Below are 57,671 nucleotides of genomic sequence, written 5' to 3'. Positions count from 1 at the left end.
CATAGCGACGCGATCTTTAGCGTTACCTTCAGCCCGAATGGCCAATTAGCGGCGAGCGCCGGCGGCGATGGACTGATCTTTATCTGGCGGGTCGATGATGGCCAGCCATTGCAGATGTTAGCAACCCCATCTGGTGCCTGCTTCAGCTTAGCGTTTAGCCCCGATAATCAGTATCTCGCGAGCGCGCACTATGGCCGGATCGTGCGGATCTGGCGGGTGCGCGATGGTGCGTTGCGCTGGGAGTTGAGCGGACATAACGAAAGTGTCACCTCGGTGGTGTTTGCGCCGGGTGGCGATTTGTTGGCCAGTGGCAGCTTCGATTCGACCGTGCGCATTTGGTCGTATCAATAGCGTGTGCGCGCAGGCGATGGCGGCGCGCAGGCATACGTTTCGCCAAAGGGGGAGATTGTTTCGGGCGCTGCGCGCCCTCGCAATGACAAGGGGGTAAGGTTTGGACCATGGTTCATCCTCACTACGCCGTGCGCGCGTTCTATCGCCAGACGGACTGGATGTTCCGTGTGCTCGGCATCATCCGTGGATCGCAGGCGATGCATGCCGGTTTGTGGCAACAGGCGCGCAGCCATCGCGCGGCCCTGCGTTCGATTGACGAGACGTTGTTGGCTGCGGCCCAGCTTGCTCCCGGCGAGTGTCTGCTTGATGCTGGTTGCGGCGCCGGTGCGAGCGCCAATGCGATTGCTGCTCGCCACGATGGGCCGGTGATCGGTCTCACCATCGTGCCCGAACAGGCCAAGCGGGCGCGGCGCGGCGGGCCGGCGCTGTTTGTGTGCGCTGATTACGCTGCGGCGCCGCTGCGCAACGCGAGTTGCGATGTAGTGTGGATGCTGGAGAGCATCTGCCATGCGCCGGATAAGCCGGCGCTGTTGGCTGAGATCACGCGAGTGTTGCGTCCGGGGGGGAGGGTCGTTATCGCTGATCGTTTCGCAGCGCGATCTGATTTATCTCCTGCCGAGCGCAATCAGTTGCGGTCATGGTTACGACCGTGGGCCATGCCCGATTTGGTGACGGCTGACGAGTTGATCGCGCTGGCTGAAACAGCCGGTTTGCGCTTGCGCCAGCGCGAAGACCTCACCTTCAGCGCCGGGCCGTCGCTGCGCTTCCTCGGCCATTTCGCCCAACTGACTCTGCCGGCGGCGCTCGTGTTGCGCGCGCTCCGGTTGCAATCTGAACTTCAGATCGCGGCGATGCGCGGCTGCGTTGCCCAAACCCGCACCCTCAATGCTGGCCTCTGGCGCTATTATCGGTTGGTGTTTCGTTACCAGTAACGATACGTTGGAAATAGCACCATGGAGTGCGGCAGTTTGACTGCCGCATATTAACGCGCCGTGCTCGCTGCATCCGCTTGCGACCGGCGCAATCGCATCGCCGGTCGCAAGCGTATCTCTCGCGAGTATACTTGACAAAGCAGCATCTTCATCGTTCTGTTCCCATCTGGTGGAGTTGAGCTATGGCAACCAATGGAGGAACGCACCAGCCTGAGCAGTTCCGCACCTTGCAAATGACCGTGTTGATGACGCCTGATATGGCTAATTTTGCCGGCAATGTTCACGGCGGTCATATTTTGAAACTGCTCGATCAGGTCGCCTTTGCGTGCGCGTCACGCTACTCTGGGCGTTATGTGGTGACGGTCTCGGTCGATCAGGTGATTTTTCGCGCCCGTATTCATGTCGGTGAATTAGTGACGTTTTTGGCTTCAATTAACTACACCGGCAATACGTCTATGGAGGTGGGGATCCGAGTGGTGGCTGAGAATATCACGGCGCGCACCCAGCGTCATGTGATGACCTGCTACTTTACGATGGTGGCGGTTGATGAGAATTTTCGCCCGTGTCCGGTGCCGCCGGTGCGGATCGAGACGGCTGAACAGCGCCGGCGCTGGATGGCGGCCCGCTTGCGCCGTGAGTTGCGCCGCGAGATCGAGCAGCGTAGCCTTGAGATTCGCCAGCACCCGGAAGATTTTCTCAACGAACTCGATAGCGAGCCACATTAGGGAAAAACATTGACGAGTGCACTACCTCTTCGTATACTACAGGTATGGCGCGAATCTTGATAGTTGAAGATGAAACTGAAATTGCCTCTTACCTGCGGCGTGGCCTTCACCTAGAGGGCTATCAGGTTGATGTTGCCTATGATGGCATTCGTGGCCTAGAGATGGCCACTGCCGGCAACTACGATCTGGTCGTCCTCGATCTGATGCTGCCGGGGATTGATGGACTTGAAGTTGCGCGCCGGCTGCGCGCCGAGTCGAGGGTTCCAATCATTATCCTGACTGCGCGCGATGCGGTGCGCGATCGGGTAACCGGGTTGGAAGCCGGCGCTGATGATTATTTGGTCAAGCCGTTCGCCTTTGAAGAGTTGCTGGCCCGCATTCGTGCCCAGTTGCGCCGCCAGCAGGCCAGCCAAAATCAAGAGGTGTTGCGCTTCGCCAATCTGACTCTCGATACCCGCTCGCGTGAGTTGCGCGTTGGCGAGCGGCGGGTGGAGTTGACGGCTAAAGAGTACGATCTGCTCGAACTCTTTATGCGCCATCCGAATCAGGTGCTGACCCGCGACATTATCTACGATCGGGTGTGGAATTACGATTTCGGTGGTGAGAGCAATATTATCGAGGTCTATGTGCGCTATTTGCGCCAGAAGCTCGAAGCCAACGGCGAGCCGCGCTTGATCCATACCGTGCGAAGCGTGGGATATATTTTGCGGGAGGATGCGTAGGCTAGAGGCGCAGCGGCGCTGCCCCCGTACAGGCCGGCGCCGCTGCGCCTCTAGCCTACCGTTCGTTAAGAGCTGCTATTAACTCTTGCACCGCACTCACCACCGGCAAACTTCCCTCAATGACCGCCTGCTCGATGACGGACAATCGTTCGCGCACGGCAGGGTGGGCAAAAAAGAGCGTGCGCAACTGTTCGTCAATTAATTGATAGAGCCAATCGCGGGCCTGCTCGCGGCGGCGGGCTGCGAAGATGCCGCTGGCCGTCATCTCGGCGTGGAAGCGTTCGATCTCTTGCCAAACGGCGGCGATGCCGTCACCGGTCAGCGCCGAACAGGTGCGCACCGGCGGTTTCCAGCCTGGCGTGGCTGGCGTGAGGTAACGCAGCGCGTGGTGGTACTCGGCTTGGGCCGCTAAGGCGCGCGCTTTGTTGTCGCCGTCGGCTTTGGTGATCACCAGCGCATCGGCCAGCTCGATCACCCCTTTCTTGATCCCTTGCAGTTCATCGCCGGCGCCGGCTAGCATCAACAACAAGAAAAAGTCCACCATCCCGCGCACCGCTGTCTCGCTTTGCCCGACACCGACCGTCTCGACCAACACCACATCAAAACCGGCGGCTTCGCAGACCAGCAGCGTCTCGCGGGTCTTGCGCGCGACGCCGCCCAAACTGCCTCCCGACGGCGAAGGCCGGATGTAGGCGTTGGGATGGCGGGCGAGCCGTTCCATGCGGGTTTTATCGCCCAAAATGCTGCCGCGCGAGATGCTGCTCGACGGGTCGATGGCCAAGACTGCCACCCGGTGGCCCTGTTCGCAGAGCATGGTGCCGAGGGCCTCGATAAAGGTGCTCTTGCCGACGCCAGGCACGCCGGTGATGCCGACCCTGAGCGAGCCGCCGGTGTAGGGCAGGAGTTGGCGCAGCACCTCTTGCGCTTGGGCAATATGGGCCGGTGCGTTGCTCTCGATCAGGGTGATGGCGCGGGCGAGAATGGCGCGGTCGCCGTTGCGCACCCCTTCGACATACTCCTCGACCGTCAAATGCCGGCGGCGCGGGCCAGACGGCGGCGTGGCGGGGGCCGGCGCGCTGCCGGGCAAGCCATCGTGGCGGCTGGCGATCCCGGCGAGCACCGATAGCGCAAAGGGCATCTCTTCGGCGGTTGGCTGGTCGTTGGTCATAGGTATTGTTGTTTAACTGAACCGGAGAACTGGGTGCGTGACTCCTAGCCCCTCTCCCCGCCGGCGGGGAGAGGAGTGACTATCGATACACTCACGGCCTCACTGGGCCGGAGCAGCGATGCTATCGCCGTGCAGCCGTTGTTGCAGTTCGCGCAACAGCTTTTCAGCGGCGACCGGCAAGATAGTGCCGGGGCCGAAGATCAGCGCCGCGCCGTGCGCGCGCAGGAACTCGTAGTCTTGCGGCGGAATAATGCCGCCAATCACGACCATGATGTCCTCGCGGCCCAGTTTACGCAACTCTTCCACCAGTTGCGGCAAGAGGGTCTTGTGGCCGCCGGCCAGCGAGCTAATTCCGACCACATGCACGTCGTTTTCAACCGCTTGCCGGGCCACCTCCTCCGGGGTCTGGAAGAGCGAGCCAATATCGACGTCGAAGCCGAGGTCGGCAAAGGCCGTCGCCACCACCTTGGCGCCGCGGTCGTGGCCGTCTTGTCCAATCTTGGCGACCAGCATCCGGGGCCGGCGGCCTTCGAGAGCGGCGAAGGCATCGGCCATAGCGCGCACGTGCTGAATCTGCTCGGCGTCGCTGTACTCGCTGCCGTAAACGCCGGCCACCGAGCGAATTTCGGCTTTGAAGCGGCCAAAGACCTTTTCCATCGCCATCGAAATCTCGCCGAGAGTGGCCCGCGCGCGGGCAGCTTCAATCGCCGCCGCTAGCAGGTTACCTTCACCGGTCGCCGCCACGCGGGTCAGCTCATTCAACGCCGCCTGCGTCTTGGCCTCGTCGCGCTCGGCGCGTAACTGCTGCAGCCGTTCGATCTGCTTTTGGCGCACGGCAGTGTTGTCAACTTCCAGAATCTCGATCGGCGCTTCGTATTCGAGCCGGTACTTGTTGACGCCGACGATCGTCTCGCGGCCTGAATCGATATGGGCTTGCCGGCGGGCCGCGGCCTCTTCGATCCGCAGCTTGGGCAAGCCGGCTTCGATGGCCTTGGCCATGCCACCCAGCTCTTCGACCTCTTGGATATGCGCCCACGCCCGGCGGGCGAGCGCATCGGTCAGCCATTCGAGATAGTACGAGCCGCCCCACGGATCGACGATCGTGCAGATACCGGTTTCTTCTTGCAGGTACAACTGGGTATTGCGGGCAATACGGGCCGAGAAGTCGGTCGGTAGTGCGATCGCCTCGTCGAGCGAATTGGTGTGCAACGACTGGGTATGGCCGAGGGCGGCGGCCATGGCCTCGATGCAGGTGCGGGCTACATTGTTGTACGGATCCTGCTCGGTGAGGCTCCAACCTGAGGTCTGGCAGTGGGTGCGCAACGCCAGCGAACGAGAATCTTGCGGGTTGAACTGCTTGATAATCTTGGCCCAGAGCAGGCGGGCGGCGCGCATCTTGGCGATCTCCATGAAGTAGTTCATCCCGATCGCCCAGAAGAACGAGAGCCGCGGCGCGAAAGCGTCAATCGTCAAGCCAGCCTTCAACCCGGCGCGCACATACTCAAGCCCGTCAGCCAGCGTATAACCTAGCTCAAGGTCGGCGGTGGCGCCGGCCTCTTGCATGTGGTAGCCGGAAATGCTGATGCTGTTGAACTTGGGCATGTGCTGGGCCGTGTACGCGAAAATATCGGCAATGATGCGCATTGACGGCTCAGGCGGGTAGATGTAGGTATTGCGCACCATGTACTCTTTCAAGATGTCGTTCTGGATGGTGCCGGTGAGTTGTTCGGGCCGCACCCCCTGCTCTTCGGCGGCGACGATGTAGAAGGCCATGATCGGAATCACCGCGCCGTTCATCGTCATCGAGACCGACATCTGATCGAGCGGAATGCCGTCAAACAGAATCTTCATATCGAGGATCGAGTCGATCGCGACGCCGGCCTTGCCCACATCACCCACCACTCGGGGGTGGTCAGAGTCGTAGCCGCGGTGAGTAGCCAAATCGAAGGCCACCGACAAGCCCTTTTGGCCGGCGGCGAGATTGCGCCGGTAGAAGGCATTGCTTGCTTCGGCGGTGGAAAAGCCAGCGTACTGGCGGATCGTCCACGGCTGGGTGACGTACATCGTCGGATAGGGGCCGCGCAGGTAGGGTGGAATGCCGGCGGTAAAGCCGAGATGCTCAAGGCCGGCCAGATCGGCAGCCGTGTAGAGTGGCCGCACCTCGATCTGCTCCATCGTGCGCCAAACCAGCTCGCTCAGTGGCTTGTCGGCCTCTTGTTCAGCCCGCGCTTGCCACGCGGCCAGATCGGGCGCGGGCCGCTCATCGCGGTATGACAGCGTGGTGAAATCGGGGTTCTTCACTCAGCCACTCCTTTCAGGCGTTGCAGCCGGGCCAGCGTTTCGTAACAGTTGGCGCGCAGGTGGATAAACTCATCGACTCCGGCGGCGCGATACATATCGATCAGATTGGTCGGATAGCCGGCCAGCACGACCGTGACATCGGGTCGTTGAGTCTTGATCGCGTGGGTCAGGGCCGGCACAATATCCGGGTAGGTCTCATCGGTCGAGCAGATCGTAACAATTTCAGCGCCGGAAGCGAGCGCAGCGGCGGCGGCGGCTTCCGTTGCGGCGAAGCCGTCGTTGCCGATCACAGCAAAGCCGCCAGCGGCGAAGAAGCCGGCAGAGAAGTCGGCTCGCGCCTTGTGCTGGCTGAGCGGCCCCATATTGGCGAGGAAGACCGCTGGACGGCGACCGGTGCGAGTCGCGTAAGCGTCGGCAGCGGCGCGCAAGGCCTCGAACTGCTCGGCGGCGCGGTGGGCCGGCAGCGCCTCAACCTGTGGCGTGGCGCTATCGGCGGCAGCCAGCGCGCAGCCTAGTTCACCCATGGTCGCGCCGGCCTGCACGGCGGCCAGCATTGCGGCCATCGTGCGCTGGTGCGCTAGCTCAACCAGCGCCGCTTTACATACCTCTTCCGAGCGCGTCTCGCGGGCATGGCGCAGATCGACGGCGCGGGCCGCGTGCAACTGGACGTGATCGATCTGGCGCACCTCCGGCAGTTTCTCGCTGAGATTGGGGTACATATTGACGCCGACGATGACCTCGCGGCGCTGGGCAATCGCGGCGAATCGTTCGGCACGGGTCGCGGCGATGGCCGCTTGCGGCATTCCGGCTTGCAAGGCCGCCGCCATCCCACCCTGCCGTTCGATCTCTTGGAACAACGCCCACGCCTTAGCGGCGATCTCGTCGGTCAACTTCTCGACTGCCCACGACCCACCGGGTGGATCGATCAGGCGGAAGAAGTTGCACTCCTCTTGCAACATCACATGCAGGTTGCGGGCAATCCGGCGCGAGAACTCGTCGGGCAAGCCCCATGCTTCATCAAAATGGCTAATATGGATGCTCTGCGCCCCGCCCATCACTGCCGCCATCGCCTCGCCGGTGGCGCGCAGCATATTGTTATAGACATCGTAGCGCGTCTTCGTCCACGCCGAGGTGCGTGCGTGCAGATGCATCTGCTGCGCGGTCTCATCGCCGTCGAAGGCGGCCACTACTCGCGCCCACAGCATGCGGGCGGCGCGCAGGCGGGCCACTTCGAGGAAGAATTGCGATCCCACCGAGCAGGTAAACTGGATGCGCGGGGCGATCTCGTTGATGCTCAGGCCACGGTCTTGCAGCGCGCGGAGATAGGCCACGCCGGTGGCGAGGGCGCACGCCAGCTCTTGGGCGGCGTGGGCGCCGCTATTGTGGTAGACGTGGGTGCTGACCACGATCGTGCGCAGGCGGGGCGCATGCGCCATCGCCCACCGCGTCCACTCGGCCAGCAGGTCATAGCCACGGTCAAGCGAGGTCGGCAAGGTGCCGCTAGCGGCCAGCGCGCCGAGCGGATCAGCGCCGAGGCAGCCGTGCAGCCGGTTGGGCGGAACGCCCTGCGCTTCAGCGGCGGTCACGAGCAGCGCCGCCACCGGTATTGCTTGCGCACCGGCGTTGACCAACAGCGACAGATGGTTGAGATCAAGCTGGGCCAACAGGCGGCGGGCATCGGCCAGCGTCGCCAGCGACAGGCCCCCCGTTCCCACCTGTGCCGGCGCAGCCGCATCGGGATCGAGGCCGTGCTGGGTGGCCTGATCGAGCGGCAAATTAAGCGTGGTCAAGCCGCGCGGCACATCGGCTTGCGCCGCCTGATTCACCTCATCCGCCGTCGGGTACGGCAGCTCTTGCGCCACCTGCCAGCGTTTCAACACCGGCCCCAACAGGCGCGTATCGCGCACGAACGGAGCAAAGCCGGGCAGCGAGCCAGTGTGCGGTAGCTCGGCAATATCGGCGGCATTATAGATCGGTTGCAGTAGAATCTGTTCGTAGGTCTTGGTAATCAGGCGCTTCTCAAACGGAACGCCCTTCAGTGTCTTTTCAGCCGCTGCCCGCCATTCTTCATACGTTGCGGGCGCGAACATGTCGAACAACGAAGCGCGCTGCGCCGTCTCCTGCGTCTCTGAAGGCATGGCCATACTCCTTGCCGGCAGCCCATACCTAACCCTCGATACCGTTAGTATACCAGCAAATCGAGGGCATCATGGGTGCGGTTGACCGAACCGTTGGCTGGTGAAATATCGGTTGCCTAACCACAGGGTATCTGATTGATGCTGCTTGTCAATAGCTCATCTTAGGGAAGCGAGTTACAGTTCAACAACCGGTCAAAATTGGGAAGTCTCGCTCTTGACAAGCGTGGCGGCGCCGCGTATAGTGCGATGACGATAGTAAAACCATGTTTGAACAGACATTCGTATTGAGATGGGAACAGTTCAATGGGCGAAAAAGTGGTGATCGTTGAGTCGCCGGCCAAAGCGCGGACGATTCAGAAATATTTGGGCAAAGGCTACAAAGTTACCTCCAGCATGGGCCATGTGCGCGATTTGCCCAAGAACGGGCTGGCGATCGATATCGAGCACGATTTTGCCCCTTCTTACGAAGTCGTTAAGCCGAAGGTCGTCACCGAGCTGAGCCAAGCAGTGCGCAACGCCGACGCCATCTATCTGGCGACTGACCCCGACCGCGAGGGCGAGGCGATTGCGTGGCATATTACGCAGGCGGTCAAAACGCCGAAGAAGACGCCGGTGTACCGTGTGATCTTTCAAGAGATTACGCGCAATGCGGTGCAGCAGGCGTTGCAACATCCGCGCCAGATTGACCAAAATCTGGTTGATGCCCAACAGGCGCGGCGGGTGCTCGACCGGCTGGTCGGTTATCAGCTTAGTCCGTTATTGTGGGATAAGGTCAAGCGCGGGCTGAGCGCCGGTCGGGTGCAGTCGGTTGCGGTGCGGCTGATCGTCGAGCGCGAGCGCGAGATTGAGCAGTTTCAGCCGCAGGAATATTGGACGATCGAAGCCGACCTGTTGAAAGAGGCCGGCATCGCGCCGCGTGATCTCTTCCGGGCCACGCTGATCGAGCGCGATGCCAAGAAGCTGGAGAAGTTTTCGATCGAGCGGCGTGAGCAGGCCGAGGCGATCGTGGCTGATCTGCAAGGCGCGACCTATACCGTGGCCAAAGTGACCCGGCGCGACAAGCGTCGGTCGCCGGCGCCGCCGTTTACCACCAGCACCTTGCAGCAAGAGGCGGCCCGCAAGTTGGGCTTCAGCGCAAAGAAGACGATGACGCTGGCCCAGCGCCTCTACGAAGGCGTGGATATTGGCGGCGAAGAGGGTACAGTTGGTCTGATTACCTACATGCGCACCGACAGTGTGCAGGTGGCGGCGGAAGCTCAAGCCGAGGCGCGTGAGGTGATCAGCAAGCGTTTTGGCAGTGACTATCTGCCCGACCAGCCGCCGGTCTACAAGACCAAGGCCAAAGGCGCGCAAGAGGCCCATGAGGCGATCCGGCCCACTAGCAGCGCCCGCACGCCTGAGCAGTTGAGCGAACGGCTGGAGCGTGATCTGTGGCGGCTCTACGATCTGATTTGGAAGCGGTTTATCGCCTCGCAGATGGCCTCGGCCATCTTTGATAGCACTACCGTGGACATCGCCGCCCAACCAAGCGTGGCCGGTGCACCGCCCTACCTCTTCCGCGCCACCGGCTCGGTGCTCAAGTTCCCCGGCTTCCTCGCCGTCTACAACGTCAGCCTCGACGAAGGCGAAGAAGACGAAGACAGCGAGCGCCGGCTGCCGCTGCTGGTCGAGGGCGAAAACCTACAGTTAGTCGATCTATTGCCGGTGCAGCACTTCACCGAACCGCCGCCGCGCTACACCGAAGCCAGTCTGGTGAAAGAGTTGGAACGGCTCGGCATTGGCCGTCCCAGCACCTACGCCACCATCCTCTCGACCATCCAAGAGCGCGAGTACGTCGAGATGGTCGATAAGAAGCTCATTCCGACCACGCTGGGGCGGGTCGTCACCGACTTGCTGGTCGAGCATTTCGGCAACATTGTCGATTACGATTTCACGTCGTCGCTCGAACAGCAGCTTGACGATATTGCCGAAGGGGCGAAAAAGTGGGTGCCGGTGCTGCGCGAGTTCTACGGCCCCTTCCGCTCGACGCTCGAGATGGCGCAACGCCAGATGCGCAACGTCAAGCGGGAAGAGATTACGACTGATATCGATTGCCCGAAGTGCGGCCAAGCCAAGCTGGTGATCAAGTTTGGCCGCAACGGCGAGTTTCTGGCCTGTTCGCGCTATAACCGGGAAGGTGATGATTCGTGTGATTTCACCAGCGATTTTCACCGTGACGAAAATGGCCAAATCATCCTCGACAAGGCCAGCGCGCCAGAGACGAGCGATGTCTTGTGCAATGTCTGCGGACGGCCCATGGTGATCAAGAAGAGCCGTTTCGGTCCCTTCCTCGGCTGTTCGGGATACCCTGAATGCACCAACACCCGCCGGATTGGCCGCGACGGCAAGCCGGTGCCGCTACCGGAACCGACTGGCGTGTCGTGTCCGAAGTGCGGCGAGGGTGAGTTGCTGCGCCGGCGTGGCAAGTTTGGCCGTCCGTTCTACGGCTGCTCGCGCTACCCCAAGTGCGACTACATCACCAACTCGCTTGACGAAGCGCAGGCAGGGGTGGCGGTCGAAGCTGCGCCAGCGCCGCCTCCTAACGTCGAGAAGCCGGCGGCGCCGGCCCGCAAATCCAGCGGCAAAACCCGCAAATCGGCGTAGGGGGCCGGGGTCGTTGACAACCTGCCCTGACCCAATAATCATGGAGTGCGGCAGTTTGACTGCCTCACTCCATGGTGTTATGACGCTACCGTCTTCCCGTCCGGCATCGCCAACGCTCCAGTCGCGCGGATTGTGGCTGTCGCCTGAGCTAACACGATCTGGCGCTGCACCGTGTAGGTGATTAGGCATAATGCCGGGATAGCGAATATGCCGATCCCCGGAATTGATTGCATACCAATGAGAAAGATCGCCACGATTCGCAAGATCCAGTTGGTGAAGCAGCCAATGCTTGCCGGCACATAACTCTGCAAGCTGGCGATCAGGCTCAGCCGGTAGTAGATAATTGCCGGTACCACCCCAATCACTGGCACTAACCCCAGCAATCCGCTTACGAGCAGCGTGCGCGGCAGTTGCCGGTCAAGCACGCGCAGAAATGAATTGACCTGCGCTACGTCGGTGAAGGTGACGGTTGCACACGCCGGGCAGGCTTGTTGCACTGCGCGATTCTTGAGGCGGGTGGCGCAGCTTGGGCAACGACGATGCTTGATCAGCGCCATCCGGTGCGCCGCCGGATCAGTGACCGGTTCTGGTCGCGGCTGGCCGATCCAACCAACCATGCGCGGTTGTTGGTTGGCTTGGCGGCAAGCCGGGCATTCGAGTGCCGCGGGATGCATCTGGCTGCCGCAATGATGGCAAGCGATCAGCATCTTCCGTTCGCGCAGCTCGAAGTAGCGTCGGATGAGCCAGAGGCCGAGCACGGTGAGACCGGCCAACAGTAAAGCCAGCAGCGGGAAGAAGATCAACACAACCGTAGTCGTAATCGTCCATCCGCCGTCACCCCACGAAAAGAGCTTGAGCAAGCCGAGGTGGCCGCCGGGATCCATCAGAGAAATGAGGGCAATAATTGAGGCGCGGATGCCAGAGATGATCCAGATCGCGACGGTGACAATGCTTGACCAGACGAACGCAATCGGCTGTGCTAACCATGCCAAGCCGTCAGCCGGTTGGGCGGCCAACGGCGCGACGGTGGCGACCGCCACACCGGTGCTGAGCGCGGCCACCACATCAGATGGCAACGTCTGCGCCAGCAGATCGAGGATCTGCTCCATCTGGCTATTCATCATCTGATATTGCACGCCAAAGCCGACTCCAGTCTTCACAAGGCGATTCACAAACCCCATCATCTCTTGGGCAGTGGCGCTGCGTTCGCTCGACCACTCATAGATCACTCCCAACAAAATCAGAAATACAAATGGCCCCTCGAACGCCTATGCCGGCAGATCAACCCCACCGATCTGGCTGGCGAAAACCGTGGAAAACCCCATCGAATCGCGCGCCATTTGCTCAGGGTTGAGCAGATGCTGTTGCACGAGACCGCCGATCAGCAAGAGCATCAATACACTGGTGAAGGGGTAAGCCGACAAGGCTGGGGTGAGGCCAACCGCTTGGATGAGCGAGGTAAAGTGGATCATACATGCTCCTTCGCTAAAGGTTGATATCTAGGTGTGACTGCCGATCGCAACCGCTTGCCCTTTCCACTAACGAAAGATTTAACTTATGTGTTTTGGTTGTAACAAAACGTTCAATCGGCTACAAGGAGGTGATGGTATAATGCAGTAACACAAGAGTGACACAAGCCGGCAGTGCGATGACGGCCCGCTGCAGCAAACTTCCGGCTTGTTGGGCCACCATTTCGCGAAGGATGACAAGCGCTTGCTGGTTGCCATCACCTTTCCCGTTTTGCTCAAGCAATGTCGCCTTGAACTTGGCTTGACGCAAACCCAGTTAGCAGCGCGCGCTGGGATCTCGGTCTCGCTGGTGCGAAAATACGAAACCGGCACGCGGGTACCGCCGCGCGCCACAGCGATGCATTTGGCGAATGCCTTGAGGTTGGCCGGCGAGGAGCGCGCTGCCTTTCTGGTTGCTGCCAGCGCGCGTGCACTTCCCCCAGTCACGACCCAGCACACTCCGCTAGCGGCACAGATGGCGTCACATCGGCTGCCCGTTGCGCCAACGCCGTTGCTTGGACGCGAGGCCGAGCTAGCGGCGATCACCCGGTTGCTCGGCGAGCATACGGCGCATTGTGTTACGCTGATCGGCCCGCCGGGAGTGGGGAAATCGCGCTTGGCGCTCGCTGCGGCTGCTGCGTTGCAGCCGTTGTTTGCAGATGGTGCAGCGTGGATCGAATTGGCGGCGCTTGATGATCCGGCAGCGGTGGCGCCATTGATCGCCGCTCGCCTTGGCGCGCAGGGTGACGAGGCCGAAGCGGCGCTGATCGCTTTGCTTGCCCAGCGTTCATTCCTGCTAGTGCTCGATAACTTCGAGCAGCTTGTACCGGCGGCGCCATTGATTGCGCGCTTGTTGGCCGCCGCGCCGCGGCTGTCCGTGCTCATCACTAGCCGCGTGCCGCTCCGCCTGCGTGCCGAAACCCGCTTTCCGGTCAAGCCGCTAGCCTTGCCGGTCACCCGGCGGGTCAGTGCGGTGGCGGTGGCGCCGGCCACCCGGCTGTTTTGCGAGCGCGCAGTGGCAGTTAACCCGGCGTTTGTCCTTGGCGTGGCCAATGCGGCGACGGTCGCGACGCTTTGCCAGCGGCTCGATGGTTTGCCGCTGGCGATTGAGTTGGCTGCGGCTCGTGCCGATGCGCTCGAACCGGCTGCGTTACTCGCCAGCCTTGATGCCGGGATAACAGAGTTCGCTGGCGGTTTTGCCGATCTGCCGGCGCACCAGCGCTCATTGCAGGCCGCCATTGCGTGGAGCGAACGGTTGCTGGAGCCAGCAGCACGCGATGGCTTTGCCCGGCTGGGGGTGTTTGCAGGTACGTTTGACGCACCGGCAGCGGCGGCGCTGGGGGTAGCTAGTCTTGACCCGCTGGTTGAGGCGGGATTGGTGCAGGCTGACGCAAGCGGACGGCTGTATTTGCTCGAAACGATCCGGGTCTTTGCTGCCGAACGGTTGCGTGTACACCCTGAAGCGGCCAACATCTATGCATGCACGCCGACTACTACGCCAACCTTGCCGAAACTGCCGGCCCGCTGCTCGACAGTGCAGCCGCCGCTACGACGCTGAACCGACTTGATGCTGAACTGCCCAATCTGCGCGCGGCGATTCGCTGGTCGTTGCATACCGACGGCGGGGTGGTGGCGGCGCGCATCACCGCGGCGCTGCGCGCCTACTGGCTGAGCCGGCGCGTAGTCTACGAGGGGCGCTTGGTCGAATCGCTGTTAGTGTCTGAGCCGGCGCAAGCCATCCCGCCGGCGTTGCGCGGCAGCGCGCTGATCGTGGTCGGCTACCTCGCATCGCAGCAGGGTGCGTTACAGGCCGGCGATCTGCTGGCCCAAGGGATTGCGCTGGCGCGCCAAGCGAGGCAAGAGGCCGATGTGGCGCAGGGGTTAGCCTACCAAGGCATGCTCAACCGCTTTCCCGGCAATCTGGAACGGTACGCAGCCATTCTCAACGAAGCGATTGTCATTGCCCGGCGCATCGCCGCGCCGGCCCCGTTAGCTTATGCCATCAATCAACTCGGCGTCGGCTACTGCATCCATGGACACTACCACAAGGCATTGCCCATGCTGTGCGAAGCGGTTGATCTGGTAACGCGCAACGGCGATCAGATCATGGTGCATCGCTACCGGTGCGATATGGCCGAAGCGTTGCGTTCGCGCGGCGATCTATTGCCGGCGCGCCGGATATTTGCCGGTCTGATTGCAGAATTAGCTTCTGGCGGTGACGCGATGGCGTTGTGGGAAGCGTATCTGCGCCTAGCCAGCATTGATCTGGAAGAGGGAGCGATCGCAGCGGCGGAACACAACCTTGCCGCTGCCGGCGCGATCATTGCCGAGATGAGCATTCGCTATGGTCGGGTCAATTGGCTGCGCCAACAAGGCTACCTCGCGATTGTGACCGAAGACCATGATGTGGCGGTCGCCAATTTGAGCATGGCGCAAAAGGAGGCTTACGAAGTGTACTTGCCAGAAGAAGTGTCGGCGGCGCTGATTGGGCTGGCCTACCTGCACCGCAACGCGGATCGCCGGCGGGCGGCGCGGCTATGTGGCGCGGGTGAAGGTCTGCTCACCCGCTACCAGCTCCGCCGTGATCGGCAGGCCGGACGGTTGCGGCAAGCGGTGCGGGAAATGTTAACTGCGGCTGAACACGAGCTGGCGAACGAAGCGGCGCAAACGGTGATCGATCGCTTGCCCCAACTTGCGTTTGCCAATGCAGTGGTTGCGCGCGATACGGTGCGACTTGATCGCGTGATCGCCACCGCATTGCGCGAAGTGTCGTAGGGACATTGCGCCGCAATGTCCTTACTCAGGCAATTGCGAATACCCCATCTTGATCCACCCCTTCTTAATCGCCACAATCACCGCCATCGTGCGGTCGTTGACTTGCAATTTAGACAAGATGGACGTAATGTGATTTTTCACCGTCTGGCCGCTGATGCTCAGCTCATGCGCAATCTCTTTGTTTGAGAGGCCGCGGGCAATGCAGTCAAGAATCTCAATTTCGCGCGATGTCAGCGGGGCAAACAGATGCGCGCCATCCACCTCTTCGGTGGCGGCTAGTTCGCGGAATTGGTGCAGCACTCGCGCCGCGACATTGGGCCGGGCCAGCACCGCATCGTTGATCAGATAGCGCCCGCGGGCGACATCGCGGATCATCTGCACCAGCTCTTCCGGGCTAATGTCTTTGGATGTAAACGCCGCCGCGCCGACCTTGATCGCCTGAAACAACTGCTCATCATCTTCGTAGACGCTCAGCACAATAATGCCGGTGCGCGGCTCGCGGCGCTTAATCACGCGCGCCACTTCCAACCCGTTCAAGCCGGGCAGGTTAATATCGACCAGCACCACATCAGGCATCAGGCGTTCGGTCAGCTTGATCGCCTCTTGGCCGTTCTCGGCCTCGCCGATAACCTCGATATCGGGTGCGCTCTCTAGACTCCAGCGGATCCCCTGCCGGAAGAGCGGGTGGTCATCAATCACTAATACTCTGACCTTTGATGATAATGGTGCTGTCACGCATGACTCCTCGGATAACTCACGCCGGTTGCGGTAATGGCATCGTCACGTGTACTTCGGTGCCGGCGCCGCGCCGGGTCGTAACCGTCAGTTGCGCGCCGATCAGCTCGGCCCGTTCGCGCATGCTCGTCAACCCCCAGCTTTCGCGTCCAGCGCGCCGGATCACCTCGCGCAGGTCGAAACCCGGCCCGTCATCGCGAATCGTTAGATGCAACCTCCCGCCATGCGCCGTCAACGTCACCCGCACCGGCGCGCCACGAGCATGTTTGCGCGCATTCTGCAACGCCTCCTGCACAATGCGGTAGAGCACGATCTCAGCTTCAGCCGGTAAGCGTGGCAACGGATCGGCTTCAAACCCCACTGGACTGCTAACCGTGTCGCGGTATCGGCGAATGTATTCGTGCAGCGCCGGCACAAGCCCTTGTTCTTCAAACTTGCCCGGACGGAGGTCGGCGATAAAGCTGCGCACTTCGCGCAAGCCTTCGCGCACGCTATCACCCAGTTGGCTGAGGATCGAACCGAGCTGTTCCAGCTTCTGCTCTTGGAGCAGATTTTGGCAGACTTCGACCCCCATCAGCGCATTCGCCAGCACTTGCGCCGGCCCGTCATGCACTTCACGCGCCAACCGGATGCGCTCTTCCTCGCGGCCCTTAATAACTTGCGCTCGCAAAGCCTGCACCCACGGATCGGCAGCCACCCCTTCGACATTGCGGGTAAGGGTAGTGCTGCTCATCTCGATCTGGCGGATGAGCTGGTCAAGCTGGCGGAGCGACCGGCGTAATTCGGCTTCAGCTTCGGCAGCGGCGGCGTGCTCGGCACGCAATTGCTTGACCCGCGCCGCGATAGCGACGGTGGATAAGCCGCGTTCGCGGGCAAACTGCTCTTGCACCACTGCTTCATCGAGTTGGCGCGAAAGTTGGCGCGCACGCTGAACCACGCCTTCCTGCTGGTGCAAGGCGGCGTGGTAGAGTTCGCGCAATCCGGCAAGTTGGGCGGTAACGATGGCGGTAGCGCGCTCAAGAAGGGCGGCTGGCTCCGTGCTCAAAGACATACTCCCGCAACCAATCGCTTTGATGGTGTAAGTATAGCACGCAACTGGCTGGCAATGAAGCGGGCAAGATGATCAAACTTTCATCTTGCGCCGCATGTCCCTGCGAGCCACGCGAAGCGCGGCGCAGCAATATCCCGCTTCAGCGGCGCAGAGGTCTGTGCGGATGCAATCGGTGTTCGCAGGAGATTGCTTCGGTCGGGCGGCGCCCAGCAACGCTGGCGCCGCCGCTCCCTCGCAATGATATTAGGACTGTTTTCCGGGTTACGGTCACACCGCCGGCGTAAATCCGAGCACCTCACCGTAAAACGCCAATTCACGTTTGATGGCGGTGATGATATTTTCGGCTTTGCGGAAGCCGTGCTGTTCGCCGGCGAAGGGCACGTACTCGGTGCGAATGCCGCGCGCGCGGAGCGCCTCGTACATCGCTTCCGATTGGGCCGGCGGCACCACTTTGTCTTCCAATCCTTGGAAGAAGATGACCGGGCAAGTGATCTGGTGGGCGTGGTAGAGCGGTGAACGGGCTTGATAGAGGTCGGCGCGTTCGGGGTAGGGGCCGATCAGGCGGTCGAGGTAGCGTGACTCGAATTTGTGGGTGTCGCGGGCCAGTGCGGCTAGATCGGCGACGCCGAAGTGGCTGGCGCCGGCGCGGAAGGTGTGGTGGAAGGCCAGTGCTGCAAGCACTGTGAAGCCGCCGGCGCTGCCGCCGGTGATTAACAGTCGGGCAGGATCGGCCTTGCCGTTGGCGACTAGAAATTGCGCGCTGGCCACGCAATCTTCCACATCGACAATCCCCCATTGACCATCGAGCAGTTCACGGTAGGTGCGGCCAAAGCCGGTGCTGCCGCCATAATTCACATCGAGCACCCCGATCCCCCGGCTCGTCCAGTATTGGATCGAGAGGCGCAAGGTGGGGTAGGCGGCGGCAGTCGGCCCGCCGTGGATCATCACTAGCAGCGGCGGGAGTTCGCCGGCGGGGGCGACAAAATCGGGATTGTGCGGCGGGTAGAAGATGCCGTAGGCGGTGCGCCCGCCAGCACTAGGAAAACTGATCACTTCGGGCAGCGAGAGATAAACCGGCTCAACTGGCAGTTCGCCGCTCTGCCGGATGGGGGTGAGCGAACGGTCGGCTAGGTCGAGTAGAAATAGCGTAGCCGGCATGGTGGGTGAGCTGCCGATAATCAGCGCGCGCTCACCGGCCCCGTTGACGATGTTGATGACCGAGACCGGCAGGTCGATCGGTTCAGTGCGGCCATCGCGGTGGATTAGCGCCATTTGCCAGCGGCTGTGCTGGCAGAACGCCGCCAGTACGCTCCCATCAGTCAAGGGCAGGTAGGTGCGCATACCCGGCTGCCAGAGCGGCTGGCCGAACTCGGCCTCGATCGGGTAAAGTGGGGTAGCATTGCCGTTGAGATCGAGCCGGTACAGGTTCCACCATCCGCTGCGCTCGGCCACCACCAGCAGGCTGCTATCAGCGGCCCATTCCGGCTGAAAACACGAATCATTGGGGCCGCCGGCCAACCGGCGCGCTGTTCCCAAGCTACCATCAGCCAAGACCGGTGCTACCCACAACTCGGCGGCGTCCCACGGCATATTGGGATGATCCCACGCCAGCCATGCCAGCCATGCGCCGTCAGGACTCAGGCGCGGCGCAGCCACAAAGTCGCGCCCGGTGAGCAATGGCGTCGTTGCACCGCTGGCCAGATCGACCGCTACCAGATAGTTCTGCGCTTCGCCGTCGCCGCGGTGATCTTCGCCAATCGCGATCAACCGGTTACGCGCTCGATCCACCACCATCTCGGCGAAGCGCAAGCCTGCCGGAGTGCCCAGCGCGACCGGCGCCTCGCCGGGACGCTGGCGGTAGAGGGTCTGATCGCTAAACTCGACAAAGAAGACTTCACCCTGATCGATGACATGGCTAAGACCACCATACTCATGCACGAGCGTGCGCACATTCATGCCGGTTGGGGTTACATCGCTGATCGTGCCGTCAGCAGTGCGGCGCACCAACACATTCCGCCCGCCCTCTTGCGGACGGCCTTCGATCCAATACAGATCAGCGCCGTCGATCTGTGGCCAACTGAGACTCACCTGCTTGGTGACGAGCATCGCGGCAGTAATCGGCGAGCGCCAACTGCCGTAGGGTGCGATCTGGGCCATACGTATTCCTTGCCAATATCAGAACATTTCCTTTTGCATCATAACACAAGGCGCTCGGTTTAGTGTATAGCATCAACTTGTCCGCACCTCTTCCCGATCTGGCCGCTGCCACAGCCAATAGCTGCCGATTAGCGCATAACCGGCCAGCAACAGCCAGAGCGGGAAAGATGGCACGGCCAGCGCCGCCCATACCGGTTGGGCCAGCACCAGCGCCGTATTGGTGATCCAGCTCAGCGGCAGCCATGCGATTGTCGCCAGCCACTGGCCGAGCGGCAGCCAGATCAAGCCGCCGATCAATGCCGCCATTCCCAGCAGCATCGCCACCGGCACCACCGGTACAATCAGGATGTTGGCCAGCGGTGCGACGAGCGACAGATTGCCGAAGTGGTACAGCATTAGCGGCAGGGTCAACACCTGCGCCGCCAAGGTCGCCGTTAGCGCCTCGCGCACTGCCGCCAAGGTCGGGTGGGCCAGCCAGCGCATTCCATTCAGCCAGCGCTCCACCGGTTTGCCAAACGCGAACAGGCTAGCGGTGGCGAGCGCCGAGAGTTGGAAGCCAAGATCCCAGAGGGTATGCGGGTTGACTAGCGTCAAGAGCCAGCATGCAGCCAACAACAACCGCCATGGCTCGCTCTGCCGCTCGGCGGTGCGGGCCAAGAGGGCGAGACTAGCCATCATCGCTGCCCGCACCACCGCCGCTGATGCACCGGTGAAGCCGGTGTAGATCCACATCACAGCTAGACTGAGCCAAAAGGCTGGCCATGGCCTCAGGCGGGTGAGTTTAGCTAGCGCCGCTAACGCTGCCGCGACGATGGTAAAGTTCCAGCCTGACACGACTAAGATATGTGAGGTGCCAGTAGTGGCAAACGCCGTGCGAGCCGCTTCCGGCAGACCAGCCTGAATACCGAGCAAGATCCCGATTGCCAGCGCCGCTTGCGGTTCGGGCAAGAGGCGCAGCACGGTACGCCGGCACAGTTCGCGAAACTGGCTAATCTGGGCCAGACCCCACGCTGCTTCGCGCGCGGCCAACGTCTTGATAGCGGTAGGCCGGTTTAGGAGCACAAAGATGTTCCGGCGGGTAAGGTAGGCGCGGTAATCAAACTCTCCCGGACGTTGGGCAGTGCGGGGGAGGGTCAGCCTCCCACTGATCTGCAAGCGATCACCCGGGTAGTACGGGGGGTAGGGCGGGGCACGCACCAGCACGCGCCCTTCCGCCGGAGCCAACTGTCCATCAGGGCCGGCGTGAGAAACGGTGATGACCAATTGTTGGCCGGTGTCATCACGGCGCGGCTCTTCCGCGACGCTGCCGACCAGCATCACCTCATCAGCGCCGGCCCAGCGTTCGATATGGTGCGGGCCGAGCAACGGCTGGGCGAATTGGTAACGTATCCCACCCAGCGCCAAACACAACGCCGCCAGCCCCATCCAGCGCCAGCGGCGGTCAACAACAACGACACTCACCCCCGCCGCACCGGCGACAAGCGCTAACCAGTGCAGCGGTAACGAAATCGTTCCGGCTAACGCGATCCCAACCAGCCAACCCAGCGCTAGTCGAATCAGATTCATGCGAACGTGCCTGTTATCAAAGAAGCGGTATCATGAAGAATACCGTTTGAAAGCAGGCAAAAGATTCGCAGGCGAGGAGGAAACGGCTATGTTTCGGCCTCGATGGCTTGCTGGGCAGCCAGATCGGCAGCTAGCCCATCCCGCAGCTTCAACAGCAAGTGGGTGAGCTGCTCCTGCTCTTCCGCATCAAGCAGCCCCATCCGGCGCTCGACCGCTGCGTTGTGCATTGCGAGCGCCTCGGCGCGCACTGCCGCGCCGCGTGGCGTGAGGATCAGACGTTGCGCCCGCCGATCGTCGGGATCGGGATTGCGTCGCACTAATCCATCGCGCTCAAGCCGGTCGACGAGCCGGGTAATGGTGCTTTTGACACAGAGCAGCTTCGCACCCACATCGGTTAGGCGCTGACCCTGCTCGAGATCAAGTTGCAGCAACAAATTGAACTCGAGCGGCGTCAGGTTGGTGTGCGCTAGCGCGCGTCGGTCGCCGTCATCCAGCAAGACGTAGACATCGTGGATAAGCTGGTGCGGCAAATGGGAGCGAACGTCGTGTTGTTTCATAATAGTAAACCTGCACATGTGCAATGATTTTCTTTGCAAGCAGTATACCGCTCTTAACAGGGGGTGACAAGTGATGAAGTGATACCGTAGGTGAATATGCGGCAAGCGACAGTTGCGAAGGATGTTCAAACGTTTCGCGGGCATCATACAAGGAGGTTGCTATGACTAAACGCGAACTGGCTCCTCTGTCAACGACAACGCAAGTCGCTCAAACCAAACGGCATCTTCTCCACCGGCAGGCCCTTACCTATGCAGTGCGATTGCTCGATGCCGCCGGCATTACAGTCAATGGTTCACAACCATGGGATCTTCAGGTTCATGATGAACGGCTCTATTGGCGCTGTCTGCTGCGCGGTTCGTTGGGTCTCGGCGAAGCGTATATGGACGGCTGGTGGGATTGTCCGGCGATCGATGAGTTTATTTGCCGGTTGCTCCAAGTGCAAGCGCCGGCGCAGGTCGGTTGGTTGATCAACCTGCCGATCTGGTTCGACAGCCGGTGGATCAATCGCCAGCGCGGCAAGGATCCGTTCGTGATCGGCCAGCGCCACTATGATATCGGGAATGCTCTCTACGCCGCGATGCTCGACCGCCGCATGATATACAGTTGCGCCTATTGGGATAGCGGCGCGCGCACGCTCGATGAAGCGCAAGAGGCCAAGCTCGATCTGATCGCGCGCAAGCTCGATTTGCAGCCGGGTATGCGTGTGCTCGATATCGGGTGTGGCTGGGGCGGCACGGCCCAGTATCTGGCTGAACGCTACGGCGTGCAGGTGGTTGGAATTACCGTCTCGCGGGAACAGGCCACTCTTGCGCAAGAACGCTGCCGTGGCTTGCCGGTAGACATCCGGCTGGAAGATTACCGGCAAACGCGCGGTAGGTTTGACCGGATCATCTCGGTCGGGATGTTCGAGCACGTCGGTTATCACAATTATCGTACCTTTATGCAAACGGCGCGCCGCTTGTTAGCCGATGATGGTCTCTTGCTGTTGCACACGATCGGTACGAATGTCGCCTACCAAGGGCGCGATGCGTGGATCGAACGCTACATCTTCCCCAACTCGATGTTGCCCTCGCCGCGCTTGTTGACGGCGTCGTTCGAGGGGTTGTTTGTGCTCGAAGACTGGCATAATTTCGGCATCAATTACGTAGCAACGCTGAAAGCGTGGCATGCCAATTTCGAGCGGGCATGGCCGCAGCTCGCGCACCGGTATGATGAACGTTTCTACCGCATGTGGCGCTTCTACCTGCTGATGAGCGCCGGCAGCTTCATGGCGCGGGCCAGTCAGCTCTGGCAGTTGGTGTTGTCGCCGCGCGGGGTGAAGGGCGGTTACCGGTCGGTGCGGTGAGGGGTGGGGTTGCTGTGCCTCCTTCACCGCAGCCGCCGTTCCATAAATACCGTTTCGGCGATCGGGGTTGGGTAATACGGTGCGCAGCGGGTAAAGCCGAGCGATTCGTACAACCGGATCGCGCTGCGCATCGTGGGCAGGGTATCGAGCCGCATCAGCTCGTAGCCGATCGCAGCCGCTTCCGCCACGATCTGGCTGGCAAGCCGCTGGCCTAACCCCTCGCGGCGAAACAGTGGCCGTACATACAATCGCTTCATCTCGCAGATTGTCTCGCTCAGTGGGCGCAAGGCCACGCATCCCGCCGCTTCACTGGCGACAAGCGCCAACAATAGCCGGCCCTGCGGTGGCGCGTATGCGCCGGGAAGCGCGGCCAGCTCAGCTTCAAACCCCTGATAGCCGAGATCGATGGGCAGGCTGGCGGCGTATTCGCGAAAGAGCACGCGGATCGCGTCAAGGTGTTCTGGCCGTTCTGCCTGCATCACAACCCCATGTAGTAAAAAACCTCTTGACATAGTGATTTTGATGTGCTATAGTAGCAAATGGTGACGCGGCGTGGAGCAGTGGCAGCTCGTCGGGCTCATAACCCGAAGGTCGCAGGTTCGAATCCTGCCGCCGCTACCAAACTGGACGGGACACAGCAACGCTGTGTCCCGTTTATTTTACTCGAAATTTTGACTAGGACACGGATGAACGCGGATTGAGACGGATGCCCACGGATCGGGCCACCGTGGTCATTCGTGGCTTTTTAATCTTGACAAAACAGACCATCTTATTTAAGATTAACTCAAGAACTTGAAAACTTGCGTAAGGTAGTTGTCTATGGCTACTCAACCAATTTCTTCACCACCCGCTCTCGTTGATCGCACGGCGTTGCGCTTCAATCAAGCTACGATTATCCTGCTCGTGTTGATCGCATTCGTCACCGATTCGCTCTGGCTGCTCGCCTTCGTCGCTGCGGTAATGGCGCTTGGCACTATCTCGCCGGCGCTGGCGCTCTTTCAGCGCCTCTATCGCGATGTGTTGCGTCCGCGTGGTCTCTTGCGCCCCGATTTCCACCAAGAAGACCCGGCCCCTCACCGCTTTGCCCAAGGGATGGGGGCAGCAGTGGTAATCGCGGCCACTATTGCATTGTGGTTCGGCGCGCAGCTGCTCGGTTGGGCGCTGGCGTTGCTCGTGGTTGCGCTGGCGGCTGTGAATCTGCTCTTTGGTTTCTGCGCCGGGTGCTTTGTCTTCTTTCAGTTGCAGCGTTTGGGGCTATGGAAATGATCGAGCGTTTCTTTATTATCGTTGCGCTCGCAGCCGGGCTTGGCTTGCTGTGGGTAGGGGTACGGTATTGGCAGGCGTCCCGCTTACGCGCGCTCGGCCAAGCGCCCCTCTTCGCCGGTATGCTCCCGCTTGGCCGGCCAGCCGTGATCGCGTTTTCGACTCCCGGTTGCCGTGAATGCCGCACGCGCCAAGCGCCGGCGTTAGCCCAATTGGCAGGAATGATGGGCGAACAGGTTGTCGCCACCACGTTATCAGCGCCTGAATATCCGCAGCTTGTTGCGCAATTGGGCATTCTCACCGCGCCGGCGACGGTTGTGCTCGATGCCGGCGGCGCGGTGCGGCACGTGAATCAAGGCTTTGCCGATGCCGCAACCTTGGCGCGGCAGGTGCGAGCGTTGCTGCCTCAGGCTGCGGCGCTCGCATCTGAGGCTACCTGCTCGGCTTCGCCAAACACCTGATAGTAGAGATCAGTCCCGTAACTTGTCGCTTGCGGCTCGGCTACCCGCAACTTGAAGGTACGCGAGCCATCGGCTTGCCGTTCGGCCCGTAAGAAGATCGTATCCGCTCGCTGCATTCGCCACCAGCCACGGGCAAAGTCGTAGAGGTGCGTTACAAACACCACTTTGATCTGGCTATCGAGCAGTGCGTGGATAATTTGGCGCGCAATCTCGCTCCCTTCCTGTTCGTTAGTGGCGGCAACCGATTCGTTGAGCAGGATCAGTGCGTGCGGTTGAAGCTGATCAATAATCGCGCTCATCCGCGCTAGCTCTTCGTCTAGTTTGCCGCTGTTCACAGTTGCATCCTCTTCGCGTTTGTAGTGGGTGAAGACGCTGCTACAGACGTTGGCCGAAAAGGAGATAGCTAGTACAAACATTCCGCATTGCATCAAGAGTTGGGCGATGCCCGCGCTGCGCAGAAAGGTCGATTTGCCGCCCTGATTGGCGCCGGTAATGACAAACAACGCCTTGCCGCCGGCGTCAATGTCGTTGCCGACCACCGGCTGTTGGGTGGTGAGCGCGAGCGACAGGTCGTAGAGGCCTTGGCAGGCGAAGTGGTGTTCGGGTAGCGGCAATGGTTCCGGGAAGGCCACTGGCAGGTGCAGTTCGGTCAGCCGCTCGGCGAGATTGAGGCAGTCGATGTAGAAAGCCAATTCGCGTTGCAAGGCCTTAAAGAAGCTTTCCACATGAGTGGCGGCTTGCGCCACCGCATCCGCCGCGACGTTCAAACTGCGATCGCGCAAGTCTCCCAAAATCCGGCTGCCGGCCTCGTCTTTAGGTGGCAAGGTGTAGGCATAGCTCGGCGTGGGGTCAACTAGCCGCTGCAACCAGTTCTTCTGCGGTTGGTTGGGCTTGCACAACACATAATCCCCCGGCTCGTTACTGCGCCCTAGCCCGGCGCTGGCCAGCATGCCGTCGCGAAAGCTGAGCTGGCGCAGGTGATAGGCAATCTCGGCCAGATAGTTATCGCCGAGTTCTTGTTGGATCATGGTGAAAAAGCGGCTGAAGGCAGGCGATTGAAATGCGGCGCCATACTGATCGGCGAGACGGCGCAATGCTTTGAGCAGATCGAAATAGGCAACCAACATAGCCCGCGCTTTGCTGAGAATGCTGCTCGGGTAGTGCATGCCAAAAAGCCCCAGCCAGCGTTTGCGCTTGAGTTCAAACACTTGCACCGGAATGCGGTAGAGCTCCCGGATAACGTCGGGATGACGCAGACAATCTTGCACTGCCGCTTGCCGGTAGGCGATGTGGTTCACATCGGTCAAGCTGTTGGGCAGCACGCGTTGTACCGTCGCGGCGATGAATTGGTCGCCGTTCGCCATCGTGACGATGATCGGGGTAAGCGCCAGATCACGTAGCAGCTCTTCGGCTTGCGGCGGCGGCGGTTGGTTGGGATCATTGTTCTGATTGGGATAGAGTAAGTAGACATGCATAGGTGTGCGTCCTATGAGGTCATGGTCTTCTTTGCCCGGTTTTTCCCGTAAGTGCGCGGCTTCACGACTCATCTCTGCCATGTCATGGCGAGGAGCGGCGGCGTCCTCGTTCATCTGTTCTTGCGAGGGGGCGCAGCCCCCGAAGCAATCTCCCTCTTCAGCGCATGGCATGCCTGAGCGGTTCCTCCCGGGCTTGCGGGAGATTGCTTCGCCGCGCGGAGCGCGGCTCGCAATGACATTGGTTTGTGTCGTTGCGAGGGGTGTTGCCCATGCCGCAATCCCGTTCTTCCTCATGCCATAGCATCCATGCGCTCTCTGATCTGCTGATAGGTCAGCCGGTATTTATGCGCCACCGCCAACGCATAGGCCCGGCCATCAGCCGCTTGGCGCACCACTTTGAAGGGGCGTTGGGCCGGATTGGCCGGATCAACAAGACTGACCTTACTGGCCGTTTGCTCGTTCAGCCGCGAGAGTTCATCAAGAAACGTCACCCACACCCCGAACGCCTGTCGCTGCAAGATGCGCCCCATCAACTCTTTGCGCAGAAAGGTCGCATCTTCTGCGGTGGTGGAATGGAAGATTTCGTTCAGGATGAGCAGCGTCTCGCCGGTCGCTTGGGCCAGCAACTCGTGGATGCGCACCAGCTCGTCTTGGAGTTTGCCGCGCAGATTACGGATATCTTCGCTCCGTTCAAAATGGGTGAAGATTTGATCGGGAATGAACAGGCGGGCCGAGCGGGCCGGCACTGGCAACCCCAAACTGGAGAGATAGTGCAACTGCCCGACCATGCGGGCAAAGGTCGTTTTACCGCCCTGATTCGGCCCTGACACCACCAGCACGCGCTCCGGTTCGCTGAGGTCGTAGTCATTGGGGACAATCGGCGTCTGCCGGACATAGAGCACATGGGCTAGCGCCAAATCAAACCCGTCGCGCACCGCTTCATTGCGGTCGCTGCGGCTGATCACCGGATAGCAAAACGGCAAACCTTGCTGGCGAAAGCGGGCAATAAACTCAAGGTAGGCGAGGTAAAACTGAATCTCGCGATCGCAGCGGCGAATCGTCTCGTCGATGAACTGTTCATGCTGCGCGCAAAACTGGGCCAATGCGGCAAACGGCTCTGGTGAGAGGCGCGCGACAAACTCGACGATCTTCGCTTCGATATGGCTCATCCCCGCTGCTTCGCGCAGATTGGTGAGGTAGCTCGGGCTGTCTTCTTGGCGGAATTTGGCAAAGACGGCGGTGATTTCCGGGCTATAGGGTTGTTCGCCTTCATAAAGCTTGACGATAAAGATATCGCCGCGGATTGTCAGGCAAAATCTGATCTGTTTCAGAGCTTGATTCACCTGTTGCGCGGCGTTATTCAGTTTGCCAAACTCCAGCGTTTGCAGATACCCAAACAGATAATCGCGAAACACTTGCAGACCAGCGGAATGCAGCTCGGCTGTGCTCAGCGCGCGGGCCAACTCGCTCACCGCAGTGCAATAAGGCAACGCTGCTTCGAGCAGCCACCCTTGCCGGTGATGCTCGTAGATGAGTGGCTGCCTAAGCGCGAGGTAGCGGTACACGGCGGCCATCTGCTCGTTGAAGGCGGTGATGGCCGTGTAGACCGGCGCTTGCTCGAGAACGCGCGCCACCGCTTGCCGCTGGCGGATCAGTTCCTCGTCACGCAGCGGCGTATGAAAGAATGGTTGCAGCCGCGCATCTTTGTGCGAGGCGGCAATCACTTCTACCACCTGATCGAGGTTCAAATCGGCGAAGCATTGCGGCGCCGGCGTGTCATCGGGGGTATCGATGAACAGAATGCTGTGAAATACCATCGTCATCTCCCTCGCCTCTAACACAAAAGCCTCTACAGAAGTCACCTTCTGTAGAGGCCATCAGCCCGCGGTCAGTTGCAACGGTGAGCCTCATCAGCTATTAGCTACGTATAGTTTACCACGCACATAGTGGGGAGGCAATAGTTGTGGGGTGATTTTACCCCAATGCACTAGCCTATCAGGCTGTTGCCTTGCGTCACACGCACCAGTTGCCACAATCCCCTGTCCCCGCTGCTGCGCCTGCGGTGAACTAGTGCAGTGGATGACGGGCGCAACGTGATGGTGTTGGTTACGGTGAATCATGGGAGAGACGGAAGTCCGTCTCTCCTATGATGCGATGGCGATGAGTCATAGAGACGGACAGCCGTCCGTCTCTATGAAATATATCCCGTTACAGCGGGTTTAATCCGCGGCCACGGCGGTTTTCGTTTCCGTTGGCGGATTGATCGCAAACACTGCTGGCGTGCTGCCCAACTTGCGTCCCAGTGCATGCACCGCTTCGGTGACGATGCGCACGCAGCGATCGGCCTCTTCGCGGGTGAGGATCAACGGCGGGGCTAGTTGGATGACCGGTTCGAGCCGGTCATCGGCCCGGCAGATCAAGCCGTGCTGCTTCAACTGCTCACTCAGCCACACCATCAGCCGCTCTTCGGCCAGCGATTCGCGGGTGGCGCGGTCGCGCACCAGCTCAACCGCCATAAACATTCCCATCCCGCGCACCTCGCCGACGTTGGGGTGATCGCCGACTGCCGCTTCCAGTTCACGCATCAGATAGGCGCCCATCTCGCGGCTGCGCTCAAGCAGGTGTTCGCGTTCGATGATGTCGAGGTTAACGAGCGCGGCGGTGCAACTGGCGGCGTGCCCGCCAAAGGTGATGCCGTGCATGAACTTGTCGGCGTCGTTGTCAGAAATAAACACATTGGCGATGGTGTCGCGCACAATGGCTGCGCCGAGCGGGGCATACCCGCTGGTCATTGCTTTGGCAGTAGTGATGATGTCGGGGGTGACTCCCATCGCGGTCGAGCCAAACCAGTCGCCGACCCGGCCAAAGCCGCAGATCACCTCATCGACAACCATCACAATCCCGTAGTGATCGCAGATCTGACGGATGTGCTGGAGGTAGCCGGGGGGTGAGACAATCGCGCCGCCGCTGTTCTGCACCGGCTCCATGATGATGGCGGCAATGGTTTCTGGTCCTTCAAACTCAATCAGGCGCTCGACCTCATCGACGCAAACGCCGCGGCAACCGCTGTGCAATGCGCAGTAATCGCAGCGGTAGCGATAGGGGAGCGGGACGTGACGCGCTCCCGGCACGAGCGGGCCGAAGCCGTTGCGGAGCGAGGTGACGCCATTGACCGAGAGCGCACCCATCGAGGTGCCGTGGTAGCTGACCCGCCGGGCAATAATCTTGCTACGGTCGGCAAAACCGCGCCGGCGCTGGTAGGCTTTGGCAATCTTCAGCGCCGTCTCAACCGCATCGGAACCACCGGTGGTGAGGAAGACTCGCGAGCGGGGGCCGGTCGGGCTGATGGCAGCCAGCCGCGCCGATAGATCTATCAAAGGCAGGCTAGGAAAGCTAAAGGGGCTAACGTAAGCGATGTCGTTCAGTTGCGCGCTGATCGCCTCAACAATTTCGCGGCGACCATAACCGACATTAACTGCGAACAGACCGGAGAGACCGTCGATGTACTCGTTACCGTCTTGATCCCACACGCGCGACCCTTCGCCTCGCACGAGCACAGTGGGTCGCGCGCCGGTACTGGAGAAATGGCCCATCTGGAAGAAGTGCAACCAGACATTGGTACTGAGGGCCTGTAAGCGATTGTTGGTCAAGGTACTCATATAACCTCACTAACTACGTCCGCCGCCGTGGCCTCCAACGCGCTGTGCGCGACTGCTACGCCGCAGTAGGCATTGAAGGGAGACCACATCGTAGGCACACGCCCCGACGCTGGCGCGGACACGGAGAACAGGGCTGCGCACCGGACTCAGCACCCGGCGCGACTGAGATGCGAGCGGCCCTGACTCACGCGCACCTCACGGGTATCAATCTGCCAATGGAGTGCCTTTCTAGCCGGACGAGCCGGCGCTATCAAACAACAATCCAGCGCGTACACTCAACCATGCGGGTGCAACCAGCGGCTGCCCGTTCCCGATGGTGTTCGTGTCGCGGGGTTAATTATCGACCAGACGCATCACCCGGAAGGCTTCGGCATACGCCGTGCCGATCTTGGCGCCGTTCTCAGCATCCCACTTGCGCACCCAATCGGCGACCTCGGGGTCAAGTTGCGAGCGATGGCAGAGCAGGCTCTCGATCTTCTGCTCGATCCGGTCGCTAATATCGAGGTAGAGATCAGGGGCCGGCGGGAACATCAAATAGAGTTCACGCACTTTATGCGGCTCGTAGCCTTCGGCGAGCAATTCCGGGAAGATGGGACGGGTTTCGGCGCTAGGGAAGACGGCGTAGATCGCTGCTTCGCCGGCGGCCCGGTGATCGGGATGATTGATGTACGTGCTGCCGGCAAAGACCAAGGTCGGGTCTTGGCAGAGCACGCGGAAGGGGCGCACCTCGCGGATCAGGCGGGTCAACTCGCGCCGCAGCTCGAGGGTTGGCTGCAAGACGCCGTCGCGATAACCGAGGAAGCGCACACCATGCACACCCAGCACTGCCGCCGCTGCGCGCTGTTCATCTTGCCGGCGCGCGACCAACGCCGCCAGATCGATGCCCGGCTCGTTGGAGCCAGCCGACCCGTCGGTGACGATGCAGTAGGTAATGGGATGCCCAGCCGCCGCCCAACCGGCAATTGTCCCGGCGGCAGCGAACTCGATATCGTCAGCATGTGCAGCAATGACTAAGATCGGTTCGGGCTGAACGTGCATACAACCTCCCTCTTCCTAGTCTACACGAAGATCGGGGGACTTGTCTAGGGGGTTATGCCGCAACTAGATCTGTGACGTATGCCAAGACGCGCTGCGCGATCTCAAGCGCTTCCTCGGCATCACGTTGATTGGGCAGCGATTGGGATCCATCGGGGGTGAAACCCGGATAGCGAGTTGTTGTGTAAAACCGATCAAGCAGTTGAATCTCAGTTGCCATCGCTGCTAGCGGCGCAGCGTGGACTTGGCTGAGCAGATCGGGCAACTTGTGAATACGGGGCGGCACAAGGCCTTGATGAACAATCAACGCATTGTTGACAATGAAAGCAAACGTGATTAAAGAGGCCTTCGCGCATGGCAAGCTGGGCGATGCGCACATCATCGCGCGCAAAAGCTAGCCATTGTGCAGGATCGCTCATAGAGCACCTTTCTTTTAGCGATAATCTCTTCCTGCACCATTAGATTCGATTCTTTCATCGTCGCAAATTCGCGCGGCGTGTAGACCACAATGTCAACCCCAAGGTGAGGATGTAGCAATAGCAGCACCTCGCGGATTCGATCAAGGTAGCGTTGATCGGTATCTTTCACAATTAACAGATCAATATCCGACCACTCATGGATCGTCCCCTCAGCCAGCGACCCGAACAGAATGATCTGTTCGGGGTGGTAGTGCTCGCGCAGCCGTTCGACGTAGCGGGCCAATTCCGCTTCCAGCCACGCGCGGTGCGCTTGGATGGGATCGGTGGGAGGTGTGTTCATGGGGTTTAGACTAGTGTCTTCTGGTTGCTCTTGTGATTTCATAGGCTCTAGTTTCGCGGAGACCATCTCCCAATTCAATTCCTAACCAAAACCGGGGAATTCGCGCCACTCCCAAATCAGATCACGATCGCGTTGGATCCGGTAGAGACCGTGCCGGTCGATGCGGGTACGGATGGCGGCAAGGCGCGAGGTGAGCCAATCGTCACGATCGTAGAGCACAATACCATCAAGCGCGATGTCGAGATACAGCGGCGCGAGATAGAAGGTGCATTCGGCTGGCGTTTTGGCGATCACCGTCACTCGCCCGTGCCACGTCGCCGGTAAGCAAGCAAGCAGGTTTTGGTGGCGCTCTCATACTGATGTTGGCAGATGTTCTGCGATGAGCAGCAGATCCCAATCGCTTTCAGGTCGGGCATCACCCCGCGCTCGCGAGCCAAACAGGACAATCCCGATCAGGTTGTGGCCCAATTGTTGTTGGAAGGCTGCCACAACCGGAACGATCTCATTGCTGATTGCTGTAGTTTGGGTAGCGCTGGTCACGTGATCCTGCCTTACACGGATGGAAGATGGTTATGGATAGTCTTTATTGTACCGGATCTGATTGCGTTCGGTGAGACGGCGCATAGGACACGGATACTAACGGGCCGTGAACATCCGTGAATTACTCCTGCCTTACCCATTTGCTGGTACAATAAAAAAGCATCACCCAATCGAATCAACCGGCGAGGAGGCAGCATGAAACGACGGGGCTGGAATCCGGCGACGTGGGTGAGTCTCGTACCCAATGGGCTTGGGCAGGTCAAGCCAAACCATTATTGGGAAATGGCGCGCACCGTGTGGGAAAATCGCGACAATCTCGGCAAGGCATGGCGGATTTTGAACGAGGGTGTCTGCGACGGGTGCGCGTTGGGTACCGCCGGGTTGCGCGATTTCACCATGAAAGGCGTGCATCTCTGCACGGTGCGGCTGAATCTGTTGCGTCTCAATACGATGCCGCCGCTCGATGTGCGTCGGCTAGCGGACGTAGCGGCGCTGCGCGATCTGAGCAGGCGTGACTTGCGCGCGCTTGGCCGCTTGCCCTACCCCATGATCCGCCGGCGCGGCGAGCGCGGTTTTTGCCGGATCTCGTGGGATGCGGCGCTGAACGAGATTGCCGCTCGCCTGCGCGCCGCCGATCCGCGCCGGATCGCGTTTTACCTCACGTCGCGCGGGATTACCAACGAGACCTACTACGTGGCGCAAAAGGTGGCCCGCTTTCTCGGCACTAACAACGTCGATAACGCGGCTCGTCTCTGTCACGCTCCCAGTACGACCGCGATGAAGCAGGCGCTCGGCGTGGCTGCTTCCACCTGTAGCTACCGCGACTGGATCGGCAGCGACGTGCTGCTCTTTATCGGCAGTGATGCGCCCAACAATCAGCCGGTGACGACCAAATATCTCTATTACGCCAAGCAGCATGGCACCCGCATTTTCGTCATCAACCCCTACCGCGAACCGGGTCTCGAACGCTATTGGGTGCCGAGCGTGTTCGAGAGCGCGCTGTTCGGTACGCGCCTCGCCGACCGCTTCTTCCAGATTCACACTGGCGGCGACATCGCGTTTCTCAACGGTGTGCTTAAGCATCTGATCGAGCGCGATTGGATTGACCGTTCCTTTATTGATGCGCACACCTGCGGCTTTGCCGATGTGCAGATCGCGCTGGCTGGGCAGTCTTGGGAAGAGTTGGAACAGGCGAGCGGTAGCACCCGCGCCGAGATGCTAGCCCTCGCCGAGGTACTGGCGCAGGCCAAGAGTGCGGTCTTCATTTGGAGCATGGGCATTACCCAGCACGAGTATGGGGTCGAGAATGTTAGAGCCATTCTCAATCTGGCGCTGGCGCGCGGGTTTATCGGGCACGAATACTGTGGCGTGATGCCGATCCGCGGCCATAGCGGTGTGCAAGGCGGCGGCGAGATGGGGTGTCTAGCGACGACCTTCCCCGGTGGGAGACCGGTGAATGCCGAGCAAGCGCGCTGGCTAGGCAAGCAGTGGGGCTTTGCCGTGCCGGATTGGAAGGGTCTCAGTTGCGGCGAGATGCTCGATGCCGCCCACGACGGTGCGCTGGACGTATTCTACGCCGTGGGAGGCAATTTCCTCGATACCATGCCCGATCCTGACTACATCCGTGCGGCACTGAGCCGTCCGGCGCTGCGCGTCCATCAGGATATTGTCTTGACCAGCCAAATGCTGGTTGATCCCGCCGATACCGTGATCCTGCTGCCGGCAGCAACGCGCTACGAGCAGCGCGACGGCGGCACCGAAACTACCACCGAGCGCGAAATCATCTTTTCGCCCTTCATCACGCCGCCTCCCGGCGAAGCGCGCAGCGAGTGGGAGATTCTAATGCAGGTGGCTGAGCGGGCCTACCCCGAACGCTCGCGCCTGATCCGGTTTGCCGATGGTCAACAGATTCGGGAAGAGATTACCCGGATCGTACCTGAGTACGATGGCATTCAGCGGTTGCGCAAGACCGGCGATCACGTGCAATGGGGCGGGCGCATTTTGTGCCGTGATGGCCAGTTTGCCACTCCCAACGGCAAAGCGCACTTTGCCCCATTGACGCCGCCGCAAACCCAATTGCCGCCGGGGATGTTTGTGCTCAAGACCCGGCGCGGCAAGCAGTTCAACTCGCTGGTGCATGCCGAGCGCGATCCGTTGAACGGCGCGGCGCGTGACGATGTGTTGATCAACCCCGACGACGCGGTACGGCTAGGGGTGCGTGAGGGCGAGTGGGTGGTGTTGCGGTCAGAGGCGGGCGAAATGCGGGCCCGGATCAAGTTTGCGCCGCTCAAGCCGGGCAACATTCAGGTACATTGGCCGGAAGGCAATGTGTTGATCGACGCCCGCCGGCGTGATGCCGGGTCGGGGGTGCCGGCCTACAAGGCGGTGGTCAGCATTCACCGGCTGGCGTCGTGAATGGCTTGGAATAGCCACGAAGAGACGCAACAGGTACAAACATGTTTGCAACTTCTGTGCTTTTTGTGGCCCTTCCCGGTTGCGGCAGGTGCGAAGGTAGCGTAACCTCTCTGGCTATCACTTAGACATGGAGTGCGGCAGTTTGACTGCCGCACTCCATAGCAGACTCGGAGGCCAACAACGAATGATCAATCGCGCAACTATCAACCGGCACACCGTGGTCAAGATTCGCGATGGGCGCTGGCGGCACGAAAAAGATGCAATTGTGGTCGAAGAGCCGCTTGAAATCCGGCTGGCCTTGCCCGGCAGTGCGCGCGCGATCGCGCTCGCGACGCTGATGCGCACACCGGGAACGGATGTTGAGCTAGCCGCTGGCTTTCTCTTCAGCGAAGGTCTGATCCGCGACCGCTATGACATCAGCACCATCCGCTACTGCGTTGATGCCAAACTCGACGATGAGGCGCGGTTCAATACCCTCATTGTCACACCCCGGCCCGATCTCGAACTCGACCTTGAGCAGGCCAGCCGGCTGTTTTTCGTTTCGTCATCGTGCGGGGTGTGCGGCAAGGCCTCGCTCGAAGCGTTGCGCCTGCGCGGTTGCGCGCCGCTGGCCGATGATCCACCGGTCCGGATCGCATGCGCAGCTTTAGCCGGCTTGAACGATGCGCTGCACCAAGCGCAAGACCTCTTTGCCCGCACCGGCGGTTTGCACGCCGCCGGTCTGTTTGCTGCCGATGGCCGGCTGTTGGCGTTGCACGAAGACATTGGCCGCCACAATGCGGTCGATAAACTGATCGGCGCATACCTGCTCAATGGCCAGCTTGATCGCTTGCGCCAATCGGTGTTACTGGTCAGCGGGCGGGCCAGTTTCGAGATCATGCAAAAGGCGCTGATGGCGCGCATTCCGGTGGTGGTAGCCGTCGGCGCGCCATCGGCGCTGGCAGTGACCTTAGCCCAGCATTTCAACATGACCCTGATTGGCTTCCTGCGCGGCGCATCGTGCAATATCTACGCCGGGGCCGAACGGGTCATTGCCCCGGCGTAACGTTGTCGCACCTTTACGCAATCGTGCGTGCCATCCGCCGCCGCACCGCGTAGAAGATGGCGAGGAAGTTGTAGGCCATGTGGAACAGGTAGGTGAAGGGCAACAGCACGAACAGGGCCAAGCCGAGCAGGGCATGGAAGTAGACGATGCCGGGCACGATGTGCAAGCGGGCCAGCAGCTCTGTCCAGATAATGAAGAAGATAATCGTGCGGATCACAACCCGATCCCACGGCAAGCGGCCCGGTGTGCGGATGCCTTTGGAGGCGTGATCGATGTCACCCACCACGGCGCCGCTCCACTTGCGCAGCAGCGCAAACATCAGGTGCAGATTGCCGGCCACGGCGAAGGCAACCGCCACCCACGTAATGCCCATGAAGTAGGGGGCGAAGCTGCCAAACAGGAAGTGGGCCTGAAGCGCCTCGCCATTGCCGAAGATGAGGGCGAGCAGATTAGCCGGCGAGTAGGTATAGCTCACCTCAGCATGAGCGGCCACGTCGGGCACTGGCCGGCCAAACAGAATATTGGCGAAGACGATCAGGGCCGAGATGCTGTAGCCGATCACCTCGGTAATAATCGCCACGTGGTAGAGCAGATAGCCGCGCCCCCACGTCGGGTTTGATCGCTTGTAAAAATGCTTGAAGGGGCCGAAGAGCACCGCATTCAATGCCTCGAAGAAGCCTAACCGGCGCGGCGGCGACACAAAGGTCGGCGACACGCCACGGGGATGGCGTTTCGTGATCAGCGCCATAGTAAATCGGCCCAACCGTAATCCCACTCCCACCACAAAGATCGCCACCGCCACCGGCGCGATTGCATTCAACAGTTCAATCATCACACACCTCCTCAACGGATGGTAAGTATTGGTTTATCGACACGTCCTTGGCGCGCGGGTCGCAAGCCCGCTGTCGTGTCCCGGTAGGCGCCTGCTGTACGGGCGCAGTGTCTACTTGTGATTGCGAGCCGCCGGCGGCGAAGCAATCTCTTGCGAGCGAGAGAGCCACATCCTGTACGGGACTGCTCGCGCTCATAGGCGATTGCTGCGGAGGCTTCACGTCCTCGCCAATAACCGGCGCTATCTTGACCTGAAGGACGCAGGCCCGCCATTGTCTTCTGGTCTATGCCTGCTAGTGCGCGGCGCCTAACCCTCCTGTGCTTACACCCTCCCCCAGCGGGGAGGGTTGGGGTAAAGATCGTCTTGCCTCCAGCGGTAGTATCTGCCCTACCGGCAGCACTCCGGATCGAGCGCCATCTCACGCAGTGCGCGCAACTGCTCGTAGACCTGCGGGTGGTCTTTGCTGAACCGCTTGACGATATCGTCCTTCTCTAGCCAATCGAGCAAAGCCGGGAAGTCGGGTTGCTGCATGAGCTGCGCCATCTGCCCCTCGAGGCTGTGGGCAATAAAGAACTCGCGGTCGCGGTTGCGCAATTCAGCCGGCACCCGCATGCGATCCAACTCGCCCTGCTTAGCCAGCGCCGGCTCCATCGCTGCGTAGACCACCTCGAACAGCACCAGCGCCATACGCTCGCCAGTCGGAGAGAGGTTGTAGGTCTGGCAGGTGTCTTCCAGCGATAACGTGCAGACCACACACGGCGAGGTGACATACTCGGCGCCGGTGGCGCGGATCTGGTTCGCTTTCAGCACCGAAATCTTGCGGCGCAGGTTGGTATTCTCAGGCAAGCGCATCCCGCCGGCCCCGCCGTTGCAGCAGTAGTTATGCTCGCGGTTGGGGGTCATCTCGATAAAGTTATCAGTCACAAGGGTCAGCAGTTCGCGGAAGAGATCTCCCAACCCCGACAAGCGTGTGGCGTAGCAGGGATCGTGCAGCGTCACCTTCAGGTCGGTCTTCTCGATCGGCAAGCGGCCCTGCCGGATGAGATCGAGCATCAGAGTGTCAACGCTGATGATCGGATAGCGGAACGGGCGGCCCAGCGTCTCAGTCGCTTCGGCGTACAACGTGCGCGTATCGCAACCGCACTCCACCAGCAAGATCGCCTTCACGCCCAAGCGATCGGCTTCATCTTCCCAATCCAGCAACATTTGCTTCGACAGGTTGTGGTGAACGGCAATATGATCGATTTCAGTACCGGTGTCAATCACATAGGGCGAAATCGTATAACTTACACCGGCAGCATTGAGGATTTTGATCAATTTGATGCCATAATCGGGAATTTTGGTATTGCCGGCAGCCGGACAGACAAAGAGCATCTCGGCTCCATGCACATTGACCGGCACTTCAAGCCCCTCGCTGCGTAAGAAGAGGCCAACCCGGCCTAGCACCTGCGCGGCAGTGAGGCCAAAGCTGTGGCGGTAGCGATCGGTGTTCTCGACGATCGAGCGAATGGTCGGATTAGCATTGCTCAACCCCGAATCAGAGTAGGCGGCGCGCGCTAACCGCACTATGCGGCGAATGCTGAGGCCCGACGGGCAGGCCAGAGTGCAGCGACCGCAAGCGGTGCAAGCCCAGAAATACTGCATATTCTCTTTCAGGTCTGCCACCGTCGGCGTCGGCACCAGCCCCAGCGCGCCGCCAATCTGGCCTTCGAGCGTCAAGTACCGCTGATAAATCTGGCGGATGAAGCCGGTCTTGTGAGTGGGATGCAGCTTCTCGTCGCCGGTGACGAGGTACCACGCGCACGCCTCACCGCACATCTTGCAATCCATGCACGCTTCAAAGTTGACCACATCTTCGGCGGTGATGTTCTTACGTAACGAGTCCACGAACAGTTGCATTTCTGCTTCCACGGGCCGGTCTCCTTTCTAGCATTGGTTGCGTTATGAACGATGACCCACAAGCTCCCTGCACGCACTACAACGCTGGTGCCAGCGCACCCGCGCAGCGTAGGCAACGCACGCTGTCCGCAGATGCGGGTTCCATCAACTGGACGCTCAATCGATTGAGCGCGAAGCCGATCGATATATTTGTGTCTCAAGCAGGGAGAGATCGCAATTCAAATGTAGCAAAGCAAGGTCTGAAAGTGAGTGAAGATATTACCACAGAGAATTGTAATATGATCTATTCAATATTAATTGTGCTTTTTGTCTCAGAAAATGTGTGAATATGTTCACAATTTATTGCAGTTTTGATGAGCGAGTCAGATAAACAAAACAAACGAATGGTAGCTACCATTCGTTTGTTTGGCGAGTTCCAGCTTTTAGGGTTGCACCGCCGTGGGAGCCGCACCGCCGTGCGGCGTTACAGGGGTTGGTCGCTCCCTAACTCGGCGCTGGCGCTCAGCGCGGTGGCGCCGTCAGGCCCCTGCGCTTCCAGCTCAACTCGGTCTTCACCGAAGCGGGCCACCAACCGGAAGGGGGCGAGATCGAAGATCGGCGCTTGGCTGCGGAAGCTAAAGCCGGTGATTGGGCGAGTGGTGTTGTGGCGGGCCAGTTCCATCAACAACACCGCGACCAGCGGGCCATGCACGACTAAGCCGGGGTATCCCTCTTCCTGTTGGGCGTAGGGCCGGTCGTAGTGGATGCGGTGTGCGTTGAAGGTCAGCGCCGAGAAGCGGAACAACAGCCGGGTGTCGGGGGTAACGGTGCGGGTGATCGCATCAGAGACCGGCGGCAGCTCAACCGGCACCGGCGCCGGCACTGGCGCACCCGGTTCGCGGTAGACAATATCTTGCTCTTCTTCGATACAAAGCATCTCATTTTGGAAGATCTGGTAGCCGACCGTGACAAACGCCAACGGCCCGGTGCGCCCGCTCTTTTGGGTAATGTTGCGGATGATCCCCTCGCGGCGAGCCGGCTGGCCGATCAGTAGCGGGTGGTGAAAGCGGATGCGCGCGCCGGCAAACATGCGGCGGGGGTAAGGGATGGGCGGAATAAAGCCGCCGCGCTGCGGATGGCCGTCAATGCCGAGTTTTGACTGCGGCGCGCGCGGTAAGAAGTAAAACCAGTGCCAGAGCGGGGGCAGCGCCGCGCTTGCGGTGGGTGATGACAATGGTTCGAGCGTGGCCGCTGCAGCCAATGCTTGCGCTAAGCAGATGTCATCTTCAACCACCTCGGTTCGCCCGATCCACGCCGTCCAATCTTCGCTGCTCATGGCCGAATCGCCTCCTTTTGCTGGTATGCGCTGTTGCTGGATGTTGGAATAGACACATTGTACCCCATGCCATGCGCGATGCTGGCGTGAGGCGTGTGTATTGCGTTTCTCGTTCACGCCGGAACACATATAACCTTACGTTATCAATTTGATATAAGTGTTTACTTATATCAACTCGTAGTTAAAAGTTGGAAACTGATAATTGCGGAATAGTATTCCTTGTGCTATGTTACAAACACGCGCATCACCCGAGCAGAGAAACTAAACACACCTAACTGCATGTGGCCATGGCGGCCTTAGCGGGCTCTGGTGGCGATTTTGTGTTGCTGCCTATTTTCAGCATGGCGAGGAGGAGTACAGACGATGGCCAAAGGGGTACGCTCGACGAAGACCACCAATCAGACCACCGATGCGCCGGAGACCGGCGAGACGCCGCCAGCGCAGCAAGCGGTGGCTGCTGCGGAGGCTGAACAGGAGGCTGAACCCGCAATTCCTCACCCCACCGCCGAGCGCACCGGCGAGCGTGACCGTTTGCCGCTCAGTGGGATCCGCGTGATCGATGTCGGCAACTTTCTGGCCGGCCCGTATGCGGCTTCGATTTTGGGTGAGTTTGGCGCTGAGGTGTTGAAGATCGAACACCCGATCGGCGGCGATCCGATGCGGCGGTTTGGTACCCCGACCACGCGCCACGATGCGACGCTGGCATGGTTGAGCGAAGCGCGTAACCGGAAGTCGGTGACGATCGACCTGCGCCAGTCGGAAGGCGTGAACCTGTTTCTGAAATTGGTGGCGAAGTCGGATATCCTGATCGAGAATTTTCGTCCCGGTACGATGGAAGAGTGGGGGTTGTCGTGGCCCACGTTGCGCGAGGTGAATCCCGGCTTGATAATGCTGCGGGTGTCAGGCTACGGCCAGACCGGCCCCTACCGCCGCCGTTCCGGCTTTGCCCACATCGCGCATGCCTTTAGCGGCCTCTCGTATCTGGCCGGCTTCCCTGGTGAAACGCCGGTGCTGCCGGGCACTGCGCCGCTCGGCGACTACATCGCCAGTCTGTTTGGCGCTATCGGTGTGCTGATCGCGCTTCGCCACAAAGAGAAGACCGGTCGCGGCCAGTTGATCGATGTCGGGATTTATGAAGCAGTGTTTCGCATTCTCGATGAGATTGCCCCGGCCTACGGTCTGTTCGGCAAAATCCGCGAGCGCGAAGGAGCCGGAAGCTTTATTGCCGTCCCCCATGGCCATTTTCGCACCAAAGATGGCAAATGGGTGGCGCTCGCCTGCACCACCGACAAGATGTTTGAGCGGCTGGCAGAAGCGATGGAACGGCCTGAATTGGCTTCATCCGAATTGTACGGCGATCAACGCAAGCGCTTAGCGGCGCGCGATGTCGTAAACCAGATCACGATTGATTGGGTTGGTTCGCTGACTCGCGATGAGGTGATGCGCCGTTGTCTGGAAAAAGAGGTGCCGGTTGGCCCGCTCAATAGCATTGCCGATATGTTCAACGATGAGCACTTCCGCGCGCGCGGCAATCTGGCTCGCGTCGAAGCGGAAGGGGTTGGCGAGGTGGTAGTGCCGAACGTGATTCCAAACCTCTCGGCGACGCCGGGCCGCATTACCAACCTCGGCCCGCCCTTGGGCAACGCGACCTATGAGGTGTTGCGCGAGCTGCTCGATATTTCCGCCGAGGAGATTAAGCAATTGCGCAATCGCAAGATTGTTTGACGCAACGACGCATACTTCGCTGGGGGCCGTTTCTTCACTACGAGGTGGATACGATGGCTGAGACGAATTCGACCCTGCCATTGGCCGGCATTCGGGTCATTGATGCGGCAACCGTGATTGCCGCGCCTTTCTGCGCCACCCTGTTGGGTGAATTTGGCGCCGATGTGCTCAAAGTCGAGCATCCGATCGGCGGTGATGCGCTGCGCCGCTTTGGTACGCCGACGTCGCGTGGCGATACGCTGACTTGGCTGAGCGAGTCGCGCAATAAGCGTTCGGTGACGATTAACCTTCAGCATCCTGAAGGCGCTAAGCTCTTTAAAGACTTGATCGCCGAAACCGATGTGTTGTGCGAGAATTTTCGCACCGGTACGCTCGAGAAGTGGGGATTGGGTTGGGATGTGCTCAGTAAGATCAACCCGCGCTTGATTATGCTGCGGGTGACCGGCTACGGCCAGACGGGTCCATATAGTGACCGGCCCGGTTTTGCCCGCATTGCCCATGCCGTCGGCGGTATCGCCTATCTGGCCGGTATGCCGAAGGGAACACCGGTGACGCCGGGTTCGACCACCCTCGCCGATTATATGACCGGGTTGTACGGCTGTATCGGCGTGTTGCTGGCTCTGCGCCACCGCGAGCAGACTGGCTGCGGCCAGTATATCGATGCGGCGCTCTACGAGTCGGTCTTCCGCTGTAGCGATGAGTTGGTGCCAGCCTACGGCATGTACGGCAAAGTCCGCGAACGCCACGGCTCGCACCACAATGAGTTTGCGTGCCCCCACGGCCACTTTCAGACCAAAGATGGCAAATGGGTGGCGATTTCGTGCGCGACTGATAAGCTCTTTGCCCGCCTTGCCAACGCGATGGGCCGCCCCGAATTGGCTTCGTCGAGCGTGTATGGCGATCAGAAGGTGCGGTTGGCCCACGCCAGCGATGTCAACGAGATTGTCCGCGACTGGTGCAGTTCGCTGACCCGCGCCGAGGTGTTGCAACGCTGTTACGCGACTGCGACCCCCGCCGCGCCGCTCAACGATATTGCTGATTTCTTCGGTGACCGCCACGTCCATGCCCGGCGGAATCTGGTGGCAGTCGATGAGCCGAGTATCGGCGAGACGCTGATTATGCCGAATGTGGTGCCGAAGTTGTCGGAAACCCCCGGCAGCATTCGCTCGCTTGGCCCTAAACTTGGCGAGCATACCGATGAGGTGTTGCGCGAGTGGTTGGGGATGGATGACTCCCAGATCGGTGAATTGCGGTCGAAGCGGGTGATTTAGCAGACGGCGTAGCGGCGCTGATGCTGATCGGTCTGCCCACGACGTGCTCTTATCATGCTGCCCCCAGTCTCCTCCAGCGGGAGAGGCTCCCTCCACCAAGGGGTAAGCTGAGCAAACCGTTGGTGCCAGACCACAGCATAAGCCCTGCGTGAGTTCACACGAGGCAACCACAATGAACGGCATTCTTAGTGGCATGCGCGTGGTCGAAGGCTCGGCCTTCGTCGCCGCGCCGCTCGGCGGGATGACGTTGGCTCAGTTGGGGGCCGATGTCATCCGGTTCGATCCAATTGGCGGCGGTCTTGACTATAAACGCTGGCCAGTGACGCTTGATGGCAAGCATAGCTTGTTTTGGACTGGTTTGAATAAGGGCAAACGCTCGATCGCGGTTGATATTCGCCATCCGCGCGGCCAAGAGCTGCTCACCCAACTGATTTGCGCGCCGGGTGAGAACGCCGGCCTGTTTATCACCAACTTCCCGGCCCGCGGCTGGCTGAGTTACGAGGCGCTCAAGCGCCAGCGCGACGATTTGATTATGGTCAATCTGCTTGGCCGGCGCGACGGCGGCTCTGAGGTTGATTACACCGTCAACCCCCAGCTCGGCTTGCCGTTTATGACCGGCCCCTTCAGTTCGCCTGAGGTCGTGAACCATGTGCTGCCAGCGTGGGACATCATTACCGGCCAGATGATCGCGCTCGGCCTGCTCGCTGCCGAGCGCCACCGCCGGCTGACCGGTGCGGGCCAATTGGTCAAGCTGGCGCTGAAAGATGTCGGGTTGGCGATGATCGGCCATCTGGGCATGATTGCCGAGGTGATGGTCAACGATACCGACCGGCCCAGGCAGGGGAATTATCTCTACGGCGCGTTTGGCCGTGATTTCGAGACCCTCGACGGCAAGCGGGTGATGGTCGTCGGTCTGACCGATTTGCAGTGGAAGGCACTGGGGAAGGCAACCGGCTTAGCCGATGCCTTCACCGCGCTCGGCCAGCGCCTCGGTCTCAATATGGACGATGAGGGAGACCGGTTCCGCGCCCGCCGCGAGATTGCGGCCCTGCTCGAACCGTGGTTCCATGCCCGCACCTTCGCCGAGGTGCAACGGGTCTTCGAGCAGCATCGGGTGACGTGGGGGCCGTACCGCACGGTGCGCGAAGCGATTGCCCAAGATCCCGATTGTTCAACCGACAACCCAATGTTCGCGATGGTCGAGCAACCCGGCATTGGTTCGTACCTCATGGCCGGTTCGCCGCTCGATTTCAGCCAGATGCCCCGGGTGCCGGTGCAACCGGCGCCGCGGCTCGGCGAACATACCGACGAGATTTTGCTTGAGGTGTTAGGTCTGAGCGAAGGTGAAGTAGGCCGGTTGCACGATGAAGGCATTGTCGCCGGGCCGGAGGCCTTGGAGTAACGCCACGATGGGTTTGTCCAGGACGCATAGGTGCGCAAGTAAGAGGTTGAAACCGGCGGTGCGGTACGAGCGCGCTCGCAGGCTAGCGCTGTGTGAGACGCTATCGGTTCAGTGTATCTCTGCGCCTTTGCGTCTTATTGTATGTATTGCAAGGAGGATATGATGCACAAGCTGCCCCGAAACTTCTACCAGCCGCTCGCCATTGGTGCGCCCCAGCCGATGCGAGAATTGCCGGTGCGGCCCGAACGGGTGGTTCACTTCTTCCCGCCCCACATCGAAAAGATCCGCGCGCGCATTCCCGAAGTCGCCAAGCAGGTTGACGTGCTGTGCGGCAATCTCGAAGATGCCATTCCGGTTGATGCCAAAGAAGCGGCGCGGGCCGGCTTTATCGAAGTCGCGCGCAATACCGACTTTGGCGACACCGCGCTCTGGGTGCGGGTCAATGCGCTTAATAGCCCATGGGTGCTCGATGATATTGCCGAGATTGTTGCCCATGCCGGCAATAAGCTCGATGTGATTATGATTCCCAAGGTCGAAGGGCCGTGGGATATTCACTTCGTCGATCAATATTTGGCGTTGCTCGAAGCCAAGCATCAGACCCAGAAACCCATCCTCATCCACGCCCTGCTGGAAACCGCGCAGGGCGTGGTCAATCTCGAAGCGATCGCTGGGGCCAGTCCGCGCATGCATGGCTTCAGCCTTGGCCCGGCTGACCTCGCCGCCTCGCGCGGGATGAAGACCACCCGCGTCGGCGGTGGCCATCCGTTCTACGGTGTGCTGGCCGACCCGCAAGAGGGCCAAACCGAACGCGCCTTCTTCCAGCAAGACCTCTGGCACTACACGATTGCCCGCATGGTGGATGTGGCCGTCTCGCACGGGTTGCGCGCCTTCTACGGCCCCTTCGGCGATCTCAAAGACGAAGCCGCCTGCGAAGCCCAATTCCGCAACGCCTTCTTGCTGGGCTGCACCGGCGCGTGGTCGCTCGCGCCCAACCAAATCCCGATCGCCAAGCGTGTCTTTAGCCCGGATGTGAACGAAGTGCTCTTCGCCAAGCGTATTCTCGACGCGATGCCCGACGGTTCCGGCGTGGCGATGATCGACGGCAAGATGCAAGACGACGCGACGTGGAAACAGGCCAAGGTGATTGTTGACCTTGCCCGCATGATCGCCAAGAAAGACCCCGAACTCGCCAAAGCCTACGGGTTTGAATCGTAACGGTGGTGCGCCCCCGGCGGTACGTCTCCGTTTGACGGGACGCATAGACGTGCGTCCCGCCCCTTGTGGCGGGTGACGGTTTGAGTGATCCGGTTCGCGTCTGCAAGGAGCATATCAATGATCAATAAAACCAATCCCGGCAACTTCTTCGAGGATTTTCGGCTTGGCCAAGAGATCGTTCACGCTACGCCGCGCACCGTAACCGAGGGTGATGTGGCGCTGTATACCTCGCTTTACGGCGCGCGCTTCGCTCTCACCTCGGCGATCCCGTTCGCCCAAACGGTTGGCCTCGAACGGGCGCCGATCGATAGTATGCTCGTCTTCCATATCGTTTTCGGCAAGACCGTGCCCGACATTTCGCTCAACGCCATCGCCAATCTCGGCTATGCCGGCGGGCGGTTTGGCGCGGTGGTGTATCCCGGCGATACCCTTTCGACCACCTCCAAGGTGATCGGTCTGCGCCAAAACAAAGACGGCAAAACCGGCGTGGTCTACGTCCATTCCGTTGGCGTCAACCAACGCAACGAGATGGTGCTGGAATACATGCGTTGGGTGATGGTGCGCAAGCGCAATATCGACGCGCCGGCTCCCGAACCGGTGGTGCCCCAATTGCCCGACGCGGTGCCGGTGACTGACCTCGCCGTACCGTACCACATCCAACCCGGCCAGTACGATCTGGCCCGCGCCGGCAGCCCCTATCTGTGGGAAGATTACGAGGTCGGCGAGAAGATCGATCACATTGACGGCGTAACGATCGAAGAAGCCGAGCACATGCAGGCCACCCGGCTCTACCAGAACACGGCTCGCGTCCACTTCAACCTCCACGTCGAGCGGGAAGGCCGCTTTGGCCGGCGGATCGTCTATGGTGGGCACATTATCAGCATCGCTCGTTCGCTCTCGTTCAACGGCTTGGCCAACGCGCTCAGTATCGCGGCAATTAACGGCGGTCGCCACACCAACCCCAGCTTTGCCGGCGATACCATCTACGCTTGGTCAGAAATTCTCGATAAGATGGAGATTCCGGTGCGCAATGACATTGGCGCGCTGCGGGTGCGCACCGTGGCCACCAAAGATCGGCCCTGTCACGACTTCCCCTACCGCGACGCCGAGGGCAACTACGATCCGGCGGTGGTGCTCGATTTCGATTATACGGTGTTGATGCCGCGGCGGTCGGCAGCATAGGCAAAGGCGCAGAGAACGCAAAGGGTTCAAACGCAAAGGCGCAGAGAACGCAAAGATCGCTAAGTGTATTGTATGGGGTTCGTTAGCAATGCGAGATCGTCTCTGATCGTTCTCATCGCGATCATTCCAAAAAACCTTTGCGTTATTCATTCTCTGCGCCTTTGCGTTAATTTTCGCCGGAATTGGCGTAGCAGCATGCCCACCTGCCGCCGTTCTGTCTGATCCGAGGCACGGCCAGCGTAGGCGGCACGGTGGTAAGCGGCGGTCAGGGTGCGCAACTCATCGTCAGCCTCAACCAACTGTTGCGCCGTATGATCGGCAAACTCAGCCGGGGTTTGTGGCGGACGGCGTGGGTAGCCATGGGCCGCAGCGTAGCGCAGGGCAGCGTGGTACGCAACGATCGCGGCATCGCGTGGCGCAGGCTGTGAACGAGACGCGCGATGCCGCTGAGTGGCTATAGGCTGCCGCCATCGCCAGAAACGCCTTTTCCGCAACTGCATGCGCGCCTGCGCCCACCAATCCGGCACCTGCGCCCACACCTGCTTGACCCACGTCTGCCGGCGCATAATCGTCCAGAAGGCCAGCCCGGTCAAAATCGCGATACAGATCCAAAAGATAATGCCGGGCCATAGCGACGGTTCGCTTGGCGCTAGCGGCGGCATCATTGGCGGAGTGATTGGTGTTGCTGGCGCGATGGTCGAGTTCATCAGCGAAGTCAGCAACATCAGCAAGAGCAGCGGCAAGAGGGCTACCAGACTGAGCAGCCCAATGAAGAGCAGGGAGAGAGTCATCGCAATCAGCAGCGCGATCCCTCCCGACACGAAGAGCCCCTCACGCCATGCTTGCGGCACGAGCGGCGACAGTTGGGCCGGCAGCGCCAGCGCCAACAGCGTAACCAAGCCAATTGTTGCGATGCTCAGCCAGCGCCAGCTCCGGCTGACCTCAGGCCCAATCTCGGCCTCATCGCTCAGCCAATCGGCCAGCAATGCGCGCCGCTGTGCCAGCGCAATCAACCACAACCCGCCGGCAAGGTAGAGCGCCATCCACAGCACGGTGGCGGGAGTTTGCTCACTCTGCCGGCCCAACACCACCAGCATCGCCAACCCGCCCCAGCCGGCCCCGTGGCTAATGGCTGCGACGGCGGCGCGCCGGCGGGCCGTTGTGTCACTGCGGTAGAAGAGCAGATCCAAGCTCTGCAATGGCGTCTTGAGCGGCGGGTTCGGCGTCAGCGCCGCGATCGCGGCGATCCCGCTGCGGCTAAGCACGGCGACGGCCAGCAGCGCTAGCAGGCAAAACAGAAACGGCGCATCGAACGCGGCCAGCGGATCGGTGAGCCATGAATGCATCGCGGCGAAGCCTTGTGCGCCTTGGCCCACCGTCGCTACGATGCGGGCCAGCGCCACTAAGCCGAACACCTCGGCGGCCAGATAACGCACCGCCCCACCCTGCGTCTCGTGAAGGCCGGCCACCATCCGGCTGCGCAACGCCACTGCCTCTAGCCCGACCAGCACGCTCGCCCCTCCCAGCCAGAGCGACTGCCAGCCAGTGCGCCCGGCAACCGCGTCGCTGATCACGGTCAGCGGCAGTGTGATCAAAAAGGTGATGAGCATGACTGGGCCAACGAGGGAGGATTGGGGCATAGTATTATTCATTGACATAATTAGTTGCTGTAGAGCGACGGTGCAGCGTCTCGCTCATTAATATTGTATCTGAATCCAGTTCTCATCTACCCATCAGGATGGGCCTTACCAGAGCATGCTATACTACCCGCGACGCTCGGGTGAGCGTCACATGGGTATATATTGCGTTCGGCGCGGGTGCGCGCCAAGGATAGCTATGATTCGTTCGCGTCGTTGGTATCTGCATGGCCGCAATGGTCGCAATGGACACCGCCACGTGCCGCCGCGTTTGTTGCGGGGCCGGCCGGCGCCGCGCCCGGTGGTGGGCCGCTTAGTGCTCAACGCCTTGTTAGCCGTGCTCGGCCTGATGGCGGTCGTATTGATAGGGTTGGCCGGCTTCGCCTACAATGCCTACGTCCAAGTCGCCGAGAGCCTTCGTCCACGTTTAGCCCTGCTCGATAATCGGACCTTGTTTGAAAACTCACGCATATTCGACCGCAATGGCGAATTACTCTACGAGTTCTTCGATACCGGTAAACGCACGAAAGTCGCGATCGACGAGATTAGCCCGCTCTTGATACAGGCAACCATCGCTATTGAAGATAAAACCTTTTACACCAATCCCGGTATCGATCTAGCCGGTATCATCCGCACCCTGATCGATAGCTTACGAGTAGGTGAAGAGGTGGGTGGGGCTTCAACCATCACTCAGCAGGTGATTAAAAATAGTGTGCTGACACCGGAAGAGCGACTGCCGGAGCGCCGCTACGAACGAAAACTCAAAGAGATTATTCTGGCCCAAGAGCTTGATCGCATCTATACCAAAGATCAAATTCTCGAACTGTATCTCAATGAGAACTTCTACGGCAATCTTGCCTATGGTATTCAGGCAGCCAGCGAAGTTTATTTTGGTGTCAGTGCTGCCGAACTCGATCTGAACCAAGCGTCGTTGCTGGCCGGTTTACCGCAGTTACCCTCTGTCTACAATCCGATAAACTATCTCGAACGCGACGAGCAAGGTGGCTATTTGCCGCCGGTCTTTGTCGGTGATGACTGGCTCGACCCGAATGCACGTCTACCGGCCGGTACACCACTTCCTCGAATCCGCCAAGCTGCTGTCTTACGCCGAATGGTTGAAGACGGCTACATCACCGAAATACAGGCCCGACGTGCTCTGGCGACACCGCTCCGCTTTGCTCCGCAAGAGGCACCGCTCAACGCACCGCATTTCGTCTTCTATGTGCGTGATCTCCTCTTGCAACGCTATGGACCGCAAATCGTGTACGGTGGTGGCTTACGGATCACGACCACCCTCGATCTTCAACTGCAACGGATGGCTCAAGCCACGGCCTTCGAGCGGATCGCCGAGCTGGAGTCGCGGAACATCCATAATGCAGCGGTAGTGATTATGCAACCCAACACCGGCCAGATTCTGGCAATGGTTGGGAGTATCGACTACAACGCGGTGAAACCGACCAAGACTCCTGGCGAGTCGGGAAATGTGCTCGATGGGCAAGTGAATGTCGCGACTCGTGAGCGGCAACCCGGTTCGGCGCTGAAGCCGTTTACCTATCTGGCTGCGATGGAACAGGGTATGACACCGGAGACGGTATTGTGGGATGTGCCGACCGAGTTTCCGACCGGTACCGGTGACTGGTATGCCCCCCAGAATTACAATGGTCAATGGAACGGGCCGGTGCGGATACGTACTGCGCTGGCAAATTCGCTCAATATGCCGGCGGTCAAAGCGCTAAAGTTTGCCGGGATCGATTACACCATCCGGCTGCTAGAACGGGTTGGCATCCGTACCGGTCTCAAGCGTGGAGCCGGTTTTTATGGGTTGTCCCTCACGTTGGGTGGCGGCGAGGTATCGCCTTTGGAGCTAACCACCGCTTACAACACGTTGACCAGTGGTGGACGCTACTTCCCTCCGGTCGCTATTCTCGAAATCACCGATTCGCAGGGTCGTACTCTCGAACGCTTCTCACCACCGGCCGGTGAACCGGTGGTCGATCCGGCGCTTGTGGCGATTATCTCAGATATGCTGAGCGACGACCGTGCCCGCCAAGCGATCTGGGGCCTTAATAGCCCGCTGCGTCTCAGTCTACCTGCGGCAGTCAAGACCGGCACGACCAACGATTGGCGAGATGCATGGGCAGTCGGTTATACGCCATTTGTGACGGTTGGCGTTTGGACGGGAAATAACAATAATGAGCCGACGGCGCGGGTGGAGAGCCTGACCGGCGGTGGGATTATCTGGCGTAACGTGATGGAGAACATCTTCCGCCTCATTGCCGAAGATGAGCGTTATCGTACCCTTTTTGCCGCGCCGTTTCCTAATGGTGAAATTCAGACGGAGTTTACCTTGCCAGTAGAGGTCGTGCGCCGCCCTATCTGTGAATTACCCGGCCCCTTTGGTGGCTACCGCGAGGAGGTGTTTACCCAAAAGATGCTGAAGCAATTGGAGGAAGCGGCCTTGTTAAGTCCGACGCCAACTGCTAATCTCACCAACCTGATCGCGGGCGATGTTCTCTGTTCAGCATACGACAAAGTGACCGTTGTCCGGATTCCTACCCCGGAAGAGTGGACGAGTAGCGGCGAGCTACGGCCTAACCCGCCGCCAGCGCCGCCTACCGATCCCAAGGCATCGCCGCTCCCGCAAGATCTCAGTGCATTGACCGATGGCATGTACTGCCGGCCTGCCCCAGAAGCGAGCTATCCACCCGCGCTGGTGCGTGAGATTTACCTGTGGAAACTGCCACCGTCTGATCCCGATGAGAAGGTTGAGTACAAATGGCGTGGTGGTGATGCCACGGTGGCGCTTAAGTACGAAGATCTCCCCGTATGTACCGAAGAGATGTTCCAACCGCCGGTGCCGGTGCCACCGGTAGAAGGCGCGATCTTAATGCCCGATCTACGTCGTTTGGGTGAAAATCAGGCCAAAGAGGTGCTGGCCTTGTTGGGTATCGATCCGGGCCGTATCTACGTCGATTATCAGGGACCTGATCGGGCCGGCGAAGATTATTACCGGTACGGGCCGTATGTGGTGCTCAGTTCATTACCGGCAGCAGGTGAATGGATCTTACCTGACACAACTATCGTGCTCGGTATTCGCGCACCTGATCCCGACCCGGCGCCGCAACCTGACTCTGAAACAAACCCGGAACTGCCACCGGATTCATAATGCGGGGCCATCACCGGCGAGGTTCGTAGTTGTGCGCCGCCACATGTAATTAATGCTAGTTGTAACCTCTCACCGATTCTTTGCATCATCTTTCACAGGTGTGCATTACAGATGCACGCTCCATTGTAGCGTTGCAACGATAGTGAGGAAGACGGATGAAGCAGATTCTTGTGATTGGCGGTGGGCCGGCCGGAGTTGAGGCTGCTGTTGCCGCTGCACAGGGTCATACGCAGGTAACTTTGGTTAGTGAAGGACCAATTGGTGGACGTACCGGTTGGGATAGCCTATTACCAAGCAAAGTGTGGTTGCACGCGGCTGAATTGGCCGGAGTTGCCGCTCATGCTGCCGCAGCAGGGGTAACGGTTGGCGCCGTCCACGTGACCCCAACAGAGGTGCTCAACCGGATCAAGCAGGTGGCTCAACGGTGGAGTGAGCGTGAGGTACAGCGGCTCCAAGCCGCCGGGGTCAAGGTAGTCCACGGGGTAGCTGCATTTCATAGCCCTCACGAGCTGATCGTGCGCAACGACGACTCGCAACAGACATTGACCGCCGATGCAGTGATTATCGCTACCGGTTCGGTACCACGTTTCCCGCCGACAATGAAGCCCGATGGTCAGCGGATTATTGCCCCGCGGTTTGCCAGTCATCTGAACACATTGCCGCCGGACATGATCGTGATCGGTGGGGGGCCGACGGGTAGCGAGTTTGCCTCCCTCTTTCACCGGCTCGGTGTTAAGGTGACGTGGTTGGTCGGTGCACCTGGCGTATTGCCGATGTTCGATCTGGCAGCCGGAGCGGCTCTCGCTGCCGCGATGACGGCGCATGGCGTCACGATCCATCAGGTTGATGTGGAACGGGCCGAGCGGACTGAAGCTGGTGTAGTTGTCACTACAACCGATGGTGCGACCCATACCGCTGCTATGGCCTTCCTTGCGATTGGGCGAGTCCCCGATCTAAGCCGGCTTAATCTTGCTGCGGCCGGGTTGGCGGTTGGTGCCAACGGACAACTCGCGGTTGATAACTATGGTCGTACAGTCGCCGGTCACATTTTTGTTGTGGGTGATGCTGCCGGTGGGCCGATGCTGGCCAACCGCGCGCTGGCCCAGGCGTGGATTGCCGGCCGCACAGCAGCAGAACTATCTGCACCCGGCTATTGCCCGCATACGGTGGTGAGTGCAGTGTACACGGTACCCGAAATTGCCCAAGTGGGGATTGTAGCCGGCGGAGAGGGTGAGTTGCAGCGGGTACGAGCTTCGTATACTGCCTCACTCAAATCATACCTCGGTGACGAGACTGAAGGCTGGGTCGAGTTGATCTATGATGCGGTGAACCGCCAGATCCGTGGCGGGATTGCAGTTGGCACACACGCAGCGGATATGTTGGCACCGGTCGCGTTAGCAATCCAAACCGGTGCGACTATCGCCGATCTGTCCGCAGTATTTGCTGCCTATCCCACGTTGAGTGAGGTGGTCTTTGCGGCGGCCCGCGCAGTGAAGTAGCGAGTGTGGTGAATAGAACACGGATTAGGCAGTGCGCATCCGTGTTCTCATTTATGTAGGGAAGAGGACACAGATAGACACAGGTGTAACGGGATGGTCACGGGTGGCGCGATCGGGGCGCATCCGTGTCCTCATTTATGTAGGGAAGAGGACACAGATAGACACGGGTGTAACGGGATGGTCACGGGTGGCGCGATCGGTGCGCATCCGTGTCCTCATTTATGTAGGGAACAGGACACAGATAGACACAGGTGCAACGGATGGTCACGGGTGGCGCGATCGGTGCGCATCCGTCCCAACCCGTGAGCATCTGTGTTCTATGTTCTCATGGTTTCGTATGCAAAGTTTTCGGGTTTCCCTCTAACCGCCGCACGGCCCGTATCAGCAGCGACAACAACACCAATATGCCCAACACTCCATACTCGAGGATCGGAATCCGCAGGATATCAGGCAACCTATGCCATTGGCGACGCACGCCGTAATAGCTCAGCACAGTGGTAGCATAAGTAGCGCCAATGGTCCAGCGTGCACGGGCCGGCAAGTTGAGACCATGCATTTGGTTGATGACGAACATTGCCAGCAAACTAAAGGTAAACATTGCCCCTAATCCACTCCGTTTGTACAGTGTCGAAATCACTGCGTGCGGTAATACCATCATCTCCAGCGCCAATGTCCAACGTGGATCGCGGTGCGCGTTGGTATAGAGCAATGCCGACTGGACAAAGAGGAGTAGCGTGTGGAAGAGGCCAGTATAGTGAAGCGGTTTGGGATCAATCGGGTGATACCAGAAATTGTACGTTGCCGCCCACGAAAAGATGTAGCCATGAAACCGGCGAGCGAAACGGACTAACTCTGCCGGAGGCATTATCTTCCGGCTTCCGAAAAAGAGACCACGGCGCGGTGCTTCTAAGGCCAGCGTCATCATGAGAATGAACGATACTGAACCAAGCGCACTCCCTTCCGGTACATCACGGGCCAAACCATCGTAGGTATACCGTGACTGAAGGTAGTGTAAGGCAACCCCACCGGCATTGACTGCTAATGCCAGCCAATTAAGCCGGCGCATATCGGCGGTATAGCGCAGTCGTTGGCGTTGACCGGCGTAGATGCAGCCCCAAATTGCCAACTGATGAGTCAGGTAACCACTCCACGCCAACCAGCGTTGGGCCGGATGTGGTGTTGCAGCAATCCAACGATAATCACCGTGCTTACCGCTGTATTCGATATACCGGTCCGGTTCGCGACCGATTAGGGCCGATAGTCCAACCGTACCGGCGCATACTACTACTGCCGGCACGAGTAGATCGTGTGCGTTTGGTGGCGCCGGTGCGTCTTTACCGTTACCCGCGACCCATGTCACATATCGCTGCAAAGCCCAGCCGGCTAATGCTGCCCCGGCTGCGGCCGCAAAGCCGCTCGCCACTGCTCGCCACGGATGGCGGCGCGGATCGGCGGCCAATCCTATACATACTGCGCCTGCCGTACTGACCAACGCGAGGCCGATGCCGGGACGCTGTCCGCGCATCACGTCGAGCCAGTACATAGCCGCCATCGGGTTAAAGAGAGCTGCCCCTGCTAGCGCATAATTTGTGCGCGGACGGGTCATAGCCGGCCTCCTGAGTGTTGGAGCTTTGGGTTAGGCAATCTGTTACATTGATGGTCTGAGTATGAGTGGGTAACGATCTGAGCAAAATCATGACATATCATACCATGCCTGTTGATATATGCGAATGTTAAAACTTCAACGGTTAAGGATGTTCTACACTGTGCAAATATTTGATTACTCAAGTTTGACTGAATAGTGGCGAGCGAGTAGGATAGAGCACTACGACGCTGAGCAGGAGGTTCTGATGGGAGCGCGAGGCGGCGAAACGATCTAGCCACGCGGTTACGTTCTCGGTGATCTAGGCGGGTGCAGGGAAAACGAGCACGGTGAGAACTGAAAAAGGGTCGGTATTGCGCTGCTCTCCGTGGGGGTTTGGAGAGGGACCACTGAGCACATGCGGCACGGTAGTCAATTTGAGAATAAGTATTTACCGGATTTTGACCGTGGTATGAAGCGGTTAAGCCGGACTGAAGCTCTAACTATCGCCGTGGCGATGAAACCGATCATCGGGTATCGGAGTAAGTGCTGCCGGCTCGCCATAAGAGTCAGTTTCCAGGTGGCAAATGTATCTGAAGCAATTTCTGCGTTTGGATAGATTCCATTGCAGGTGTCGCGTCTTCTCATCATTATCTAACGAAAGGTTGACTATGAAGACCGTTGTGCTACGTAATGGCCCAATTTACACCCTTAATCCATCCCAACCGGTGGTACAAGCATTGGCGATCCGTGGCGAGCGAATTTTGGCAGTGGGCGATGAAACGACGGTACGGGCCGCTGCCGGAACTCAGGTTGAGGAGATCGATCTAGGTGGGCGGGCGGTTGTACCGGGTCTGACCGATGCCCATGTGCATATTGTGCTGCATGGTCTTGCCCGTCAGCAGGTGCGTCTGACCGGTTGCACCGATTTTGCGATGGCACTCGATCAGATCGCGATTGCGGCGCAGCGTTTGCCGCCGGATGTATGGTTGCGCGGGAATGGTTGGGATCATACGTTGTGGGGAGGACGGTGGCCCACTCGTGTCGACCTTGACCGCGTATGTCCGGATCATCCGGCGGTATTGTCGCGCAAGGACGGTCACTCGCTGTGGGTCAATAGTCGAGCATTGGCGTTGGCCGGTATCACGGCGGCGACCCCTGATCCCGATGGTGGTCAGATTCAGCGTGATGAGCATGGCGAACCAACCGGTATCTTACTCGAAACCGCGATGGAACTGGTGCGGGCGATTGTGCCACCACCTACTCGCGCTGAGCGCTTGGCAGCGTTGCAACTTGCCATTCGCGAGGCGTTGAGTTACGGCTTGACCAGCCTTCACGTGCCGCCGGCGACCAATCCGACCGATGGCCCCGATACGCTGATCGATCTGCAAGCACTGCGGGCTGACGGTGATCTGACCATCCGCGTGCTAGCGCATATCGCCGGTGCGCACCTCGATCACGCCATCGGTTTAGGCTTGCGCAGCGGCTTGGGTGACGATTGGCTACGGATCGGCGGCCTCAAGCTGTTCGCCGATGGTTCACTCGGTTCTGAAAGCGCCCACATGCTGGCTCCGTATGAAGGCCGTGACCATACCGGTATCGCAGTTATTCCACCCACCGAGATGAAAGAGATTGTGACCCGCGCCAATGCTCACGGGATCAGCGTGGTGGTACATGCCATCGGCGACGCCGCGAATCGCAGCGTGCTCGATGCAATTGCCGCAGCACGTCCAACTGCCGCTTATCTTGCCCTGCCCAACCGGATTGAACACGCTCAGCTTCTTGCTCCAACCGACATTCCGCGCTTTGCCGAGCTTGGCGTGATTGCCTCGATGCAGCCGATTCACTGCACCGCCGATATGGTGATGGCTGAGCGATTGTGGGGAACACGCTGTGCAACAAGCTACGCATGGCGTAGTCTGCTGAATGCCGGTGCTACGATCGCGTTCGGATCGGATGCACCGGTTGAAACACTCGATCCATGGGCTGGTATTCACGCTGCCACAACCCGCCAAACGACCGATGGCACACCGGTTGACGGGTGGTATCCTGAACAACGACTCACCGTTGCTGAAGCATTAGCAGCATATTGTATTGGCCCGGCAATCGCTGAAGCCGCTGTCGACCGGAAAGGGCGCTTGGCTCCCGGTATGCTGGCCGATTTGGCGGTGTTGAACAACGATCCCTTCCAGATACCATTGTCTCATCTGCATACCGTGCATGCTGAGTTGACGATTGTAGGTGGAACAATCGTATTTGAGCGAAGTTGAGATGCAGAGGGCGCAAAGGCGGGTAACACAAAGGCGCGGAGGGCGCAGAGGCGAATAACGCAAAGGGGCAGAGGGTGGGGTAGGTAGGGACGCACAGCAGTACCTCCGCCGGCGGTGCGTCCCATCCAGTTGTTGAGATATAGCATAGCTCCAGAAAGGAAACACCGGAATGCTACGGAATCGTGTCTTTACAGCAGTGGTCGGTGGTCACTTTATGGTCGATGTCCTCAATAGTGTTGGCGCCGTGTTATTGGCGGTTTTAGCTGGGCCATTGGGTTTGAGCAATCAGCAGATCGGCTTGGCGCTGACCGTCTATACCCTGCTCGGCGCGCTCTCGCAGCCGTTGTTTGGCTGGATCGCCGACCGCCTGCCCGGTCGCACGCTCCAACTCGCCGCACTTGGTGTAGCGTGGATGGCGCTCTGCTATACCGGTGTTGCCCTTGCTCCCAACTGGACAGTACTCTTACCCTGTTTTCTCATGGCTGCGCTTGGTAGTGGTCTGTTCCATCCCATCGGTACGGCCGGTGCAGCGGCGGCTGTGCCCGATAAGCCGGCCAGTGCGACGGCGATCTTCTTCTTTGGTGGACAAGCCGGTTTAGCGGTAGGCCCGGTATTGGCCGGTGTTGTGCTGGCTGCTGCCGGCACGCCGGGGATTATCCCGATTGCCATCACTGCGATTATTCCGGCGACCATCTTACTGCTCGCGCAACAAACAGTACGTAGCCGACGGACGAGTCGTGCTCCTGCTCCTGCGACGCCACAAGTCTGGACGGCACTGACCATTGCGGTCTTGATCGCTTTTCTTGCACTAGTCGTCGTGCGCTCGTCGATTCAAGCGGTGTACCAGTCGTTCTTGCCCAAACTCTTCAGCGATCGTGGATGGGAACCAACCGTCTATGGCGCACTGGCCGGTACATTTATGGCTAGCGCTGCGATTGGCAACGTTCTGAACGGATGGATGGCCGACCGGTTTGGCATGCGTGCTGCGACCGTCTGGCCGCTCATTCTGAGTGTTCCTGCCGGGTTAGCATGCTTTTTGGCAACACCGCTCTGGGTAATTTTCATCGCCTGTGGGCTGGCCGGGATGCTGGTCGGCGGGCAACACAGTATTCTGGTCGTCCATGCCCAGCGCATCTTACCGGTCAAGCAGGGGCTTGCTTCCGGCTTGATCCTTGGCTTCACCTTTGCTACCGGCGCGATCGGCACGTGGCTGAGCGGCATTCTCGCTGACGTGGTCGGTCTTGAGACGGTGATGATCGGGGTGACGCTGCTCGGGTTGCCGGCAGCGGCATTGGCGCTGACCTTACCCGGTCGCATGCGTCCGGCGCCGGTACCGGCGGCAGTGCCGG

At 60.0% G+C, this 57,671-nt stretch carries 45 protein-coding genes, 1 tRNA gene and 1 pseudogene (1 of these 47 running past the window's edge); 23 read left to right on the top strand and 24 right to left on the bottom strand.

Features of this window, described 5'->3' with window-relative positions:
• From U9R61_RS03960 to U9R61_RS03945, 4 genes are all read left to right on the top strand, one after another.
• A protein-coding gene (locus tag U9R61_RS03960) for a WD40 repeat domain-containing protein (RefSeq protein ID WP_322487525.1) crosses the window boundary here: on the top strand, positions 1-351 show its end. Its footprint begins 966 nt before the window's first position; the window shows 351 of its 1,317 coding nt (coding positions 967-1,317); the start codon falls outside the window, past its left edge; it ends in the stop codon at positions 349-351.
• A 107-nt stretch (positions 352-458) separates the two neighbouring features.
• Positions 459-1,283 carry a class I SAM-dependent methyltransferase gene (locus U9R61_RS03955; protein WP_322487524.1) on the top strand — a complete coding sequence of 275 codons (825 nt, stop codon included), beginning with the start codon at positions 459-461 and terminating at the stop codon, positions 1,281-1,283.
• A gap of 182 nt (positions 1,284-1,465) precedes the next feature.
• Positions 1,466-2,008, top strand: coding sequence for an acyl-CoA thioesterase (locus U9R61_RS03950; RefSeq protein WP_322487523.1), 543 nt, complete (start codon positions 1,466-1,468; stop codon positions 2,006-2,008).
• 44 nt (positions 2,009-2,052) lie between these two features.
• On the top strand, positions 2,053-2,730 hold the full coding sequence (locus U9R61_RS03945) for a response regulator transcription factor (protein ID WP_322487522.1): 678 nt from the start codon (positions 2,053-2,055) through the stop codon (positions 2,728-2,730).
• 55 nt (positions 2,731-2,785) lie between these two features.
• On the opposite strand, the gene meaB is transcribed toward U9R61_RS03945, so the two are convergent.
• The 3 genes from meaB to U9R61_RS03930 all read right to left on the bottom strand — a co-directional run bounded on the left by meaB (position 2,786) and on the right by U9R61_RS03930 (position 8,337).
• Entirely contained in the window at positions 2,786-3,898 is a 1,113-nt protein-coding gene (gene meaB / locus U9R61_RS03940) for a methylmalonyl Co-A mutase-associated GTPase MeaB (protein WP_322487521.1), read from the bottom strand.
• A 99-nt stretch (positions 3,899-3,997) separates the two neighbouring features.
• The gene (gene scpA / locus U9R61_RS03935) at positions 3,998-6,199 is read right to left on the bottom strand and encodes a methylmalonyl-CoA mutase (RefSeq protein WP_322487520.1); all 2,202 of its coding nucleotides are present in this window, start codon (positions 6,197-6,199) and stop codon (positions 3,998-4,000) included.
• Complete coding sequence (locus U9R61_RS03930) at positions 6,196-8,337, bottom strand: acyl-CoA mutase large subunit family protein (protein WP_322487519.1); 2,142 nt, start codon at positions 8,335-8,337, stop codon at positions 6,196-6,198. Before U9R61_RS03930 ends, scpA begins: the two co-directional genes overlap by 4 nt.
• Before the next feature lie 303 nt (positions 8,338-8,640).
• Between U9R61_RS03930 and topA the strand changes: the two genes are divergently transcribed.
• Positions 8,641-10,980, top strand: a complete 2,340-nt coding sequence (gene topA, locus U9R61_RS03925; RefSeq protein ID WP_322487518.1) for a type I DNA topoisomerase — start codon at positions 8,641-8,643, stop codon at positions 10,978-10,980.
• Positions 10,981-11,057: 77 nt separating this feature from the next.
• Here topA and U9R61_RS03920 read toward each other — a convergent pair whose 3' ends face one another.
• Complete coding sequence (locus U9R61_RS03920; RefSeq protein ID WP_322487517.1) at positions 11,058-12,215, bottom strand: hypothetical protein; 1,158 nt, start codon at positions 12,213-12,215, stop codon at positions 11,058-11,060.
• A 33-nt stretch (positions 12,216-12,248) separates the two neighbouring features.
• The gene (locus tag U9R61_RS03915) at positions 12,249-12,452 is read right to left on the bottom strand and encodes a hypothetical protein (protein WP_322487516.1); all 204 of its coding nucleotides are present in this window, start codon (positions 12,450-12,452) and stop codon (positions 12,249-12,251) included.
• Positions 12,453-12,693: 241 nt separating this feature from the next.
• On the opposite strand from U9R61_RS03915, the gene U9R61_RS03910 reads away from it, so the two are divergent.
• Both U9R61_RS03910 and U9R61_RS03905 read left to right on the top strand, forming a co-directional pair.
• Positions 12,694-14,046 carry an ATP-binding protein gene (locus tag U9R61_RS03910; RefSeq protein ID WP_322487515.1) on the top strand — a complete coding sequence of 451 codons (1,353 nt, stop codon included), beginning with the start codon at positions 12,694-12,696 and terminating at the stop codon, positions 14,044-14,046.
• Positions 13,968-15,263, top strand: a complete 1,296-nt coding sequence (locus U9R61_RS03905) for a hypothetical protein (RefSeq protein ID WP_322487514.1) — start codon at positions 13,968-13,970, stop codon at positions 15,261-15,263. Before U9R61_RS03910 ends, U9R61_RS03905 begins: the two co-directional genes overlap by 79 nt.
• 21 nt (positions 15,264-15,284) lie before the next feature.
• Here U9R61_RS03905 and U9R61_RS03900 read toward each other — a convergent pair whose 3' ends face one another.
• The 5 genes from U9R61_RS03900 to U9R61_RS03880 all read right to left on the bottom strand — a co-directional run bounded on the left by U9R61_RS03900 (position 15,285) and on the right by U9R61_RS03880 (position 21,329).
• A complete protein-coding gene (locus U9R61_RS03900; protein WP_322487513.1) occupies positions 15,285-15,998 on the bottom strand; it encodes a response regulator transcription factor in 714 nt (237 codons plus the stop codon).
• Between the two features lie 19 nt (positions 15,999-16,017).
• Positions 16,018-17,049, bottom strand: a complete 1,032-nt coding sequence (locus U9R61_RS03895) for a sensor histidine kinase (protein ID WP_322487512.1) — start codon at positions 17,047-17,049, stop codon at positions 16,018-16,020.
• Between the two features lie 267 nt (positions 17,050-17,316).
• Positions 17,317-19,206: a S9 family peptidase gene (locus tag U9R61_RS03890; RefSeq protein WP_322487511.1), complete on the bottom strand. Its 1,890-nt coding sequence runs from the start codon at positions 19,204-19,206 to the stop codon at positions 17,317-17,319.
• A gap of 72 nt (positions 19,207-19,278) precedes the next feature.
• Positions 19,279-20,772 carry a ComEC/Rec2 family competence protein gene (locus tag U9R61_RS03885; protein ID WP_322487510.1) on the bottom strand — a complete coding sequence of 498 codons (1,494 nt, stop codon included), beginning with the start codon at positions 20,770-20,772 and terminating at the stop codon, positions 19,279-19,281.
• Positions 20,773-20,858: 86 nt separating this feature from the next.
• Positions 20,859-21,329 (bottom strand): MarR family transcriptional regulator, encoded by a 471-nt coding sequence (locus tag U9R61_RS03880; RefSeq protein WP_322487509.1) that lies wholly within the window; start codon positions 21,327-21,329, stop codon positions 20,859-20,861.
• Positions 21,330-21,490: 161 nt separating this feature from the next.
• Here U9R61_RS03880 and cfa point away from each other — a divergent pair, with 161 nt between their 5' ends.
• Entirely contained in the window at positions 21,491-22,675 is a 1,185-nt protein-coding gene (gene cfa, locus U9R61_RS03875; RefSeq protein WP_322487508.1) for a cyclopropane fatty acyl phospholipid synthase, read from the top strand.
• Positions 22,676-22,698: 23 nt separating this feature from the next.
• Here cfa and U9R61_RS03870 read toward each other — a convergent pair whose 3' ends face one another.
• Entirely contained in the window at positions 22,699-23,154 is a 456-nt protein-coding gene (locus U9R61_RS03870; protein WP_322487507.1) for a GNAT family N-acetyltransferase, read from the bottom strand.
• A gap of 67 nt (positions 23,155-23,221) precedes the next feature.
• Here U9R61_RS03870 and U9R61_RS03865 point away from each other — a divergent pair.
• The 3 genes from U9R61_RS03865 (at position 23,222) to U9R61_RS03855 (ending at position 24,399) form a co-directional block, all read left to right on the top strand.
• Positions 23,222-23,296 (top strand) — tRNA-Met (locus U9R61_RS03865).
• A gap of 198 nt (positions 23,297-23,494) precedes the next feature.
• Complete coding sequence (locus tag U9R61_RS03860) at positions 23,495-23,941, top strand: DUF4395 domain-containing protein (RefSeq protein ID WP_322487506.1); 447 nt, start codon at positions 23,495-23,497, stop codon at positions 23,939-23,941.
• Complete coding sequence (locus U9R61_RS03855) at positions 23,932-24,399, top strand: thioredoxin family protein (RefSeq protein WP_322487505.1); 468 nt, start codon at positions 23,932-23,934, stop codon at positions 24,397-24,399. The genes U9R61_RS03860 and U9R61_RS03855 overlap by 10 nt, the downstream gene beginning before the upstream one ends.
• Here the strand turns inward: U9R61_RS03855 and U9R61_RS03850 are convergent.
• From U9R61_RS03850 to U9R61_RS03815, 8 genes and pseudogenes are all read right to left on the bottom strand, one after another.
• Positions 24,345-25,874 (bottom strand): MutS-related protein, encoded by a 1,530-nt coding sequence (locus tag U9R61_RS03850; RefSeq protein ID WP_322487504.1) that lies wholly within the window; start codon positions 25,872-25,874, stop codon positions 24,345-24,347. The genes U9R61_RS03855 and U9R61_RS03850 overlap by 55 nt on opposite strands.
• A 290-nt stretch (positions 25,875-26,164) precedes the next feature.
• On the bottom strand, positions 26,165-27,697 hold the full coding sequence (locus U9R61_RS03845; protein ID WP_322487503.1) for a MutS-related protein: 1,533 nt from the start codon (positions 27,695-27,697) through the stop codon (positions 26,165-26,167).
• A 396-nt stretch (positions 27,698-28,093) separates the two neighbouring features.
• Positions 28,094-29,533, bottom strand: a complete 1,440-nt coding sequence (locus U9R61_RS03840) for an aspartate aminotransferase family protein (RefSeq protein WP_322487502.1) — start codon at positions 29,531-29,533, stop codon at positions 28,094-28,096.
• Between the two features lie 333 nt (positions 29,534-29,866).
• The gene (locus tag U9R61_RS03835) at positions 29,867-30,571 is read right to left on the bottom strand and encodes a PIG-L deacetylase family protein (RefSeq protein WP_322487501.1); all 705 of its coding nucleotides are present in this window, start codon (positions 30,569-30,571) and stop codon (positions 29,867-29,869) included.
• 52 nt (positions 30,572-30,623) lie between these two features.
• Positions 30,624-30,924, bottom strand: a pseudogene (locus tag U9R61_RS03830) (HEPN domain-containing protein).
• Between the two features lie 22 nt (positions 30,925-30,946).
• Positions 30,947-31,369 (bottom strand): nucleotidyltransferase domain-containing protein, encoded by a 423-nt coding sequence (locus tag U9R61_RS03825; RefSeq protein WP_322487500.1) that lies wholly within the window; start codon positions 31,367-31,369, stop codon positions 30,947-30,949.
• Positions 31,370-31,408: 39 nt separating this feature from the next.
• Entirely contained in the window at positions 31,409-31,621 is a 213-nt protein-coding gene (locus tag U9R61_RS03820) for a hypothetical protein (protein WP_322487499.1), read from the bottom strand.
• A 57-nt stretch (positions 31,622-31,678) separates the two neighbouring features.
• Positions 31,679-31,867 carry a nucleotidyltransferase domain-containing protein gene (locus U9R61_RS03815; RefSeq protein ID WP_322487498.1) on the bottom strand — a complete coding sequence of 63 codons (189 nt, stop codon included), beginning with the start codon at positions 31,865-31,867 and terminating at the stop codon, positions 31,679-31,681.
• 195 nt (positions 31,868-32,062) lie between these two features.
• Here U9R61_RS03815 and U9R61_RS03810 point away from each other — a divergent pair, with 195 nt between their 5' ends.
• Together U9R61_RS03810 and fdhD are read left to right on the top strand one after the other, a co-directional pair.
• A complete protein-coding gene (locus tag U9R61_RS03810) occupies positions 32,063-34,282 on the top strand; it encodes an FdhF/YdeP family oxidoreductase (RefSeq protein WP_322487497.1) in 2,220 nt (739 codons plus the stop codon).
• 184 nt (positions 34,283-34,466) lie between these two features.
• The gene (fdhD, locus tag U9R61_RS03805) at positions 34,467-35,327 is read left to right on the top strand and encodes a formate dehydrogenase accessory sulfurtransferase FdhD (protein WP_322487496.1); all 861 of its coding nucleotides are present in this window, start codon (positions 34,467-34,469) and stop codon (positions 35,325-35,327) included.
• Positions 35,328-35,340: 13 nt separating this feature from the next.
• Here fdhD and U9R61_RS03800 read toward each other — a convergent pair whose 3' ends face one another.
• Both U9R61_RS03800 and U9R61_RS03795 read right to left on the bottom strand, forming a co-directional pair.
• Positions 35,341-36,159, bottom strand: coding sequence for a hypothetical protein (locus U9R61_RS03800; protein WP_322487495.1), 819 nt, complete (start codon positions 36,157-36,159; stop codon positions 35,341-35,343).
• A 387-nt stretch (positions 36,160-36,546) separates the two neighbouring features.
• The gene (locus tag U9R61_RS03795; RefSeq protein ID WP_322487494.1) at positions 36,547-38,070 is read right to left on the bottom strand and encodes a (Fe-S)-binding protein; all 1,524 of its coding nucleotides are present in this window, start codon (positions 38,068-38,070) and stop codon (positions 36,547-36,549) included.
• Between the two features lie 32 nt (positions 38,071-38,102).
• Here U9R61_RS03795 and U9R61_RS03790 point away from each other — a divergent pair, with 32 nt between their 5' ends.
• The gene (locus U9R61_RS03790; protein ID WP_322487493.1) at positions 38,103-38,384 is read left to right on the top strand and encodes a hypothetical protein; all 282 of its coding nucleotides are present in this window, start codon (positions 38,103-38,105) and stop codon (positions 38,382-38,384) included.
• Positions 38,385-38,521: 137 nt separating this feature from the next.
• On the opposite strand, the gene U9R61_RS03785 is transcribed toward U9R61_RS03790, so the two are convergent.
• Positions 38,522-39,373, bottom strand: a complete 852-nt coding sequence (locus U9R61_RS03785) for an acyl-CoA dehydrogenase (protein ID WP_322487492.1) — start codon at positions 39,371-39,373, stop codon at positions 38,522-38,524.
• Positions 39,374-39,736: 363 nt separating this feature from the next.
• Here U9R61_RS03785 and U9R61_RS03780 point away from each other — a divergent pair, with 363 nt between their 5' ends.
• The 5 genes from U9R61_RS03780 to U9R61_RS03760 all read left to right on the top strand — a co-directional run bounded on the left by U9R61_RS03780 (position 39,737) and on the right by U9R61_RS03760 (position 46,168).
• Positions 39,737-41,098, top strand: coding sequence for a CoA transferase (locus U9R61_RS03780; protein WP_322487491.1), 1,362 nt, complete (start codon positions 39,737-39,739; stop codon positions 41,096-41,098).
• Between the two features lie 53 nt (positions 41,099-41,151).
• Entirely contained in the window at positions 41,152-42,369 is a 1,218-nt protein-coding gene (locus U9R61_RS03775; RefSeq protein WP_322487490.1) for a CaiB/BaiF CoA-transferase family protein, read from the top strand.
• Between the two features lie 172 nt (positions 42,370-42,541).
• Complete coding sequence (locus U9R61_RS03770; protein WP_322487489.1) at positions 42,542-43,771, top strand: 2-methylfumaryl-CoA isomerase; 1,230 nt, start codon at positions 42,542-42,544, stop codon at positions 43,769-43,771.
• 162 nt (positions 43,772-43,933) lie between these two features.
• Positions 43,934-44,986, top strand: coding sequence for a CoA ester lyase (locus U9R61_RS03765; protein ID WP_322487488.1), 1,053 nt, complete (start codon positions 43,934-43,936; stop codon positions 44,984-44,986).
• 117 nt (positions 44,987-45,103) lie between these two features.
• On the top strand, positions 45,104-46,168 hold the full coding sequence (locus tag U9R61_RS03760) for a MaoC family dehydratase (protein ID WP_322487487.1): 1,065 nt from the start codon (positions 45,104-45,106) through the stop codon (positions 46,166-46,168).
• A gap of 146 nt (positions 46,169-46,314) precedes the next feature.
• Here U9R61_RS03760 and U9R61_RS03755 read toward each other — a convergent pair whose 3' ends face one another.
• Positions 46,315-47,808, bottom strand: coding sequence for a DUF4129 domain-containing protein (locus U9R61_RS03755; protein ID WP_322487486.1), 1,494 nt, complete (start codon positions 47,806-47,808; stop codon positions 46,315-46,317).
• Positions 47,809-48,004: 196 nt separating this feature from the next.
• Here U9R61_RS03755 and U9R61_RS03750 point away from each other — a divergent pair, with 196 nt between their 5' ends.
• Together U9R61_RS03750 and U9R61_RS03745 are read left to right on the top strand one after the other, a co-directional pair.
• Complete coding sequence (locus U9R61_RS03750) at positions 48,005-50,971, top strand: transglycosylase domain-containing protein (protein WP_322487485.1); 2,967 nt, start codon at positions 48,005-48,007, stop codon at positions 50,969-50,971.
• A 155-nt stretch (positions 50,972-51,126) separates the two neighbouring features.
• Positions 51,127-52,470 (top strand): NAD(P)/FAD-dependent oxidoreductase, encoded by a 1,344-nt coding sequence (locus U9R61_RS03745; protein WP_322487484.1) that lies wholly within the window; start codon positions 51,127-51,129, stop codon positions 52,468-52,470.
• Positions 52,471-52,795: 325 nt separating this feature from the next.
• Here the strand turns inward: U9R61_RS03745 and U9R61_RS03740 are convergent, their stop codons facing one another.
• Positions 52,796-54,076 (bottom strand): hypothetical protein, encoded by a 1,281-nt coding sequence (locus U9R61_RS03740; protein WP_322487483.1) that lies wholly within the window; start codon positions 54,074-54,076, stop codon positions 52,796-52,798.
• Positions 54,077-54,723: 647 nt separating this feature from the next.
• Here U9R61_RS03740 and U9R61_RS03735 point away from each other — a divergent pair.
• Together U9R61_RS03735 and U9R61_RS03730 are read left to right on the top strand one after the other, a co-directional pair.
• On the top strand, positions 54,724-56,322 hold the full coding sequence (locus U9R61_RS03735) for an amidohydrolase (RefSeq protein WP_322487482.1): 1,599 nt from the start codon (positions 54,724-54,726) through the stop codon (positions 56,320-56,322).
• 169 nt (positions 56,323-56,491) lie between these two features.
• Positions 56,492-57,671, top strand: a 1,180-nt coding sequence (locus U9R61_RS03730) for an MFS transporter (RefSeq protein ID WP_322487481.1), incomplete at its 3' end; no start/stop codon positions are given.

The sequence above is a fragment of the Chloroflexus sp. genome (assembly GCF_034431535.1).
GTDB lineage: Bacteria > Chloroflexota > Chloroflexia > Chloroflexales > Chloroflexaceae > Chloroflexus.
The sequence above is the reverse complement of the archived record's forward strand: the minus strand, read 5'-3'. Positions and strand labels throughout refer to the sequence as shown.

What these genes read in the sequence shown, in the direction of transcription:
- U9R61_RS03955 (WP_322487524.1), top strand. Translation starts at nt 459, where the DNA reads ATGGTTCATCCTCACTACGCCGTGCGCGCGTTCTATCGCCAGACGGAC.
- U9R61_RS03950 (WP_322487523.1), top strand. Translation starts at nt 1,466, where the DNA reads ATGGCAACCAATGGAGGAACGCACCAGCCTGAGCAGTTCCGCACCTTG.
- U9R61_RS03945 (WP_322487522.1), top strand. Translation starts at nt 2,053, where the DNA reads ATGGCGCGAATCTTGATAGTTGAAGATGAAACTGAAATTGCCTCTTAC.
- meaB (WP_322487521.1), bottom strand. Translation starts at nt 3,898, where the DNA reads ATGACCAACGACCAGCCAACCGCCGAAGAGATGCCCTTTGCGCTATCG.
- U9R61_RS03930 (WP_322487519.1), bottom strand. Translation starts at nt 8,337, where the DNA reads ATGCCTTCAGAGACGCAGGAGACGGCGCAGCGCGCTTCGTTGTTCGAC.
- topA (WP_322487518.1), top strand. Translation starts at nt 8,641, where the DNA reads ATGGGCGAAAAAGTGGTGATCGTTGAGTCGCCGGCCAAAGCGCGGACG.
- U9R61_RS03915 (WP_322487516.1), bottom strand. Translation starts at nt 12,452, where the DNA reads ATGATCCACTTTACCTCGCTCATCCAAGCGGTTGGCCTCACCCCAGCC.
- U9R61_RS03905 (WP_322487514.1), top strand. Translation starts at nt 13,968, where the DNA reads ATGCACGCCGACTACTACGCCAACCTTGCCGAAACTGCCGGCCCGCTG.
- U9R61_RS03895 (WP_322487512.1), bottom strand. Translation starts at nt 17,049, where the DNA reads ATGTCTTTGAGCACGGAGCCAGCCGCCCTTCTTGAGCGCGCTACCGCC.
- U9R61_RS03890 (WP_322487511.1), bottom strand. Translation starts at nt 19,206, where the DNA reads ATGGCCCAGATCGCACCCTACGGCAGTTGGCGCTCGCCGATTACTGCC.
- U9R61_RS03885 (WP_322487510.1), bottom strand. Translation starts at nt 20,772, where the DNA reads ATGAATCTGATTCGACTAGCGCTGGGTTGGCTGGTTGGGATCGCGTTA.
- U9R61_RS03880 (WP_322487509.1), bottom strand. Translation starts at nt 21,329, where the DNA reads ATGAAACAACACGACGTTCGCTCCCATTTGCCGCACCAGCTTATCCAC.
- cfa (WP_322487508.1), top strand. Translation starts at nt 21,491, where the DNA reads ATGACTAAACGCGAACTGGCTCCTCTGTCAACGACAACGCAAGTCGCT.
- U9R61_RS03870 (WP_322487507.1), bottom strand. Translation starts at nt 23,154, where the DNA reads ATGCAGGCAGAACGGCCAGAACACCTTGACGCGATCCGCGTGCTCTTT.
- U9R61_RS03860 (WP_322487506.1), top strand. Translation starts at nt 23,495, where the DNA reads ATGGCTACTCAACCAATTTCTTCACCACCCGCTCTCGTTGATCGCACG.
- U9R61_RS03855 (WP_322487505.1), top strand. Translation starts at nt 23,932, where the DNA reads ATGGAAATGATCGAGCGTTTCTTTATTATCGTTGCGCTCGCAGCCGGG.
- U9R61_RS03850 (WP_322487504.1), bottom strand. Translation starts at nt 25,874, where the DNA reads ATGCATGTCTACTTACTCTATCCCAATCAGAACAATGATCCCAACCAA.
- U9R61_RS03845 (WP_322487503.1), bottom strand. Translation starts at nt 27,697, where the DNA reads ATGACGATGGTATTTCACAGCATTCTGTTCATCGATACCCCCGATGAC.
- U9R61_RS03840 (WP_322487502.1), bottom strand. Translation starts at nt 29,533, where the DNA reads ATGAGTACCTTGACCAACAATCGCTTACAGGCCCTCAGTACCAATGTC.
- U9R61_RS03835 (WP_322487501.1), bottom strand. Translation starts at nt 30,571, where the DNA reads ATGCACGTTCAGCCCGAACCGATCTTAGTCATTGCTGCACATGCTGAC.
- U9R61_RS03825 (WP_322487500.1), bottom strand. Translation starts at nt 31,369, where the DNA reads ATGAAATCACAAGAGCAACCAGAAGACACTAGTCTAAACCCCATGAAC.
- U9R61_RS03810 (WP_322487497.1), top strand. Translation starts at nt 32,063, where the DNA reads ATGAAACGACGGGGCTGGAATCCGGCGACGTGGGTGAGTCTCGTACCC.
- fdhD (WP_322487496.1), top strand. Translation starts at nt 34,467, where the DNA reads ATGATCAATCGCGCAACTATCAACCGGCACACCGTGGTCAAGATTCGC.
- U9R61_RS03800 (WP_322487495.1), bottom strand. Translation starts at nt 36,159, where the DNA reads ATGATTGAACTGTTGAATGCAATCGCGCCGGTGGCGGTGGCGATCTTT.
- U9R61_RS03790 (WP_322487493.1), top strand. Translation starts at nt 38,103, where the DNA reads ATGAACGATGACCCACAAGCTCCCTGCACGCACTACAACGCTGGTGCC.
- U9R61_RS03785 (WP_322487492.1), bottom strand. Translation starts at nt 39,373, where the DNA reads ATGAGCAGCGAAGATTGGACGGCGTGGATCGGGCGAACCGAGGTGGTT.
- U9R61_RS03780 (WP_322487491.1), top strand. Translation starts at nt 39,737, where the DNA reads ATGGCCAAAGGGGTACGCTCGACGAAGACCACCAATCAGACCACCGAT.
- U9R61_RS03775 (WP_322487490.1), top strand. Translation starts at nt 41,152, where the DNA reads ATGGCTGAGACGAATTCGACCCTGCCATTGGCCGGCATTCGGGTCATT.
- U9R61_RS03770 (WP_322487489.1), top strand. Translation starts at nt 42,542, where the DNA reads ATGAACGGCATTCTTAGTGGCATGCGCGTGGTCGAAGGCTCGGCCTTC.
- U9R61_RS03765 (WP_322487488.1), top strand. Translation starts at nt 43,934, where the DNA reads ATGCACAAGCTGCCCCGAAACTTCTACCAGCCGCTCGCCATTGGTGCG.
- U9R61_RS03760 (WP_322487487.1), top strand. Translation starts at nt 45,104, where the DNA reads ATGATCAATAAAACCAATCCCGGCAACTTCTTCGAGGATTTTCGGCTT.
- U9R61_RS03755 (WP_322487486.1), bottom strand. Translation starts at nt 47,808, where the DNA reads ATGCCCCAATCCTCCCTCGTTGGCCCAGTCATGCTCATCACCTTTTTG.
- U9R61_RS03750 (WP_322487485.1), top strand. Translation starts at nt 48,005, where the DNA reads ATGATTCGTTCGCGTCGTTGGTATCTGCATGGCCGCAATGGTCGCAAT.
- U9R61_RS03745 (WP_322487484.1), top strand. Translation starts at nt 51,127, where the DNA reads ATGAAGCAGATTCTTGTGATTGGCGGTGGGCCGGCCGGAGTTGAGGCT.
- U9R61_RS03740 (WP_322487483.1), bottom strand. Translation starts at nt 54,076, where the DNA reads ATGACCCGTCCGCGCACAAATTATGCGCTAGCAGGGGCAGCTCTCTTT.
- U9R61_RS03735 (WP_322487482.1), top strand. Translation starts at nt 54,724, where the DNA reads ATGAAGACCGTTGTGCTACGTAATGGCCCAATTTACACCCTTAATCCA.